Annotated in this window: 48 protein-coding genes; 37 read left to right on the top strand and 11 right to left on the bottom strand. The window is 64.4% G+C overall.

Translation table 11 applies throughout. The features are described from left to right. Positions 1-112 (bottom strand): acyl-CoA dehydrogenase family protein (locus CSR00_RS31290; protein ID WP_141564358.1); only part of this gene is annotated, 112 nt, incomplete at its 3' end. A gap of 240 nt (positions 113-352) precedes the next feature. Here CSR00_RS31290 and CSR00_RS17250 point away from each other — a divergent pair. Both CSR00_RS17250 and CSR00_RS17245 read left to right on the top strand, forming a co-directional pair. Beyond that, positions 353-880: a cytochrome c oxidase subunit 3 family protein gene (locus tag CSR00_RS17250; protein ID WP_245906160.1), complete on the top strand. Its 528-nt coding sequence runs from the start codon at positions 353-355 to the stop codon at positions 878-880. Further along, positions 880-1149, top strand: coding sequence for a cytochrome C oxidase subunit IV family protein (locus CSR00_RS17245; RefSeq protein ID WP_176562116.1), 270 nt, complete (start codon positions 880-882; stop codon positions 1147-1149). The genes CSR00_RS17250 and CSR00_RS17245 overlap by 1 nt, the downstream gene beginning before the upstream one ends. A 42-nt stretch (positions 1150-1191) precedes the next feature. On the opposite strand, the gene CSR00_RS17240 is transcribed toward CSR00_RS17245, so the two are convergent. Then, positions 1192-1650 carry a pyridoxamine 5'-phosphate oxidase family protein gene (locus CSR00_RS17240; protein WP_245906159.1) on the bottom strand — a complete coding sequence of 153 codons (459 nt, stop codon included), beginning with the start codon at positions 1648-1650 and terminating at the stop codon, positions 1192-1194. 181 nt (positions 1651-1831) lie between these two features. Between CSR00_RS17240 and CSR00_RS17235 the strand changes: the two genes are divergently transcribed. Next, positions 1832-2494, top strand: a complete 663-nt coding sequence (locus CSR00_RS17235; RefSeq protein WP_099023639.1) for a TetR/AcrR family transcriptional regulator — start codon at positions 1832-1834, stop codon at positions 2492-2494. Positions 2495-2500: 6 nt separating this feature from the next. Here the strand turns inward: CSR00_RS17235 and CSR00_RS17230 are convergent, their stop codons facing one another. After that, positions 2501-3553: a phosphotransferase family protein gene (locus tag CSR00_RS17230; protein WP_099023638.1), complete on the bottom strand. Its 1053-nt coding sequence runs from the start codon at positions 3551-3553 to the stop codon at positions 2501-2503. Between the two features lie 282 nt (positions 3554-3835). On the opposite strand from CSR00_RS17230, the gene CSR00_RS17225 reads away from it, so the two are divergent. The 5 genes from CSR00_RS17225 (at position 3836) to CSR00_RS17205 (ending at position 8225) form a co-directional block, all read left to right on the top strand. Next, positions 3836-4582 carry a hypothetical protein gene (locus tag CSR00_RS17225; RefSeq protein ID WP_099023637.1) on the top strand — a complete coding sequence of 249 codons (747 nt, stop codon included), beginning with the start codon at positions 3836-3838 and terminating at the stop codon, positions 4580-4582. A gap of 134 nt (positions 4583-4716) precedes the next feature. Further along, positions 4717-5124: a YidH family protein gene (locus CSR00_RS17220; protein WP_218014511.1), complete on the top strand. Its 408-nt coding sequence runs from the start codon at positions 4717-4719 to the stop codon at positions 5122-5124. A gap of 6 nt (positions 5125-5130) precedes the next feature. After that, positions 5131-5463: a hypothetical protein gene (locus CSR00_RS17215; RefSeq protein WP_099023636.1), complete on the top strand. Its 333-nt coding sequence runs from the start codon at positions 5131-5133 to the stop codon at positions 5461-5463. Positions 5464-5679: 216 nt separating this feature from the next. Next, positions 5680-6543 (top strand): aldo/keto reductase, encoded by an 864-nt coding sequence (locus CSR00_RS17210; protein WP_218014510.1) that lies wholly within the window; start codon positions 5680-5682, stop codon positions 6541-6543. Positions 6544-6650: 107 nt separating this feature from the next. Beyond that, positions 6651-8225 (top strand): phospholipase D-like domain-containing protein, encoded by a 1575-nt coding sequence (locus tag CSR00_RS17205; protein WP_245906158.1) that lies wholly within the window; start codon positions 6651-6653, stop codon positions 8223-8225. On the opposite strand, the gene CSR00_RS17200 is transcribed toward CSR00_RS17205, so the two are convergent. Continuing rightward, positions 8203-9234 carry a fused (3R)-hydroxyacyl-ACP dehydratase subunits HadA/HadB gene (locus tag CSR00_RS17200; RefSeq protein WP_099023635.1) on the bottom strand — a complete coding sequence of 344 codons (1032 nt, stop codon included), beginning with the start codon at positions 9232-9234 and terminating at the stop codon, positions 8203-8205. The two genes, CSR00_RS17205 and CSR00_RS17200, sit on opposite strands and share 23 nt — an antisense overlap. A 232-nt stretch (positions 9235-9466) precedes the next feature. Between CSR00_RS17200 and CSR00_RS17195 the strand changes: the two genes are divergently transcribed. Beyond that, positions 9467-9955: a DUF4262 domain-containing protein gene (locus CSR00_RS17195; RefSeq protein ID WP_099023634.1), complete on the top strand. Its 489-nt coding sequence runs from the start codon at positions 9467-9469 to the stop codon at positions 9953-9955. A 68-nt stretch (positions 9956-10023) separates the two neighbouring features. On the opposite strand, the gene CSR00_RS17190 is transcribed toward CSR00_RS17195, so the two are convergent. From CSR00_RS17190 to CSR00_RS17170, 5 genes are all read right to left on the bottom strand, one after another. Then, the gene (locus CSR00_RS17190) at positions 10024-11100 is read right to left on the bottom strand and encodes a phosphotransferase (protein WP_099023633.1); all 1077 of its coding nucleotides are present in this window, start codon (positions 11098-11100) and stop codon (positions 10024-10026) included. A 221-nt stretch (positions 11101-11321) separates the two neighbouring features. After that, positions 11322-11567 (bottom strand): hypothetical protein, encoded by a 246-nt coding sequence (locus CSR00_RS17185; protein WP_099023632.1) that lies wholly within the window; start codon positions 11565-11567, stop codon positions 11322-11324. Between the two features lie 28 nt (positions 11568-11595). After that, positions 11596-12270, bottom strand: coding sequence for a cysteine hydrolase family protein (locus CSR00_RS17180; RefSeq protein WP_176562115.1), 675 nt, complete (start codon positions 12268-12270; stop codon positions 11596-11598). Positions 12271-12613: 343 nt separating this feature from the next. Continuing rightward, complete coding sequence (locus CSR00_RS17175; RefSeq protein WP_328514723.1) at positions 12614-13414, bottom strand: SDR family NAD(P)-dependent oxidoreductase; 801 nt, start codon at positions 13412-13414, stop codon at positions 12614-12616. Then, the gene (locus CSR00_RS17170) at positions 13411-14133 is read right to left on the bottom strand and encodes a TetR/AcrR family transcriptional regulator (protein WP_099023629.1); all 723 of its coding nucleotides are present in this window, start codon (positions 14131-14133) and stop codon (positions 13411-13413) included. The genes CSR00_RS17175 and CSR00_RS17170 overlap by 4 nt, the downstream gene beginning before the upstream one ends. Positions 14134-14285: 152 nt before the next feature. Between CSR00_RS17170 and CSR00_RS17165 the strand changes: the two genes are divergently transcribed. The 27 genes from CSR00_RS17165 (at position 14286) to CSR00_RS17035 (ending at position 43926) form a co-directional block, all read left to right on the top strand. Then, positions 14286-14561, top strand: a complete 276-nt coding sequence (locus tag CSR00_RS17165; protein WP_281259730.1) for a helix-turn-helix domain-containing protein — start codon at positions 14286-14288, stop codon at positions 14559-14561. Between the two features lie 3 nt (positions 14562-14564). Next, positions 14565-15323, top strand: a complete 759-nt coding sequence (locus tag CSR00_RS17160) for an IclR family transcriptional regulator (protein ID WP_099023627.1) — start codon at positions 14565-14567, stop codon at positions 15321-15323. A 192-nt stretch (positions 15324-15515) separates the two neighbouring features. After that, positions 15516-17129: an AMP-binding protein gene (locus CSR00_RS17155; protein WP_099023626.1), complete on the top strand. Its 1614-nt coding sequence runs from the start codon at positions 15516-15518 to the stop codon at positions 17127-17129. Beyond that, positions 17126-18298 carry a thiolase C-terminal domain-containing protein gene (locus CSR00_RS17150; protein ID WP_176562112.1) on the top strand — a complete coding sequence of 391 codons (1173 nt, stop codon included), beginning with the start codon at positions 17126-17128 and terminating at the stop codon, positions 18296-18298. Before CSR00_RS17155 ends, CSR00_RS17150 begins: the two co-directional genes overlap by 4 nt. 40 nt (positions 18299-18338) lie before the next feature. Beyond that, positions 18339-19565 carry an acetyl-CoA acetyltransferase gene (locus CSR00_RS17145; RefSeq protein WP_099023624.1) on the top strand — a complete coding sequence of 409 codons (1227 nt, stop codon included), beginning with the start codon at positions 18339-18341 and terminating at the stop codon, positions 19563-19565. Positions 19566-19678: 113 nt separating this feature from the next. Then, positions 19679-20887 (top strand): amidohydrolase family protein, encoded by a 1209-nt coding sequence (locus CSR00_RS17140; protein WP_099023623.1) that lies wholly within the window; start codon positions 19679-19681, stop codon positions 20885-20887. Continuing rightward, the gene (locus CSR00_RS17135) at positions 20884-21312 is read left to right on the top strand and encodes a Zn-ribbon domain-containing OB-fold protein (protein ID WP_245906157.1); all 429 of its coding nucleotides are present in this window, start codon (positions 20884-20886) and stop codon (positions 21310-21312) included. Before CSR00_RS17140 ends, CSR00_RS17135 begins: the two co-directional genes overlap by 4 nt. A 90-nt stretch (positions 21313-21402) precedes the next feature. Beyond that, positions 21403-21831, top strand: a complete 429-nt coding sequence (locus CSR00_RS17130; protein WP_099023622.1) for a limonene-1,2-epoxide hydrolase family protein — start codon at positions 21403-21405, stop codon at positions 21829-21831. 181 nt (positions 21832-22012) lie between these two features. Continuing rightward, positions 22013-23458 (top strand): aldehyde dehydrogenase family protein, encoded by a 1446-nt coding sequence (locus CSR00_RS17125; protein ID WP_099023645.1) that lies wholly within the window; start codon positions 22013-22015, stop codon positions 23456-23458. A gap of 45 nt (positions 23459-23503) precedes the next feature. Then, on the top strand, positions 23504-25174 hold the full coding sequence (locus CSR00_RS17120; RefSeq protein WP_176562111.1) for a long-chain fatty acid--CoA ligase: 1671 nt from the start codon (positions 23504-23506) through the stop codon (positions 25172-25174). 95 nt (positions 25175-25269) lie between these two features. Next, the gene (locus CSR00_RS17115; RefSeq protein ID WP_099023620.1) at positions 25270-26412 is read left to right on the top strand and encodes an acyl-CoA dehydrogenase family protein; all 1143 of its coding nucleotides are present in this window, start codon (positions 25270-25272) and stop codon (positions 26410-26412) included. A gap of 204 nt (positions 26413-26616) precedes the next feature. Beyond that, positions 26617-27828: an amidohydrolase family protein gene (locus tag CSR00_RS17110; protein ID WP_099023619.1), complete on the top strand. Its 1212-nt coding sequence runs from the start codon at positions 26617-26619 to the stop codon at positions 27826-27828. Positions 27829-28089: 261 nt separating this feature from the next. Next, positions 28090-29418, top strand: coding sequence for an aromatic ring-hydroxylating oxygenase subunit alpha (locus CSR00_RS17105; protein WP_176562110.1), 1329 nt, complete (start codon positions 28090-28092; stop codon positions 29416-29418). Further along, entirely contained in the window at positions 29310-29756 is a 447-nt protein-coding gene (locus tag CSR00_RS31815) for a 2Fe-2S iron-sulfur cluster-binding protein (protein WP_407662464.1), read from the top strand. The genes CSR00_RS17105 and CSR00_RS31815 overlap by 109 nt, the downstream gene beginning before the upstream one ends. A 53-nt stretch (positions 29757-29809) precedes the next feature. Continuing rightward, the gene (locus tag CSR00_RS17095) at positions 29810-30706 is read left to right on the top strand and encodes an SAM-dependent methyltransferase (RefSeq protein WP_176562109.1); all 897 of its coding nucleotides are present in this window, start codon (positions 29810-29812) and stop codon (positions 30704-30706) included. A gap of 120 nt (positions 30707-30826) precedes the next feature. Further along, positions 30827-31801 (top strand): thiamine pyrophosphate-dependent dehydrogenase E1 component subunit alpha, encoded by a 975-nt coding sequence (locus CSR00_RS17090; protein WP_099023616.1) that lies wholly within the window; start codon positions 30827-30829, stop codon positions 31799-31801. A gap of 30 nt (positions 31802-31831) precedes the next feature. Continuing rightward, positions 31832-32857: an alpha-ketoacid dehydrogenase subunit beta gene (locus tag CSR00_RS17085; protein ID WP_099023615.1), complete on the top strand. Its 1026-nt coding sequence runs from the start codon at positions 31832-31834 to the stop codon at positions 32855-32857. Position 32858: 1 nt separating this feature from the next. Continuing rightward, positions 32859-33092 (top strand): biotin/lipoyl-containing protein, encoded by a 234-nt coding sequence (locus CSR00_RS17080; RefSeq protein ID WP_099023614.1) that lies wholly within the window; start codon positions 32859-32861, stop codon positions 33090-33092. Between the two features lie 6 nt (positions 33093-33098). Next, a complete protein-coding gene (gene lipA, locus CSR00_RS17075; RefSeq protein ID WP_099023613.1) occupies positions 33099-34049 on the top strand; it encodes a lipoyl synthase in 951 nt (316 codons plus the stop codon). A gap of 472 nt (positions 34050-34521) precedes the next feature. Continuing rightward, entirely contained in the window at positions 34522-35289 is a 768-nt protein-coding gene (locus CSR00_RS17070; protein ID WP_099023643.1) for an MlaE family ABC transporter permease, read from the top strand. Next, on the top strand, positions 35286-36140 hold the full coding sequence (locus tag CSR00_RS17065; RefSeq protein ID WP_099023612.1) for an ABC transporter permease: 855 nt from the start codon (positions 35286-35288) through the stop codon (positions 36138-36140). Before CSR00_RS17070 ends, CSR00_RS17065 begins: the two co-directional genes overlap by 4 nt. Continuing rightward, positions 36137-37588 (top strand): MCE family protein, encoded by a 1452-nt coding sequence (locus CSR00_RS17060; protein WP_099023611.1) that lies wholly within the window; start codon positions 36137-36139, stop codon positions 37586-37588. Before CSR00_RS17065 ends, CSR00_RS17060 begins: the two co-directional genes overlap by 4 nt. Positions 37589-37658: 70 nt before the next feature. Then, complete coding sequence (locus CSR00_RS17055) at positions 37659-38687, top strand: MCE family protein (RefSeq protein WP_099023610.1); 1029 nt, start codon at positions 37659-37661, stop codon at positions 38685-38687. Then, positions 38684-40003, top strand: coding sequence for an MCE family protein (locus CSR00_RS17050; RefSeq protein ID WP_099023609.1), 1320 nt, complete (start codon positions 38684-38686; stop codon positions 40001-40003). The genes CSR00_RS17055 and CSR00_RS17050 overlap by 4 nt, the downstream gene beginning before the upstream one ends. Continuing rightward, complete coding sequence (locus CSR00_RS17045; RefSeq protein WP_099023608.1) at positions 40000-41301, top strand: MCE family protein; 1302 nt, start codon at positions 40000-40002, stop codon at positions 41299-41301. The genes CSR00_RS17050 and CSR00_RS17045 overlap by 4 nt, the downstream gene beginning before the upstream one ends. After that, complete coding sequence (locus tag CSR00_RS17040) at positions 41298-42431, top strand: MCE family protein (RefSeq protein WP_099023607.1); 1134 nt, start codon at positions 41298-41300, stop codon at positions 42429-42431. The genes CSR00_RS17045 and CSR00_RS17040 overlap by 4 nt, the downstream gene beginning before the upstream one ends. Position 42432: 1 nt before the next feature. After that, positions 42433-43926, top strand: a complete 1494-nt coding sequence (locus CSR00_RS17035; protein WP_099023606.1) for an MCE family protein — start codon at positions 42433-42435, stop codon at positions 43924-43926. 10 nt (positions 43927-43936) lie between these two features. On the opposite strand, the gene CSR00_RS17030 is transcribed toward CSR00_RS17035, so the two are convergent. Further along, positions 43937-44815, bottom strand: coding sequence for a helix-turn-helix transcriptional regulator (locus tag CSR00_RS17030; protein ID WP_099023605.1), 879 nt, complete (start codon positions 44813-44815; stop codon positions 43937-43939). A gap of 205 nt (positions 44816-45020) precedes the next feature. Here CSR00_RS17030 and CSR00_RS17025 point away from each other — a divergent pair, with 205 nt between their 5' ends. Continuing rightward, complete coding sequence (locus tag CSR00_RS17025; RefSeq protein WP_099023604.1) at positions 45021-45641, top strand: TetR/AcrR family transcriptional regulator; 621 nt, start codon at positions 45021-45023, stop codon at positions 45639-45641. Positions 45642-45756: 115 nt separating this feature from the next. Here CSR00_RS17025 and CSR00_RS31570 read toward each other — a convergent pair. Then, positions 45757-47226: carboxymuconolactone decarboxylase family protein (locus tag CSR00_RS31570; protein WP_099023603.1), on the bottom strand; the 1470-nt coding region annotated here is incomplete at its 5' end.

Raw genomic sequence — 47226 nt, 5'->3', positions numbered from 1 at the left:
GGTACTGGTTGGCATGCTCGAGCTCACGCACACTCGGGCGGACCTCCCGATCGACAAACAAGCGCACGGTCTCGACCAGCAGGGTCTCTTCCTCGCTGAGCTCACACGACATACCCCGCACCCTACCCAGATTTTTATTTCATGTTAAATTTACCTGCGGACGGCTCACCTCAACGACGAAGGGCTGCGGAATCGTGCAACGGTCCATGGGCGGGACAGGAAACTGCGAAGGCGGCGCCGGTGGCGGCCGCGCGACCCGCACAGCGGAAGGATGAGTACCGCGGGGGCGGGTAGCCCGGTATCCGCGAGGGCGGCGACACCGCCGGAACGCCGCATTCCCGGTGAAGAAGGCGTGTGGGTCTTCATCTTCGGTGACATGACCGTGTTCGCGATCCTGTTCGGGGTCTATCTCTACTACCGCGGAGAAGACCCGGGCCTGTTCAACGAGTCCCAGCTCAGGCTCAACCAGACGTTCGGTGTGATCAACACCTTCGTCCTGCTGACCAGCTCGCTGCTCGTGGTGACTGCGGTTCGCGCAGTGCGCAGGGGGGCACACGTGCTGGCACGTCGACTCGTCTATGCGGCCATGGCATGCGGTGTCGTCTTCGTGGCCAATAAGGCCATCGAGTACGGCCAGAAGATCTCGCACGACATCGTGCCGGGCACCAACCAGTTCTTCATGTACTTCTACGTGATGACCGGCCTCCACCTTCTCCATGTCGTGATCGGTATGGCCCTGCTCGGGCTGATCGTCAAGCTGACTCGACGGCCGGCCCTCACGGGCCGCGAAGAGGGCTACATGGAGGGGGCCGCGAGCTTCTGGCACATGGTCGATCTCCTCTGGATCGTGATCTTCCCACTTCTCTACCTGGTGAAATGATGCTGGTATCACTTCTGCGCGATCGTATTTCGTTGGTGTGGCTGGCACTCGTGGTCGCCACGCTGGCCTCTTGGACCCTGGGTGTCGGACACGAACTGCCGGACCACTACGCGGCGATCAGCATCATCGTCATCGCGTTCGCCAAGGTGCACTTCGTGGGCAGGTACTTCATGGAACTACGCCACGCGCCGTTGGCTCTCACGGCGGTCTTCGCCGCCTGGAATGTCGCTGTGGCCGCGGTGTTGATCGGACTGTATCTCTTCGCGTGAACCGCGTGATCTCTGGGCGTGATCCGCGTGCCGCTCCGCCGCTCACCCGAGCTTGCGGAAATCCCAACTGCTGATCTTGGTCGGCGACACCCGGAGCCAGCCGTGTCGCCCGTCGCTGACGAATCCGGCGCCATCGAAGTACTTCTCGGCAAACAGCCGCTCCGGCTCGACCAGGGCCTCGTGGGGTTGGCCGACGCGCGGAACCTCACCGACGACCGCCGCGGTGCCCAGTATCTCCGCACCGCGTAGTTCGCCGTAGTCTTCGCCGGCGTCGACGGAGACCGATATCAGCGGGTTGTGGGACAGATCGGTCCAGCGCTGGCTGCTCACGATGGAATACAGCCACAGCGAGGTGCCGTCCCAGGCGAACCACAGGGGTGTCACGTGCGGTTGCCCGGACCGGGTGACCGTGCCTACCCGGCACGTGCGCTGGTGCGCCAGAAAATCGTTGAGCTCCTCCGTCGTCATCGAGATGGAGCGACGCCTGCGCTGGCTCTTCACCGCAACATTCTATTCCAGATTAAGTTCATCGGCGAGCCGGCCTCACCTCGGTTGAGGAACGCGGGCACCGGCCAGGGCGTCTTCGCTGAGGAATCGGAGTGACCACTCGCGCCGGTCGAATGGTCGATCCCCGTGGGTCGGCGTGTCGATGAGTTCGTCGCGTACGCCGTATTATCTGTGGATGGCCAGACAAGGTACCCGGCTCCCGGCCGCGGCCGAGGAAGCTGTTTCGGGTGGGTCGGAGTCGGAATCTAAGTCGGCGTTGACACGTTCGCGGATCCTGGATGCCGCGGCTCGCGTCTTGTCCGAACGTGGTTATGCCGGTCTGCGCCTCACGGATGTGGCGGCCGAGGCCGACCTTCAGGCCCCCGCGATCTACTACTACTTCCCCTCGCGCGACGAACTGATCGAAGAGGTGATGTGGGCCGGAATCGCCGACATGCGGGCGCATGTGGCGAAGGTGCTCGATCAGGTTCCGGACGGGACGGCGGCCCTGGACAGGTTGCTCGTCGCCGCGGAGGCGCACCTGCGGCACGAACTGGAGATATCCCACTACACCACCGCAGCCATCCGGAATGCCGGCCAGGTGCCGGAAGGCATCCGGAAGCGACAGGTTCTCGAAGAGGAGCGCTACGGCGAAATCTGGCGCAGGCTGATCAACGATGTCGCCCGGGACGGGGTGTTGCGGCCGGAGCTTGATCTCTACATCGCCCAAATGCTGGTTCTGGGAGCGCTGAACTGGGCCGTGGAATGGTGGAACCCACGCCGAGGCTCGGTGGAATCGGTCGTGCGCAACGCGCAATCCGTGATTCGGCACGGTCTTGCCGAGGTGCCCGAGGAGTGACGGCACTCACCCGGTACGTGCGAGATGCGTCGCCGCCGACGCCAGTAGCACGCCGATCGAGTGCTCGAGGTGCTCGGGCTCGATGGACGCATGCGTGCCCATCGCTCCGGCGATTCGGCGGGCGCGTACGCCCTCCAGCAGGCTGGCCGCGCGCCATTGCGAGAACGCCCGATAGTAGTCGAGATCGGCCGTCCCGAACCCGGTGATCTGTTGGTAGACGGCGACCATCTCATCGCGGTCGGGAAACTCGCCGGCCCGCGTGGGGCTGGGCATCACGATCGCGGGTTCGTCGGCAGGACGCCAATCGTCCAGTAGCCATGCGAGATCGGCGAACGGGTCGCCGATGGTGCACAGTTCCCAGTCGAGCACCGCCGTGATGCGTCCCTCCGATACCAGGAGATTGGACAGTCGATAGTCACCGTGCATGATCACCGGCGGCGCGGGTTCGGGCATCCGATCCGACAACCCGGCGTAAACGGCACGCCAGGCGCGGTCGTGTCTGCTCTCGGCGCCGACCCGTTCCCAGGCCGCGCTGACCCGCCGCAGCTGCCGCACCACATACGGTGTGTTCGAGGCGGTGATGCCGAGTGTGGAAACGTCGAGCCGATGCAGTCGGCCGAGAGTTTCGGCCACGGAGATGCCGAGTTCCCTGCGCTGTGCCGGGCTCAGGGTGCGGGCCTCGTCCTCGGTTTCCAGCGGGGTCCCCTGAACGCGTTCCATCATCAGGAACGGCGATCCGGCGGGACTCTTGCCGGTACCGACGACACGGGGCACGGGAACGTCGGTGGTCGCCAGTGCCGTCAGGATGTGGGCCTCACGCTCCACGTCATGGGCGTTGCCGTTGGCCGAGCCGGGCGGGGGTTCGCGCATCACCCACTCGTGCCCGGCCTCGTCGACGACGAGCGTGGTGATGTTCGACTGGCCGATCCCGACCCGGGAGACCGTGAGGGGAGGGTTGACCTCGGGCGCGTGCCCGGCCAGCCAGGCGGCGACGTCGTCGGGGCATGCCCACATCCCCGCAGCGGGATCGGTTCCGGTTCCCCCGGTCGGCTTGCTCATGCTGCGCTCCTTCGCCGTTCGTGGCACGCGATCGGCAGACCGGAGCCGCCGTAATTTACTACAGATTAGATAATTCCATGGCCGCGGTGTCGTCCATTCGGCGGGTTGCGCCGGTCGGGCGAACCCGGCGCGCCCGCGATCGGCGCGGCGCCGGTCGTATGCCGGTTCGGGGGAATCTGCCGAAACCGCTCGTATCTCTATTCTATGTTCGATTTAATGATCGGGATACCGCCCCGCGCGGCCCCGAAGAGGCCGGCGCACGGAGTTGCTGGAGGGAAGACCATGGCCACTGCGCTCGATCAGTCCGCGACCGGGCGGGGGACGCCCGCGACGCACACCGACTACCGGCTGCTCAGGGTCGCGCTGTGGACGGTCTGCCTCTATGTCGGTTTCGGGCTGCTGGGCTTCGCGGTCTTCGCGGGTTTCTGGCCGCCGCCGAGCCAGGATCTCGACGCCGCGAGCATCGCGGCCTACTTCAGGGAGCACGAGACCGCGATCCGGGTGGGCATGGTCTTCATGGTCGTCGGTGCGCCGTGCTACTACACATGGAGCATTGCACTGTCCAAGATCATCTCCCGGATGGAAGGCCCGATGGGGCCGCTGTCCATGACGGAGTTGATCGGCGGGCTGATGACCGCGGTGGTGACCGCCGTGCCGGCAGTGGTCTGGCAGACGGCTGCCTTCCGCTCCGAGGCGCGCTCGCCCGAGACCGTCCAGACGTTGTACGACTTCGGGTGGCTGTTCTTCGATCTGACCTTCATGTTCTCGTTCCTGCAGAGCGTCGCACTCGGCATCGCGATCTTGATGGACCGGCGCCCGGTTCCGCTCTTCCCGCGGTGGGTCGGCTATGTCTGCTTCCTCACCGCGGCGGTCTACGTCCCCCTGACCCTGGTGCCGTTCGCCCGCACCGGTCCGTTCGCGTGGCACGGGGTGCTGAACTTCTGGGCGGTGTTCGTGATGTTCTTCGTCCTCATCGCCGTGCTCACTCCGTATGCGTTCCGCGCCCTGAGGCGGCTCGAGGCGGAGTGATCCGCTCGCCTCTCGGGCGATGAACTCGGGCCAGGACGTCGGGGCGCCGCGGCACGCGGCTGACGACGTTGCGCGCCAACGCGGCCGGGCTGCTGATCGCGGGAGGGTGCCGGCCCGCGGGCTACCGTGGTGGGGTGGCCGACAACGAGGTGATGGACTTCGACGGCGACCCGGAGCGCGGTCCGCGCTCCCCGCGCGGGGTCTACGACGTGGGCCGGGAGCCCGACCCGCTCTACACCCTGGCCAACGAGCGCACCTACCTGTCGTGGCTGCGCCTGGCGGTGACGCTGCTCGCCGGTGCCGTCGCCATCGACCGGCTCTTTCTCGAGCACCCCACGTTCGGAAGCCAGATACTCGCCCTGGGGCTCGTGGCCATCGCCTTCGGCACCTGCGGTCTCGGTGTCCGGCGGTGGTGGGCGACCGAGCGCGCATTGCGCCTGCGCCTGCCGCTGCCCGGTTTCAGCGCGCCCCTGCTCGGCATCGTGGCCATCCTCCTCGTCGGAGCCGGCGTCATCGTCCTCATCCTCACGCCGCGGGGTTGAGCCGCGATGACGGCGAAGCCGGGGAAGCTGTGGGGGAACCAATACCCGTTCGAGCGCAATCATCTGCAGCGCGCGATGGCGTTGCTCGGGTTGGGCGGCGTGTTCGCCGTCACCGTCATCATTCTCGTCCACACAACCATCACCGGCGTACTCGGGATCTTCCTCATCTGCGCGGGTGTGGTGGCCGCATTCGCGGCGGCGTCACGGCACCGATACGTCCGGGAGACCGAAGCCGGGTTCGCCATCCTGCGGGCCCGCGGTGGGCTGTTCGTCCTGAGTACGGCGCTGGCCTTTGCCGTCGTCGGCGTGCTCGTGGCCGTTCTCGTCCTCCTCGGGTAGGGGCTCGGGACCGGAATCGAGGATCGCCGGCACCACGCCCCCACCACGAGGTGTACTGCCAGTACGCGGATAGCCGGACCCTGGCGCCGCGCCGGTGCGCGGTGTTCAGTGGGAGTAGACGAGCACACCGTGCCGGCCGGGGCCGCAAGGTGTCGGCCGGGAATCCGGCGGAGTGCACGCGGAGCCACACGTGTCAGCGTCATCGAAAGGAGACGAGTGGTGATACTGCAAGAGAACTACACCTTGTCCAACGGGGTGCAGATCCCCAAGCTCGGTTTGGGCACCTGGATGATCGACAACGGCGACGTCGCGCGAGCCGTGCGGGACGCGCTCGAGATCGGCTATCGCCACATCGACACCGCACAGGCCTACGGCAACGAACAGGGTGTCGGCGAGGGCCTGCGGAGCAGCGGTGCGACACGCGAGGACATCTTCGTCACGACGAAGGTCGACGCCGGTGCGAAGTCCTACGAGGCGGCCGCCGAGAGCATCGATCAGTCGCTGGCGACGTTGGGCCTGGACCACGTCGACCTGATGATCATCCACAGCCCCCAGCCGTGGGGCGAGTTCGGCGGTGACGAGCGCTTCTTCGCGGAGAACCGGGAGGTGTGGCGGGCGCTCGAGGAGGCCTATCGGGCCGGCAAACTGCGGGCCATCGGATTGTCGAACTTCCAGCGGACCGACATCGACAACATCCTCGAATCCGCGGCGGTGCGGCCAATGGTCAACCAGATCCTGGCCCACATCAGCAACACCCCGCACGAGCTGATCGGCTACACCCAGGAGCAGGGCATGCTCGTCGAGGCGTACTCGCCGGTGGCGCACGGCGAGCTGCTGAAGAACGAAGGGGTCGCAGCGCTCGCCGACAAGTACGGTGTCTCGGTGCCGCAGCTTTCGATCCGCTATGACCTGCAGCTCGGCACGCTTCCGCTGCCGAAGACGGCGAATCCCGAGCACATGAGGAACAACGCGGATGTGGACTTCGAGATCTCCGAGGAGGACATGGAGACCCTGAAGCACGTCAAGGACATCGAGGACTACGGCGACGCCAGCGTGATGCCCGTCTTTGCCAAGCACTGACGGGTGCAGCGGTTCGCCCGCGGTGGCGGACGGTGACTCTGCGATGGGACGCTGATCGGGGCCGACCGGCGCGCGGTCGGACCGATTGTCCGGACGGGAGGCCATCGGTGTCGGATCGGCAGCAGGACCACGGCGCACCGGCCGGGCCTGGCGGCGGGCCCCTGCTGGTCCCCGGCCGGACGTGCTGGCGCACCGCGCGGGCCGACCGGTTCGCCCCCGTCCTCGACGGTGCCGACTACCTGGCGCACGTGAAGGCCGCGATGCTGCGGGCGCGGCGCCGGATCATCCTGATCGGCTGGGACTTCGACGCCCGCACGACGTTCGAACAGGGCGGTACGACGTTGGCGGGGCCGAACAGCCTGGGCCTGTTCCTGCACTGGCTGCTGTGGCGCCGACCCGATCTGCAGGTGTATCTCCTCAAGTCCAACCTGCGACTGCTGCCGGCGCTCGACGGCTTCTGGTTCGGTCTGGCTCCGGTCGCCGTCCTCAATCAACTCACCTCCAGGCGACTGCATCTGGCGGTCGACGGGGCCCATCCACCCGGTGCGGTACATCACCAGAAGATCGTGGCGATCGACGACGCGGTGGCCTTCTGCGGCGGCATCGACATCACCCTGGAGCGCTGGGACACCCGCGCGCACGCACCCGACGATCCCCGGCGCCGGACCTCCGGGCAGCCGTACGGACCACGCCACGAGGTGGCCGCCGTGGTCGACGGCGATGCCGCCCGCGCGCTGGCGGACGTCGCCCGCGACCGGTGGCAGGCCGCGACCGGGGAGACCCTGGCCGCTCTGCAGCCGAGTACGACGGCCTGGCCGGCCCGGCTGGCGCCGTCGCTGCGGCGCGTGCAGGTGGGGATCGCGCGCACCCTGCCGGTGCTGCCCGACCGCGAGGAGGTCCGGGAGATCGAGGCGCTGAACCTGGCGGCCATCGCGTCGGCCCGCGATGTCGTCTACCTGGAGAACCAGTACCTGGCCGCGCGCAGCCTGGCCGAGGCGATCGCCGTTCGGTTGCGGGAGTCCGACGGCCCCGAGGTGGTGATCGTGCTGCCGCGCAGCGGCGAGAGTCCCCTCGAACAGCAGGCGATGGACAGCGCGCGCGAACTCCTGCTGAGGCTGTTGTGGGACGCCGACGAACACGGCAGGCTCGGCGTGTTCTGGCCGGCCGTCAAGGGTGGGTCCTCGGTCTATGTGCACTCCAAGGTGATGGTGATCGACGACCGGCTGCTGCGGATCGGCTCGTCCAACCTCAACAATCGGTCCCTGGGCTTCGACAGCGAGTGTGACCTCGCGCTGGAGGCACCGGCCTCGGCCGGCGAGGATGTGCGCCGACACATCCTCGGTACGCGCGACGACCTGGTGGCCGAGCACCTGGGCGTGACGCCGGCGGTGTTTCGGGATGAGCTCGCGCGCACCGGGTCGTTCCTGCTGGCGGTGCACGCGCTGCGCGGCACCGGCCGCTCGCTGCGTGAGTTCACGCCGTTCATGGTCGCCGCGGACGCGGGCCCGTTGGCCGAGAACGATCTGATGGACCCCGACCATGTGCCGCCCTCGGTGGCCCAGAGCCTGTGCAGCCTGGTCACCGCGGTGCTCACCTGGCCGCTGACCAGGGTCGCTCCGGGGCTCAGATCGTTTCCCGGCATCCCCGGGCGTGGTGGGGTCAGCGGAAGCGAACGTCCATAGTGGCCAGACCGAAGATCTTCTTGCCGGCCGATTTCGCGGCGACGAGGACGACCCCGGTGCGGGTTTCCGGGTCCAGCGACTTGATCCGGCCGCTGAACTCGATGTCGGCGCCCTCGGTCGCCGAGACGATCGCCGGTGCCGACAGCCGCACCGCGTAGCGGGTGACCGCCCCGGGGTCACCCGACCACGCGGAGGCGAATCCGGCGCCCAGGCCCATGGTGAGCATCCCGTGGGCGATCACGTCAGGCAGTCCGGCCAGCTTGGCGATGTCCTCGTCCCAGTGGATCGGATTGGCGTCGCCGGCCACCCCGGAGTAGTTGACCAGGTCACCGCGGGAAAGCCGAGTGTGGCGCGTCGGCAGCTCATCGCCGACCGAGACGTCGTCGAACGACGGAGTTCCCGGGGCGCGGGTCCACCCTCCCTCAGAGATGCGAACCTCACCCTCGGGGCGCACGGTCTTGCGGTAGCCGGCTTCGGATTCGCCGATTCCGAGGATGTTGACGTCGTGCATCATCGCGTTGTGCACCGCCGTCTTGATCGCCGGGTCGACGTCCTCGGCGGTCACGCCGACCACGGTGGTGTGCAGGGTGTGCACCCGCTCGCCGGCGGTGTCGGTGAACGTGTTGGTGACGGTGATCAGGTCCCGGCCGGCGATCCGGCGCAGCGAGGTCAGTTCGACGTCGATGTGCAGTTCATCGCCGGCCACGATCGGGCGGTGCTGCTCGAAGACCTCCTCGGTCTGCATATAGGTGTCATAGCCGACGACCACCGACTCGAACATGCGGCGATTGCAGGCCATGGCCGGGGTCGAGGTGAACGTCAGGGGGGCCACCAGGCCCGAATAGCCCAGCTCGGCGGCAGCGGCGGAATCCCAGTGCGCGGGGTGGTAGTCCTGCACGGCGCGCGCGTACTCGCGGACCTTCTCGCGGCCGACCAGGTAGGTGTCGTCCGCCTCGTAGTAGTGGCCGAGTCGCGCTTCGAGCGCCGATGCTTCCGGTGCTGCGGTCATGGAATATGCCCAACTTTCCTATCGGCTGGTTCGTGGAAGCCGACCACAGCACATTAACGCGCCGGTGGCGCGGCACTGCACTGCGATGTGCGTCGCCAGTCGACCGCCGCGTGAGAGGCGGAGGTACCCGGCGGACCGCGCGAGGCCCCGTGACCTCCTGGTGGGCGTCGACGCCCGGAACTGTCGGTGGGCGGCTGCAGGCTTGTCCGTAACCACTACGGAAGGGGACCGGATGTGCTGGCAGTGTGATCACCCCGACGGCACGATCGAGGAGTACCTGGATATCCTGCGCAGCACGATCAGACGTCACGGGTGGGCAGTCCAATTCGTCGAAAGTGAACGCCGACCGTTCGCGTACACGATCGGCCTGCACAGTAGGGGTCTGCCCGAGCTCTTGATAACGGGGTTGCAGCCGCAGACCTCGGCGCGCCTGCTGAACTCGATGGCACATCAGATCGTGGACGACGGCATTGACCTGCAACCCGCCATGCGCATCGACTTCCAGGGGGAGTTTCTCCTCGAGGTGGTCGAGGTGGAGCATCCCGACGTCCACTTGACCTTCGCGGTGGCGCTCTGCGGCGAGCAGGTGAGCGCGCACCAACTGGTGTGGACCGACGATAACCGCCGCTGGCCGTGGGACAGGGGATGGAGTCACGGTCGACGCCGGCAGCCGGTACTGGGTGTTCGCAGTCCGCCCTCTCCGAAACCGATCGGCCAATGATCGCCCACGGAAACGCCGAACGTCTCCGGCACTCTTGAACCTTGTGGAGCGCTGGCCCCGCTCGCCCGTCAGATGCGCTGCGCAAGCTCCATGCCCACGGCGGCCAGCCTGCGGTACCGGTCGCGAAAAGTACCGGCACGAGAGTCCGAGGCGTTGCCGTCCAGTCCGCGGCGGTAGACCCCGGCCCCGATGGATGCCAGCCGGAACAGGGAGAACACCAGGAAGATATCGAGAGAAGCGGGTCTCTCCCGGCCCAGGTGGCGGCAGTAGCTCGCCACGAAGGCACGCTCGTCGGGGATCCCGGTGCCCGTCAGGTCCTCACCGGCCACCCCCGCCGCGCTGTCGGGCCCCTCGGAAAAGTGGTAGGTCAGACAGGCGTATCCGAGATCGGCCAGCGGTTGTCCGATGGTGGACAGTTCCCAGTCCAGCACCCCGACGATCCGCGGCTCGGTGGGATGGATCAGGACGTTGCCCAACCGGTAGTCGCCGTGGGCGATCGTCGCCGGCTCGTCCGGGGGCAGATGCTCGGGCAGCCAGCGGGCCAGCCACTCCATGGCAGGCATCTCCTCGACGCTGGCGGCCTCCCACTGCCGGGTCCACAGGGCTACCTGGCGCGCCAGGTAGTTCTCGGGTCTACCGAAGTCTGCGAGACCCGCTGCGTGCCAGTCGACTCGGTGCAGGACGGCGAGCACACGCGCCAGGTCCTCGTAGATCGCGGATCGCTCGGCGGGGGTTCCGGTTCGCATGACGCGGTCGGGGAACACGCGCCCGCCGATGTGGTCCATGACGAAAAATGGCGTCCCGATGACCGATTCGTCCGCGCACAGCAGCCGCACCGGCGGTACGGGAACGTCGGTCTGGGCGAGCGCGGCGAGAATGCGGTACTCGCGTTCCACGGCGTGCGCGCGCGGAAGCAGAATCCCCGGCGGTTTCTTGCGCAGGACGTAGGTTCCGCTCGTGGCCTGCAGGTGATAGGTGGGGTTGCTCTGGCCACCCTGGAACTGCCGGATCGTCAGCGGGCCGGTGAAGCCCTCCAATGCTGAGGACAAGTAGGTCGTCAGCGCCTCGTTGTCGATGCGGTGCGCCGCCAGCACCGGCACCAATTCCGGCTCACCGGCGGGCTGGGGCTGGTAGGCATCGGCCATGGCTGCCTTTCGAGAGGGTCCTGGCATGCGGCACTCCATTGTCCCGCGTGAGTCGGAGCCGTGTGATCAATCCGGTGCACGAAGGCCGTCGCGCTCAGTTATTGCAGCCGGCGACGCGTCTCGAAAGCCAGATTTGTGTAGCCCACCCGGTACGAATCGCCTCGTGGTCGACACCGGCTTCCGAGTTCGGCTGGAGTCCAGCGACGTGCACCCAGTGGCGTTCAGCCCACCTTGCTCCGTGATCGACGGGAGGCCACGGGAAGCCGACGAATGGTGGCGAGAAGTTCGGCCTCTTCTTCGTTTAGCCCGGGCCCGGCTTGGGCAAGGGTGGCAACGATCGCGTCGAAACGCTTATGCAGCTGCGCTGGGGTGAGTCCGAAACGGGGGAGGATGTCCTCGTCCGGCGGTCCTCCGAAGGGAGCCCATCGGATGACGAACTGCACGATCTGGTGGTCAAACCAGTCCATCGGACCTACCTCCTGGGAACTGGCGGCGCTACAGCGTCTGCGGGGTCCTGGTCGAGTTGCGTTTCCTGTGCAGTTTGTCGGAGGCAAATGACCTGTAAAGTGCGTCGGCGGAGATGATTTCGGCCTGTCGTGGAAATATGCGCCCCATCAGAAGCCGATGGATTTCGGTGTCTGGATCAGCGCAGCTGTCTTGAAGGACAATCAGGCGGTAGTCGCGATCGGCGGCTTCGCGAACGGTGGACAGCAGGGCGCCGCTGGTGTGTGCTCCACACAGGATTAGGGTGGTAACCCCGAGATTCGTGAGCCGCTCATCAAGGTCGGTCGTCGAGAACGCTCCCAACCGCCTGGCCCGGACGGCTACGTCGTTGGGCTGAACCGTTAGTGCGGGGTGGACGGCGGTCTCCGAGGTGTCGTTCTGGAAGCGCCGGTCACGGGACAGCATCGAGAATTCCTTGTTCGTGGTCGGCATGAACTGGTAATCGAGGTCGTCCAGGGCAATCCGTACGAGGTAGACATGGCCGCCGTGTATGCGAACGATGTCCTCGGCGGCGTTGATCTTCATGAGCAGGGCATCCGAATCCGGCAGAGCATCGAGGATGCCGTTCTGGCAACCCAAGACGAGAAGTGCGCACTCATTCGCGTTGATATCCGGAAGCGCCCGGGTAGCCGTTCTTACTCGTGCGGGAACCGTTCCTTCCTGCACAGACGGGACTCTCCGTAACCACGACAACAAGTTCGCAGACTGTCGCCATACCGACCTGCTGCTCATCGAGTTCCCTTTCCGCTCGCCTGGGTGTGGATTTTCAAATCGTCGTTGCTGGAGGGGATCAGCGATGTGCGCGACCGCCGCCCGCTGGTAGGTTGCCATTGCAGATTTCCGAACGAACCAGCGGACATCATGAGAGCCTTCTGAGCCGTGCCATCGGTCGACAAGGTTCTGTGTGTCAGACCCCCACAACACACCAATTCAATTGCGCGACGTGCTCAGCTGCAATCCAGTGAACTTCAGATAGTGACTGGTAGACGGCGGCTGGACCGCGCGCTGCCTAGCGCGCGGTCCAGCCGCCGTCTACCGCGAGGACCTGACCGGTGATGAACGAACCGGCGCCGCTGGCCAGCAGAAGCAAAGCACCGCAAAGCTCCCCGGCACGGCCGGCACGCGCCATCGGAGTATTTCGTCGGATGTAGGCCCCGCCGGCTTCATCGTCGAGTAGCTCGGTGGTGAGTTCGCTGGGAAAGAAGCCTGGCGCCAGAGCATTGACGCGTACGTTATAGCGGGCCCACTGGACGGCCAACTCTCGAGTGAGATTGATCAGCCCGCCCTTTGATGCGCAGTATGCCGCCTGCCGATTCGGCGCCGCGGCAACCATGCCGAGAATTGATGCGACGTTGATGATGCTGCCGTGGCCACGCTGGATCATCTGCCGCCCAACCAGCTGTGTAAGCCGGAATGCGCCAACCAGGTTCACACCCATTACGTACTGGAAATCAGACAGGGACTCTTCTTCGGCGCGTGCCGGGATGCTGGTGCCGGCGTTGTTCACCAGCACGTCAACCGGGCCGACCCGCTGTTCCAGTTCGCGGTGGGCGGCCTCGACAGAGGCGGGGTCTGCGACATCGCATGCGACTGCCGTAAGCCCCTCATGGGCGGCGCATAACGCGGCCAGACGGTCAGCGCGGCGTGCGGCCACGACGACCTCGGCTCCGGCGGAGCGCAGAGCGAGTGCAAACTGGACCCCTAGACCGCTTGACGCGCCCGTCACCAACGCGGTCTGGCCGGTGAGGTCGAACATCTGATTGGGAGCCGGTGCCGTCGCGTATTCACCCGGTATGGCGTCGGTGGTCACTGCTCGGCCGCCTTCTCCGACGCGACGATATCGACCCAGGCCTGGATCGGCAGTCCCGCCAGGGCAACGCCCGGCTCCCCGGGTGAGGTTGCGAGGGCGGCGCGGCCCATGATCAGTGCTCGTGTGGCACACGCGGCATTGTCTGCGGCGATGGCGAGAGCGTCGGGGGCGTCGCTGAAGGTGCCGGCAGGTAGGAAGGCGGCGTAACCGTGCGCGACAGCGGCGGAACTGACCGCCAGACTGCTGGCCTGCGCCGGGGTCATGCCGGGAATCTCGAATGCGGGGAGGAGGAACGCCTCCACCAGGGGGCGCACAGGTTGGGTGAGCTTGGCGTTGCCGCCGACGAAGACCTCTTTGGTGTAGAGCACCTCGAACAGCGGGGGATGTTGCGCCGCAAATTCCACGTAAGCTCGGGCGGCGCGGACAAGCTGTTCGACGGGGTCCGTGGCGTCCCCGACGACTTGCGCTATGTGGTCGACGAGGATCTGACACCCGCGAATCGCGATCTCGGTCAGCAGGTCTTCCCGGTCAGCGAAGTGCCGATAGGGCGCACCCGGGCTCACGTTCAGTCGCCGGCAGGCCTCGGAGATCGAAAAGGTGGCTACGCCGTCGCGGTCGATGAGCTCGATCGCGATGTCGATCAGAGCGTCACGGAGATTCCCATGGTGGTACGAGGTCCGTTTCGTTTCGCCACCGCGCACGGTGTCATGCCTGGTCACCCGGCAATGTTAACGGGTATTACATTGCCTTGGCAAGCCCGGGTGGTCTGCATTCTGGCGGGTGTCTTGCGTCACATGTGAAAGGTACTTACACTGACTCGCTGCAGGCAATGTGAGAGCCCATTACATTTTGGGCGGAGCCGGAGGTTGCGGTGGTCAGTCAAGAGAAATCACTCGTTCGCTCACTACAGCGCGGATTGCAGATCATCAACGTCGTAGCCGGCGAGGGCCCGTTGCACGCCAAGCGGATCGCCCGGGTGGTGACGCTGCCACTCCCCACGGCCTACCACCTCCTGCGCACGCTGGTGCATGACGGCTACCTGGTACGACTCGATGACGGCACGTATGTGCTGGGAGACCGGTTCCGCGTCGAGCTGTCGGAGATCCAGGGCGGGCGCCGATCCGAGTGCGTGCCGGGACGCGGCTGACTCGTGTTGGACCCCACGGCGACGGCGCCGACCTTGATCCAAAGTCTCCAGCGTGGCATGCACCTTGTCGCGATAGTGACCGAGCGAGGGCCCCAGACGGCGCGCGCCCTCAGCGACATGACCGGAATCGTTCTTCCGACGACCTACCACCTGCTGCGTACGTTGGTGCATGAGGGTTACCTGCAGCGCGACGATGAGGGTCGCTACCGGCTTGGCGATCAGTTGACATTTGTCACCCAACTCGAATGCCGGGCACGTAGTCTGCGTCGAATCCGCGAAGAGGTGACTGAACTCGCCGCTGAGGCGCGCGTCAGTGTGAGTGTCGGGGTGCTGTGCGGCGATGAGATCGTGATCTCGCAGTTCGCCCCGAACACGTGCACCCCGCGGTTCGATTGTTGGCCGGGCATGGTCATCCCGGGCCACGCCACGGCCATCGGGAAGTGCATCCTCGCGCGAATGCAACCGCAGCAACGTCGCAACTACCTGTCAGCACATCCCCTCGACGCCATCACGTCGCAGACGGTGTCGATGGAGTGGCGTCTGGAGGACGAACTCACCCAGCCCGGTCCGATGTACAGCGATCAGCAATATCAGTATGGCATCTCCTGCTCCGCAACCACTTTGGACGCAGACGGAAGCCTGTCAGCGCTGGGCGCAGCTTACGGGTCCGATCACGCCCATCGGCGCCGGGACCGGATCGACGCCCTTCTTGTCGGTGCTGCCGAACGAATATCGGATGCGATCAACCTGGCGGCGACGTAGCGGGTCTTTCAAGAGTTGGGTGCCCAGTGTGGAATGGATCGTCATCTGAAAACCAGTGGCTTCTCACCGCAGCCGAGCTGCAGTGCACTGATGTGAGTCACCCGTGCTGCCGACGGCAGAAAAGCGTTGCCTCATCAGCCGGTGACCGGGATACGAGTTCCAGCGCGGCACAATCCAAGGCAAGCAATCGTAATGAGAGACAACAAAATCAAATCTGAAACATCGATAGTCGGCCTACTCCGGAAGTGTGTCGAAGAGCATCCCGAAGCCATTTTCGTGGATCTCGCCGGCGACACCTACAGCTATGCGCAGGTCTGGCAGCGTTCATGTGACTTCGCTGGGATGCTGCGCGCTCGCGGCGTCGGTGCGGGACAGGCCGTCGTGAGTCTGCAGGACACACAGGTCGACGCGATCGCCTCGTGGTTCGGCGTCAACATGCTCGGCGCCATCTGGGTCGGGACCAACACCGCGTTGCGGGGCGAATTCCTGCGCCACGTCGTGGCCGATACCGGTGCTCGCGTGGTCATAGCCGAGGCAGATCTGGTCGACCGGTTGACTGCGATAGCCGGACAGCTTCCTGATGTGGAGTGTGTTCTCCAACGGGGACCGGGAGGATCCGAAACGAACGCGCACCTTAGCGTCGAACGTCTCGGCGAGATGGCTTCAGATACAACGTTCCAGCCGCGTATCGGTACCGCTGACGACCTCACGTGTCTGACCTACACCGGTGGTACGACCGGTCCATCGAAGGGCTGCATGATCAGCAACGGATATGCCATCAACATCGCACGGCGTGGACTTGCTCAGACGGGGCGAACCGGGGATGAGCTCAACTGGAGTCCGCTACCGATGTTTCACCTCAACGTCCTCGCGATGACGCTGATCGGGACGATGCTGGTGGGCGGGAGCGCTGCGCTTGCCAAGCGCTTCTCGGCATCACGGTTCTGGCCCGAGATCGAACGTACCGGCGCACGGGTCGTCAACCTGATCGGGGGGTTGCCGGCGATCATCGCCCAGCAGCCGGACAGCCCGGCGATGTCGCGATGCTTCGGCCAGATCCGCATGGTGCACGCCGTGCCCTTTCCCGGGGCATTGCAGGATGTCTGGCGCAACCGATTCGGTGTGAAGGTCCCGGGATCCAAAGGCTATGGCATGACCGAGGTCTTTCCCATCACCTATCAGGGGCCCGACGAACAGTCACCGGCGGAGTCAGCGGGCCGGATCAATAGCGACGACCTCGAGGTACGCATCGTAGACGAGCGAGACGACGATGTGGCGCCTGGACAGGTGGGTGAGGTCGTCTGTCGGCCAAGGCGATCCAATGTGATGTTCCAGGGCTACTGGCGTCGGCCCCAAGCCATGGTCGATTCCTGCAAGAACCTGTGGTTCCACACCGGAGATCTGGGCAGGATCAACGATGCCGGTTACTTCTACTTCGCCGACCGCAAGCACGACTACCTCCGGCGCCGCGGCGAGAACATCTCAAGCCAGGAGCTCGAGATCACCTACATGACGCACCCGGACATCGTTGGAGTGGCGGTGCACGCCATCCCCTCCGAACTCACCGAGGACGATGTGAAAGTCACCGCTGTGTTGAGGACAGGCGCAGAGCTCACGCCGGGAGCTCTGTTCGAATGGTCGAAGGAACGCGTGCCCTACTTCGCGCTGCCCCGCTATATCGAGTTCCGCGACGAGTTACCAACCAGCCCGCTGGGTAGGGTGCACAAATATCTGCTCCGCGAGCAGGGCTGCACGGGGAGTACCTGGGACCGTGAGATCGCCGGGGTTTCCTGGGAGCGACGGTGACCCGCGATCGGTGCGCCGTGGTCGGCGTGGGTAACACCGATTACAGCTTCAACTCGGGAAGGTCCGCTCTAACCCTGGCGGCCCAGGCCAGTATGGCTGCTCTGACCGATGCGGGTCTTGAGGCCGCAGACATCGACGGCATCGTCCGGTGCGAGATGGACGAGGTGTTGCACGCCGACCTCGCCGCCACGCTGGGGATGCCGAACGTGGGGTTCTGGGCGGCGGGTAGCTGGGCAGGGGCAGCGCCCTGCGGGATGGTGGGCCTGGCGGTCAACGCGATCTGCTCCGGCCAGGCGACCAACGTGCTGGTGTTCCGATCGCTTAATGGGCGTTCCGGCCGTCGGTTCGGCCGGGAATGGTCCAGCGGGCAGTCCGTAGGCGGCAACGGCAGTTACCTGGAGTTCCTGGCACCTTACGGGCTGCAATCGCCCGGAATGGCCTACGCGCTCTTCGCGCGCAAACACATGATCGACTACGGCACCACCAGCGAACAACTCGGCCACATCGCGGTGACGTGCCATAGCCGCGCCAACCAGAACCCCACGGCACAACGATATGGTCATCCGCTCACCATGGAGGGCTACCTCGAATCCAGGATGATCGCTGATCCGCTGCGCCGCTTCGACTTCTGCCTGGAGACTGACGGTGCAGCGGCCGTGATCGTGTCCGCGGCCGAGCGTGCGCGCGACGGCGCGACGAGCCCCATTCTGATACGCGCGGTGGCGCAAGGCGATGAATCGGTTCCACGCCACGGCGGACTGTGGGGCAACCTGCTGACCGGACCGCTCACAAACGCCAGCAGCGCCCTGGCCCGCCGGTTGTACAGCCTAGCCGGAATGGGGCCGGAGGAGATCGACGTCGCCCAGTTCTACGACTGCTTCACCATCACCGTTCTGATGCAACTCGAGGACTACGGGTTCTGCGCACGGGGTGAGGGCGGCCCGTTCGCTGCTAGTGGCGCGCTGGACCTCGATGGCGCCCTGCCCATCAACACCTCGGGCGGCAACCTCGCGGACGGCTACATCCATGGCCTGAGCCACATCGTCGAGGGCGTCCGACAGCTCCGGGGCCAATCGACCGCACCGGTGGACAACTCCGCCACCTGCCTGGTGACCTCCGGGATGCCCGGTCCGGGGTCGAGCGCGCTGATCCTGCGCACCGATAGTTGACCAGTGCTTCAGTGCCGAATCTTGGGAGAGGAGAACCACAATGAGCGACACGGTGTACATTCTCGGTGGCTGGCAGTCGGACTTCGCGCAGAAAGCACCTGACGCGCAGTTCTTCCCGTTGCTGCAAGCCGCCACCGAAGGGGCCCTCGACGATGCCCGTGTCGAAGCCGACGACATCGACGTGATCCACGTCGGGAACTTCGCCGGGGAGATGTTCACCGGACAGGGGCAGCTAGGTGGCATGGTGGTCGCAGTCGACCAGGGCCTGGTGGCCAAGCCCGCCTCCCGTCACGAGGCAGCGTGCGCCTCCGGCAGCATGGCAGTGCTGGCCGCGATGGCGGACCTCGAAAGTGGCCGGTACGGCTGCGCCCTGGTAGTCGGCGCCGAGGTCCTGCGCAACGTCGGCGGGAAGGAAGCCGGCCTACGGTTGGGAAGCGCGGCGTGGATCGGCAGGGAGATCGTCGATGAACCTTTTCCGTGGCCGGCGATGTTCGGCCGCATCGGCGAGGAATATGAGCGGCGCTACGGACTCGATCACGCCCACCTCGGCCGCATCGCCGAAATCAACATCACCAATGCGCGTCAAAACCCGCGGGCCCAAACTCGTGACTGGGAACTCCCCCCGGAGTCGTTCTACGAAGACGACGAGCGGAACCCGATCGTGGCGGGACCACTTCGCCGGCACGACTGCAGCCGGATCACCGACGGCTCGGCCGCGGTGGTCCTGGCCACCGCCGACTTCACCGAAAGCTGGGCCCGCGAACGCGGCATGAACCTGCACGAGGTACCACGCATCCTCGGCTGGGGACACCGGACCGGGACGATGCTGCTGGAGGACAAGTTGGCGGCCAGCAGGGGGGCCGAATACGTCTTCCCGCACATGCGGCAGGCGATCCTCGACGCCTACCGCAGGTCACGCTGCCACGGGCCAAACGAACTTGATGCGATCGAAACCCACGACTGCTTCTCGATCTCGGAGTACGCGGCCATCGACCATTTCGGTATCACACCGCCCGGAAAGTCCTGGCAGGCCATCGACGACGGGATCATCGAGATGGGCGGAGCGATTCCGATCAACCCCAGCGGCGGCCTGCTCGGGCTCGGACACCCTGTCGGGGCGACAGGAGTCCGGATGATTCTCGACGGGGCCAGGCAGGTCACCGGACGCGCCGGCGGCTATCAGGTGGCCGACGCCAAGCGTGTCGGTCTGCTGAACATCGGTGGATCGGCGACGACGGTCGCAAGCTTCGTTGTGGGTCGCACGTAGCACGCAGCGGTCTCATCATCTGAATATCGCTGCGTTGTGCCGATCGATGGTCGGCGGGAATCGTTGTTGTAGAGAAACCATTTCGCCGAGCATCGCTACAACTTGGAGTAAACATGGGCGCCCCCTTGATTATTGACACCGACACCCACATCACCGAGCCCCCCGATCTATGGACCAGCAGGATGTCGAAGAGCCGGTGGGGCAAACTCATCCCCGAGGTCAAGTGGATCGAGGAGAAGCAGGGCGAGTACTGGTGCATGAACGACCAGCCGGTGTTCACAGTCGGCACGTGCATCATGGTGCCGGGGGAGGATGGCAAGCCCGTCCGGTCTCCACGTTTCCCCGACTACGCTGACCGGTTCTCGACGATGCATCCGTCGGCCTTCGACGCCAAGGCGCGCCTTGAGGTCATGGATGCTTACGGAATACAGGCGGCTGCGGTCTTCCCCAACCTGGGGTTCGTCGGGCCCAATATCTTCGCGGCAGCCGGTGCAGATGCACTGGAGTTCCAGACCGCCGCGCTGCAGGCCTACAACGACTTCCTGCTGGACTGGAGTTCCGTCGCACCCGACCGGCTGCTCTCCCTGGCGCTGATCCCGTACTGGGATGTCGACGCGGCAGTGGCCGAGATCGAGCGGTGCGCCGCAGCCGGGCACAAGGGTCTGGTGTCGACCGGCAAGCCCCATGAGCACGGATACAAGCTGCTCGCCGACCGCGCCTGGGACCCGATGTGGGCGGCAGCCCAAGACGCCAACCTGTCCATCAGTTTCCACGTGGGCGGTGGCAATCTGAGCAGGCACCTCAACGATGAACGCACCGCGGTTGAAGGCTGGCGCGCCACCCTGGCGCGGCTGACGACGGCGTTCTTCCTGGAGAGCGGGATCACTCTGGCCGATCTGTTGATGTCCGGCGTGCTGGCGCGCTTTCCCAGGCTGCGGTTTGTCTCTGTGGAAAGCGCCGTCGGGTGGATTCCGTTTCTGCTGGAATCGCTGGACTTCCACTACAAGAAGTACGAACCCTGGCTGGAACGCCCCGAGTTCGCCGGAAGCGACATGCTGCCCAGCGACTACTTTCACCGGCAGGTTTACGCAAACTACTGGTTCGAAGACCTCAAGCCGTGGCACATCGAGGCCATCGGAGAGGACAACCTGATGTTCGAAACGGACTACCCGCATCAGACCTGCTTGGACAAGCAGGAGATCGAGTTCTCCATCAACGAGGGACTCAAGGGCGTCGGCGAGACCACCAAGGAGAAGATCCTGTGGCGTAACGCGGCATCGCTGTTCAACATGGACATCGCCAAGCTCGAGAAGCTCACGTGACGGTGGGCACAGCCGCGGTGCCGCTGCCGGTTACCAGTGACCCCGACACGGCGGGGTTCTGGATGGCGGCGCAAGACCATCAGGTCGCCGTATGTGCTTGTGCGAAGTGCGGTGCGGTACTCCATCTTCCCCGCTCCTATTGCCCGGGCTGCCGATCCTGGACCGTGGAGTGGAAGCGGGTGTCGCCCAGCGGCCACCTGGTGTCTTGGACGGTCGCCGAACATCAGGTACACCCAGCCTTTCCGGTGCCCTACACCGTGGTCCTGGTGGCACTGGACGACGCTCCCGGTGTGCGTTTCGCGGGGTGCCTGCCGGGCCGTCCCGACCTGCAGGCGGGCATGGCGATGCGCGCCGACTTCCAGTCTCAGCAAGGCAGCGTCACTTTGGTGAACTGGGTGCCGCAGGACTCACCGCGCACTATCTGAACTTGTGGCGGGTTCCGCCGAGCTAACCACGCCAAATAGGCTCAATACTGCTTGAAAGCAACGACATTCAACACTATAGGAGTACACGACATGAGCAATGAGGCCGTCGTCCGCGCGTTCCTCAAAGGAATGGAGCAACCTATCTCGAAGGTGCCGGAGCATCTCCGGAACTCCATGACAGAAGACGCCGTGTGGGGAAACTCGGGCTTTCCACCCTGTGTGGGAATCGAGGACATCATGTCCAAGCACGAGATGAGCGCGCAGGTGTTCGGGGACTATGTGCTCACCGCAGAAATCCTCAACGCCGCCGAGGGGCCGGGCAATGTGGTGTTCACCGAGCGCATCGATGTGGGCCGAACAGGGGCGGGCGAGCATATTCTCACCGTGCCGGTGGTAGGGGTTTTCGAGGTGCGCGACGGCAAGATATCGCGGTGGACAGACTACTTCGATCCGCGTGGGCTCCTGGAGAACCTGGCGAAGTTGCCCGATATCGAGGCGTTCTTCACTGGCAAGAAGTAGCCGATCTCAAGGTACTCGACCCCGTTCGGCGGAGCTGTCGCACCGCGGCAGCTCCGCTGGACGCCGATCTCCGCACCGCGCACCGCATTGTGCTCCGTTCGCTACCGATTGGGATACTTATGCAGCAGAACGAAACTAGGACTGAGACACGTTGGGGCGTGGTCGATCTGAATGGACGATGATGGCGGGCATGCTGATTGACGGAGCTCTTCGCGGTGGATTGAAGGGTCGAACGTACCCGAATGTCAATCCCGCTACCGCGCAATGCATCGGCGAGGCACCTGACGCCGATCGCACGGACGTCGACGAAGCCATCGGTGCCGCGCGGCGTTCCTTCGACGAGTCGTCGTGGTCACGCGACCACCACTTCCGGGCGCACTGCCTGCGTCAGCTGCACGAGGCGCTGTGCACTGAACAGGAACTCCTTCGCGACGTCCTCGTGCGGGAGGCGGGTGTCCCTATCGCGCTCACCCACTCGATCTGGCTCGACACCATTCTCGATTCGGTCTCCTACTGGGCGGAGCTCGCCACCAACTATCCGTACGAGACGCAGATCGCCGCCAGAGACACCCTTGCCGCAGTGACGTCGCATCGGACCGTTGTTCGCGAGCCGGTGGGCGTCGTCGCGGCGATCACTCCCTGGAACTACCCGCTGCCACTGAATATCTTCAAGGTGGCGGCGGCCGTGGCTGCAGGGTGCACCGTCGTGCTCAAGCCGGCACCAGACACTCCCTGGTGCGGTACAGAGTTCGGCCGGATCATCGCGGAGCGCACCGATATCCCCCCGGGCGTCGTCAACGTCATCACTGCAGCGGATCCGCTGATCGGAGAAGCGCTCGTAAAGGACCCCCGAGTCGACATGATCACCTTCACCGGCTCCACCGCAGTCGGCAAGCGCATCATGGCCGGAGCAGCCGACCACCTCACGCGGGTATGCCTGGAGCTCGGCGGGAAGTCTGCGAACATCGTTCTGGACGACGCGGATCTGCCCGCACTGGCCGCGGACTTCGCCGGCGTGTGTGCACACGCCGGTCAGGGATGCGCACTGACCACCCGGTTGCTGCTGCCGCGGCGTCGCTACGACGAGGGTGTCGCCGTCGCGCGGGCAGCATTCGAACAGCTCAGCTGCGGCGACCCGACGGATCCGGCGGTGGTGGTGGGGCCGGTGATCAACGCACGCCAACGTGAGCGAATCCTTGCCATGATCGAGGCCGGCAAGCGGGAAGCGCGGCTCCTCGTCGGAGGAGGCGTCCCCGATTCGCCCGCAGTCGGCTACTACGTCGAACCCACCCTGTTCTGCGATGTCGACCCGAACGCGGTGATCGCGCAAGAGGAGATCTTCGGTCCGGTTCTGTCGGTCATCCCTTATGAGGATGACGACGAGGCAGTGCGGATCGCCAACAGCAGCATCTACGGCCTGTCGGCAGCCGTGCACAGTGCCGACGCGGAGCGCGCCATGTCCATCGCGCGCAGACTGCGCACTGGCACCGTGGGTGTCAATGGCGGTGTGTGGCTGGCTGCGGACACCCCGTTCGGGGGTTACAAGCAGAGTGGGCTGGGCCGTGAACTCGGACACGACGGATTCGCAGAGTTCCTGGAGACCAAATCCATTGCGCTGCCCGCTTAATGTCGGACCAGCGTTCTGTCGGAAAGGATTGTCGTGCAAGGATTAATGCAGAACCGCCCCCTTGCAATACCGCACATCTTCCATCGGGCGGAACGGCATTTCGGCCACAAGAAGGTCGTCACCGGCACTGCTGCAGGGACGGTATCGGAGTCCACGGTCGCCGACGTGTGTGCCGAAGTGCGGCGGCTGGCGACGGTGTTCGATGACCTGCGTATCGGTCAGGGATCTCGGGTAGCGACCTTCTGCTGGAATACCCGGCAGCATCTGGCGCTCTACCTGGCCGCACCGTGCACTGGTCGGGTACTGCATACCGTAAACGTTCGGCTGTTCGCCGATCAGATCGTGTTCATCGTCAACCATGCGCGCGACGAGGTCGTGTTCGTCGACCGCTCACTGATCGCCGTGCTTTGGCCGCTCGCGGAACAGATGCCGGACGTGAGATACTTCGTCGTCATCGACGACGGATCAGATGACGAGGTTCCGGACCATCCTGGCGTGCTGCGCTATGAACAGCTGCTCGACGACAGTGTGCCCTATGAGGGGGCCTTCGAGATCGACGATGAAAATGCCGCTGCGGCGATGTGCTACACGTCCGGAACGACGGGACATCCTAAGGGCGTGGTGTATTCGCACCGCTCCATCCTGCTGCACTCCGTGACGGCATTGACGGCGGATGTACTGGGGCTCTGTGAGCGTGATGTAGTGATGCCGATCGTGCCGATGTTCCACGTCAACTCGTGGGGACTGCCCTACGCGGCTCTTCTCACCGGGGCAAGTCTTGTGCTGCCCGGACCGAACTCGAGCCCCAGATCACTGCTCGGGCTGCTCGCCGATCACCGGGTCACCGTGGCAGCTGCGGTTCCCACGATCTGGATGGGGGCCGCCCCCCTTCTCGAAGAGTACGACCTCACGATGCTGCGCCTCGTCCTCAGCGGCGGGTCCGCCGCTCCAAAGTCCCTCTTGCAGACCTACCGGCAGGCCCTTGGCTTGCCGCTGACCCAGGCGTGGGGCATGACCGAGACCAGCCCCCTTGCCACGGTGTCCTATATCCGTAGCCACCACGACGACCTCAGCGCCGAGGAGAGGATCGAAGTGCTGGCTCGGCAGGGCCTGCCCATACCCCTCGTTGAGCTGCGCTTGGTGGATCCGGACACGGGCGCAGAAGCGCCCTGGGACGCCAGCAGCAGCGGAGAGGTGCAAGCTGCCGGCCCTTGGATCGCAAGCTCGTACTACCACAGCGCGGATCACAGTTCCTCGTTCACCGATGACGGTTGGCTGCGGACCGGTGACGTCGGTGTGTGTGACCAGTACGGCTCCCTGCTTCTGGTCGACCGGACCAAGGATCTTGTGAAATCCGGCGGCGAGTGGATCAGCTCGGTGGAGCTGGAGAACGAAATCATGGCTCATCCCAAGGTCTCCGAAGCTGCGGTGATCGCCATCCGCCATGAGCGGTGGGTCGAACGGCCACTGGCATGCGTGGTTGTCAAAGCGGGAGAGTCGTTGACTGTCGATGAGATCATCGAGCATCTCAAACCTCGCGTAGCCAAATGGTGGCTGCCCGACGCCGTCGAATTCATCGATGCCGTGCCCAAAACAAGCGTCGGGAAGTTCAGTAAGAAGACACTGCGGTCACGGTTCGAGCACTATCGATTTCCCGGCGATAATCAAGCGCCGAATGACGTCGGCGGAGAATGCCGAGAGCCCGCGGGCACCTAACCCTAGGAACACACCGATCACAACGGTGCTGAGCATGCCCGTGCGCCGGCCTAACGGCCTCGCATTCCGTTGCCGCCGCTTCGAAAAGGAAACCGTTGAAAAGAAACATCTTCGAGATCGAACATGAACAGCTGCGCGAAACCGCCAAGCAGTTTGTCGCCCGTGAAGTGGCACCGAACGCCGAGACGTGGGAAAGGGCGGGCATCGTCGACCGGTCCGCCTACTTGGCGGCAGGTCGTTACGGTCTTGTCGGTTTCAACATGCCCGAGGAATACGGTGGGGGAGGATCCGACGACTTCCGGTTCAACGCGGTCGTCGTCGAGGAGCTGGCCAGGTTCGGCTTCCTCACCCCCGCGTTGAGCGTGCACAATGACATCGTCGGCCCTTATCTGAAGGACCTCTCGACGCCCGATCAGAAGCAACGATGGTTACCGGGCTATGCAACCGGAGAATTGATTGGGGCCATCGCGATGAGCGAGCCCGGGGCTGGCAGCGACTTGGCCGGGATCCGGACGACCGCAGTGCGCGCTGGTGACGATTGGATTCTGAACGGGTCAAAAACATTCATCTCAGCCGGCATAAACAGTGACCTCGTCATCGTCGTCGCGCGCACCGATCCCGGCGCCGGGCACAAGGGATTCACGCTACTGGTCGTGGAACGAGGTATGCCCGGTTTCGAACGGGGCCGCAAACTGGACAAGATGGGCCAGCCCGCACAGGACACTGCCGAACTGCACTTCGACGATGTTCGGGTGCCCGCCACCAACGTGCTCGGCGAGGTCAATCGGGGTTTCTACCATTTGATGGCAAACCTGCCGGCTGAGCGGCTGTCGATTGCCATCGCCGCGGTGGCCGGGGCGCGGGAAACATTCGATCAGACACTTCAATACGCCAAGGATCGTCGTGCGTTCGGTCAGAGTATCGGTAGTTTTCAGCACAACCGATTCGTGCTCGCCGAACTCGACACAGAACTGGATATCGCCGAGCAGTACGTGGACCGCTGCCTGAGAGCAGTGTTGGACAGGCAGTTCACGGCGGTCGATGCTGCCAAAGCCAAGTGGTGGTGTACCGAACTGGCCAAGCGCGTCGTCGATGCGTGCCTCCAGCTCCACGGCGGATACGGCTACATGAACGAGTACAAGGTTGCCAAGGACTACGTCGACATGCGCATCCAGACCATTTACGGCGGGACCACCGAGATCATGAAGGATCTCATCGGGCGGAGCATCGGGTTGTGAGGCCAGATTCACGGTGCCCGAAAACTGCACTGCTGAAGGCAGAAACGGCGCGTCAAAGTCACGAAACGCGGCGAGCGCGGAACAGCAGGCCTAAATCGCGCTATCTGAACTCTCGCCCGTTTTGAACACACCTGCGCGCAGCTAGCTTGACAACAGCAGCCAACAATCCCGGCTACCCGGCGCAAGCGACACCTGGAGGGCATCGTGATCTTCGACTTCGATCAGCACCTATTCGAGTATCCGAACATGTGGATGGATCATTGCGATCCCGACAAAAAGGATCTCGCCCTGGAGATGACTCGGGACGAACTCGGCTATCCATGGCTGTGGTCCAGGGCGACGAACCAGCTCATGTTCATCTACGCCAAGACCGTCCCAGAGGACGGCTTCGTGTCGTTCTTCGGGCCGTGGCAGAACTGGAAGGACAGAAAGCCGGCCGAGATCGACTATGTCGTCGATATGCCAGCGGCTTGCACTGAGCCCAAGGCTCGGGTCGAGCAACTGGATGAACTCGGAATCGACAAGACGATCCTACTCCCGCACTTCGGCGCAGTGTGGGGGCGATACGTCTACGACCGTCTGGATATCATCCGGGCCAACCTGACCGCTTGGAACCGGTGGGCGGTCGCCGTCCGGCAGGAGGGCGGGGGACGTCTGGAGCCGTCGGGACATGTCACATTACGGGGCGGCAACCTGGACTGGCTGGAGAACGAACTGGCTTACCTGGGCAAGAACGGTATCAAGTCCGCATTCGTGTCGTACGGCCTCGTGGACGGACGTCGGATGTCACATCCAGACCACGACCGAGCGTGGCGGGCGTTCGTGGACAACGGTATTGTCCCCGTCTTCCATATTCAGGATGCCGACGTGCGCGCCAGCGGTCTGGAAGAGGGCTGGTTTGTCGACGCCGGCGACCCCTTGTTCACCGCGCTCGACATGACCTTCTCCCACCTGGGCGTCCAAGTCGCGGCCGCAGACTTGATCCTCAACGGCGTGTTTGACAGGTTTCCTTCACTGAAGTTCGCCACGGTCGAGCTGACCGCTGGGTGGATCGCTCCGCTGATCGGCGCCAGCGAAGGTATCCCCGGCAGCACGGGCAACGTGGTCAACGGCCCGGGCCTGGACATATCCTACGGTTACGAGGCGATCGCGCGAAGGCACACGGTGCAGCTCAAGCGCCAGCCGAGCGAGTACCTGCTGGACCATTTTCGCAGCACGGTAAATCCGATGGAGCCCATCACGGCCTACTTCGACACCGCGTTCGGTAAGAACCTGATGTTCGGTAGCGATTGGCCGCACAGTGAGGGCTGGAATAAGCCGTTGACGACATTCCGCGCAAGTATGAATGGGGTCGCTCCCGAACAAGATGCCAAGTTTTTCGGTGGTACTGCGGCAGAACTGCTGGGCGTTTCCTGACAGCAGAACTCGATCCCGAGTCGGCGCGATGATGTCGATCGGCGGTCGGTGGCCCTCGGGTGCCGGAAATGTGAGATGGTCATTGCCCACGAGCGTCGCGGCGGGTGATCCATGAGTGACCGCACGCGCATCGCGGTCACATATATGAAACCCACTTATTTGCAGCAGGATCCGTGCAGGGGTGCACTGGGTATCGACCCACCTTCGAGCTGTCGCATTCTGGCGGCGGGCAACGGTAATCCAACGAGGAGGACAGATTCGATGACATCAACCGCACAGCCGAGGATGCGCAACGACGAGTACCGCAGCAAGGGAGCAGAACTCGGGATCAGGGATCGATACATTTCAGCCGACTTCGCCGGTCTGGAAGCCGAGAAACTGTGGACCCGGGTTTGGCAGGTCGCCTGCCGCGTCGAAGAGGTCGAGAAGCCCGGCGATTTCTGCGAATACGAAATCGGCGACCAGTCGATCCTGATCGTTCGCAGTACTGACGGTCAGATCAAGGCGCTCCACAATGCCTGTCAACACCGAGGGATGAGGTTGAAGGAGGGCAGAGGAACGTGCTCGGAAATCCGTTGTCGCTCCCACTCGTGGTGCTGGAACCTCGACGGCTCGCTGAAAGAGGTCACTGACCCCCACGACTTCGACTCGAAGGCCGTCGCACCGGACGGACTGCATCTTCCCGAGTGCAAGGTCGAGACATGGGCCGGCTTCGTCTTCATCAACATGGATCCGGGGGCTATCCCGCTGGACCAATATCTGGGCCCCGTACGCGCACACGTCGAGCACTACGGGATCGACAAGATGGTGTGCACGCGCTTGCGCACCACCGTCATCGACGCGAACTGGAAACTCTGCCATGAGGCGTTCATCGAGACCTATCACGCGGTGGGCACCCATCCGCAGGCACTGCAGTACCTCGACGACACCGGGATGATCTACGAGCAGCACGGTGACCATGGGATGCACCGGATCAAGCCGGGCAACATGGGTAAGCCCAGCGCACGGCTCGGTGAGGGTGCCGGAGACCGGGAGGAAGTCCTGATGGCGCTGATGGCCGACCTCGCTGAGGCCGACTACTACAACGAAGAGGACGTGTCACTGGCAAACTCACTTCTGGACACACTGAAGTCGTTGCCCGAGGACGTCACCATGGGTACATTTTTCGCGAGCATCCGGCGACAGCAGGCCGAGGCAGAAGGGATTGACCTCAATCCCTATGACGACTCGGAGCTTCTTGCCGGCGAGCTGTGGAATGTTTTTCCCAACTTCACGATTCCCTGCAATGCCGGGAACGCACTGATCCTCAGGATGCGGCCGAACGGACTCAACCATGAGCAGTGCCTCTTCGACGTGTACTACCTCAAATTGCTTCCCGAGGGTGCTGAGCGTCCACCGATGGAAACCGAGTTCTACGAGGATTGGCGGGACACCAAGGCGTGGGGCACGGTTCTGACCCAGGACTTCACGAATCTGCCCGTGTGGCAGCGCGGCGTGCACTCCCGCGGCTACCGAGGCCCGGTCTGGGGCCGGCCGGATGGGAATGTCAGCAATCTGCACAGGGCGATTTCGGACTACTTGTCGCGGTGATCGGGCGCGCGGAACGTGCAGCGAGGCAGAGCGTCTCGGTGGTGATCGAACCGGTCGGGCTAGTGCTGGAGGTGGCGGCCGACGAGACGGTGATGGGAGCCGCGGAGCGACGCGGCTACCGATGGCCGACGCTCTGCCATGGTGAAGGTACTTGCTCCGTTTGCTGGGCCGAGGTTCTATCGGGTGGTCAGAACCTCTCGGCGATGCGAGACAAGGAGCGGAACACGCTCGAGTTGCTGTCGCCCCACCTGCGCGCACGCCGACAGGTTCGGCTCGCTTGCCAGGCACGGGTTCACGGAGACGTTGCGGTACGAAAGCCCGGTGTGCGGCCCGCGTAGCCACACCCGCGGCGGGTTCACCATCGGCTGCACTGCCTGCGGAAAGGAGAAAGTTGGTACACAACGATCAGGAGGGCTGGGACCCGGCAGCCGGTGTCGGTCTCACCGCTACTGAGGCGGCCGCCGCACGGGCCGTGGCGGGCCGAAGGAATGAGCCACTGGTCAGCGATCCCTTCGCCGAGCCCCTGGTGCACGCTGTCGGTGTCGAGTTCCTCACCCGCCTCGCTCAACAGAGCGGTATGGACGATGAATCCGGCTTCGCCATACCGCGGATGGTGGACTGGGTCGCCGCGCGCAGCCGGTTCTTCGACGATTACTTCATCACCGGTCAAGCGGCCGGCGTCCGGCAAGCGGTGATCCTGGGAGCCGGACTGGACTCGCGAGCCTACCGGCTGCCGTGGTTGAGCGGCGTAACCGTGTACGAAGTCGATCGGCAAGGGGTCGTCGAGTTCAAGAACCGGGCGATGCTCCGACTACGGGTGGAGCCGCGAGTAGACCGGCGTACCGTCGGAGTCGATCTGCGCGGTGACTGGACCTCGCCACTCCGCCGGCGTGGCCTCGATCCGACCCGGCCCACAATGTGGTGTGCTGAAGGGCTATTGCCCTATCTGCCTGCGACCGTTCAGATGCGGATACTGGACGAGGTCGCCGCGCTCAGCTCACGGGGAAGTAGGTTTGCCGCGGATGTGGTCGAGGACGTGGGCCAAATCGCCGCCCGGGTGGCGACGGTACGGGGCGAGAACAACCCGGTTTCCGCGAGTCGGGTTGATTCTGCCGCGACAGGCCCCATGCGGCCTAGCAGCGCGGCAGCCCAGCGCCTGCGTTCGCATGGCTGGAGCTCACTGAAACAAACCGCGGCAGAACTCTTCGCCATGTACGCACTCGCCCCGTTGGATGAGGGCGAATCGCTGTACCGGCAGATAACGGTGGTGACCGCGGCCTCGGCATGAGGGCGAGCGCCGACAGTGCTGTGCTGCATGCCCTGCCAGCCATTTGAAATCACCGGGTTTGCGGCTGCGTGGGGCCATCCCGAATCTGAAAGAAGACACAATCCAAAGGAGAGCCAGATCATGGACGAGGCGGTACGACTCGAGCTCTATCGGATGATGCATTTGATCCGTACGTACGAGGAGGCGATCCTCCGCGAGTATCACGCTGACAAGAAACCCAGCTTTGATATCGCAAAGGGCCAGATCCCCGGTGAGATGCACCTGTGCACGGGCCAGGAACCCGTTCCAGCCGGCTTCGGTCCGCACCTGCGTCGCGACGACGCAGTGACGGGACCGCACCGTCCACACGGTTGGGCGCTGGCCAAGGGAGTCGACCTCGAGAGGATGACGGCCGAGATCTTCGGCCGTGTCGACGGCCTGGGTAGGGGCCGCGGCGGCCACATGCACCTCTTCGATGAAGAGACACATTTCTCCTGCTCGGGCATCATTGCCGAGGGACTGCCGACCGCCGTCGGTATGGCGCTCGCATTCAAACGAGAGGGCGCAGGCCGCGTCGCGATCGCGGTGACCGGTGAAGGTGCGGCCAACCAGGGCGCGTTCCACGAATCACTCAACCTGGCAGCGTTGTGGAAACTACCGGTCGTATTCATCATCGAGGACAACGGCTGGGGTGTCTCGGTGCCCAAGACACAGTCCACCTGTGTGGACTCCAACGCCGATCGTGCGGTGGCATACGGGATCCCGGGTGTGCTGGTCAAGGACAACGATGTGGAGGCGATCCACGCGGCCGCCGGAGAGGCCATCGCCCGGGCCCGCAATGGCGAGGGACCAACCCTGATCGAAGCAGAGACACTGCGGTTGTGGGGCCACTTCGAAGGCGATCCGCAGGTCTACCGTCCCGACTTGGAGGGGGTCGCTGCCCTCGACCCCATACCGGCGTACGAACGCACCCTGCGTGACGCCCTGATTCTGACCGATGACGTCGTCAACGACATCACCGACTGGGCGGTCAACCGTGTGGAGGGTGCAATCGCGTTCGCCAAGAGTTCTCCCGAGCCCGAACCAACCACCGCGCTCGACTATCAATTCGCCTAGATCCCGGCCACCCCGTACAGGAAGTCGATCATGACCACTACCGAACGCTCGACCCGAAAGCTCACCGTCTCGAAGGCAATAGCCGAGGCCATCGCCTCCGAGATGGAACGTGACCCGACCGTGTTCGCCTTGGGCGAGGACATCGGCAAATACGGCGGTGTCTTCGGACAGACCACCGGACTGCTGGACCGTTTCGGTCCGGAGAGGATCATCGACACCCCCATTTCAGAGACTGGATTCATCGGGGCGGCCGTCGGGGCGGCGATCGAGGGTCTTCGTCCGATTGCGGAGCTGATGTTCGTTGATTTCTTCGGCGTCTGTATGGATCAGATCTACAACCACATGGCGAAGATCCACTTCTTCTCCGGTGGCAACGTGCGGGTCCCGATGGTGCTGACCACGGCGGTCGGCGGCGGCTACTCCGACGGCGGACAGCACTCACAATGCCTGTGGGGCACCTTCGCCCACCTGCCGGGAATGAAGGTCGTCGTCCCGAGCTCACCTGCGGATGCCAAAGGCATGATGATCGCGGCGATCCGTGACGACAACCCGGTGGTGTACATGTTCCACAAGGGCATCATGGGCCTGTCCTGGATGTCGAAGACCACCCGAGCCCTCGGTCCGGTGCCCCGCGAGTCATATGAGACGCCCCTGGGCAAAGCCAATGTCGTCCGACCGGGACGTGACGTCTCCATCGTCACATTGTCGTTGTCCGTGCACCACGCCCTCGACGTGGCCGATGAGTTGGCCAACGACGGAATCGATTGCGAAGTCGTCGATCTACGCAGCCTTGTACCCCTGGACACCCAGACTGTCCTTGAGTCGGTCAGCAAGACCGGAAGGTTGCTGGTCGTCGACGAGGACTACGAGTCGTTCGGGCTCTCCGGAGAGATCATCAGCCGGATCAGCGAACGCGACCCGTCGTTGTTCAAGGCACCCCCGGTACGGGTCTGTGTCCCGGACGGTTCGCTGCCGTATGCACGGTCCCTGGAGATGGCCGTATTGCCTACACCTGAGCGCATCCGCGCCGCGATCATCGAGATGCTGAGGAAATAACATGGCCGAGGTTCTGTTCCCTGCGATGTCCGAGAACGATCCAGACGCCGAAGGGGTGGTCTCGACGTGGTTCGTCACCGACGGTGATGAGGTAGCCGAGGGCGACCTGATTGCCGAAGTCGCCGTCGACAAGGCCGATATGGAGATCGTCGCACCCGAATCGGGCACGATCACGCTGCTGGTGGCCGAAGATCAGGGCATCACCCAGAACAGTCCGATCGCGAAGATCACCTAGGCGGCAATGACTGTCTCTCGTAACTCCGATGTCGGTGGCGCCGCGGCTCCCGAAGGCAGGAAGTTGTTGCGTCTGGAGGTGCGCAACGCCCGAACACCGATCGAGCGCAAACCACCCTGGATCAGAACCCGGGTACGGATGGGCCCGAACTACGGTGAGCTGAAGGCGCTCGTGCGGCAGGAGGGCCTGCACACGGTGTGCGAGGAGGCGGGCTGCCCGAACATCTATGAATGTTGGGAGGACCGCGAGGCCACGTTCCTGATCGGGGGGCAGCAGTGCACCCGGCGTTGTGACTTCTGTCAGATCGACACCGGCCGGCCCGCCGAGGTGGACCGCGACGAGCCCCGCCGGGTGGCGCGGAGCGTGGCCTCGATGGGGTTGCGTTACGCCACGGTCACCGGGGTGGCCCGCGACGACCTACCCGACGGCGGGGCATGGTTGTACGCCGAAACGGTACGTGCGATCCATCGGCTCAACCCCGGCACCGGGGTGGAGCTATTGATCCCCGACTTCAATGGCAGGCCCGACCTGCTGGCCACGGTGGTCGCAACACGCCCACAGGTGTTGGCGCACAACGTTGAGACGGTGCCCCGAATCTTCAGACGGATCCGCCCGGGCTTTGACTATCAGCGAAGCCTGTCGGTCCTCACCGCCGCCCGCGAGGAAGGCCTGGTGACCAAGAGCAACCTGATACTGGGTCTCGGCGAGACGCCCGGGGAGGTGCGCGCCACGCTTGCTGATCTGCGGCAGGCGGGCTGTGACATCGTCACCATTACCCAGTATCTGCGTCCCACGCCCAGGCACCATCCGGTGTCACGTTGGGTCGATCCGGAGGAGTTCCGCGAGCACGGGACCTACGCTGAGGAGCTTGGCTTTGCCGCGGTGCTGTCGGGACCGCTGGTGCGCTCCTCTTACCAGGCCGGCCGGCTCTACGCGCAGGCGCGGCCGTCGACGTGACCGCGTCGGCTCGCCCGGCAATTGGAAACGCGACCCGGTCTTCAGTCCGACACCACGACACCTAATCTAATCCCCGAGCCGCCGCGGGCGGATTGTCGGCTCCGGTCGAATCGTGAGCAGGTTCTTCCGCGGACTGTCCTGCTCAGTTTTCGACCGGAACCGACACGGATGCCGTCGGGGAGAGAGCCGACGTGTTGCTGGCGGTGACCTGAGCCTCCCCGTGGCCTCTTTGGTGCCGTTGGGCACTCGGAATTCACCGCGAAGTAGCCAGGATCAACGGCGTCAACCTCAACAGCGTCAACCTCAACAGCGGTAGCGGAGAGTAGTCATGGGCTGCTGCCACCAGCGCCGCTCACCATCTGAAATCTGAGGCATCGTCGCTTTGCTCGCAGCCGTGCTGAACTCGGCTCCACGATGAGATCAGATCGAATCAATTCGACCAACGGGGTTGCCCGGCAAAGGAGGGGAGACGTTGGCCGCGACAGACAGCTTCACTAATCCGATGCGGGCGGTCGGCGGATTCTTTGCCACAGCTGTCGACACCGCGATCATAGCGCCGCAACCCCCTTTCGCCTGGCGTGAGTTCATTTTTCAGATGTGGTTCGTGGCTCGGGTCTCGATCTTCCCGACCATCATGTTGTCGATCCCGTTCACCGTGTTGTCAGTCTTCATCTTCAACATCTTGCTGATCGAATTCGGTGCTGCCGACTTCTCCGGTGCGGGTGCGGCATTCGGCGCGGTCACTCAGATCGGCCCGCTGGTGACGGTGCTCGTGGTCGCGGGAGCCGCCGCGACCGCGATGTGCGCGGATCTCGGTGCCCGCACCATCCGCGACGAGCTCGACGCCATGCGAGTGATGGGCATCGACCCCCTGCAGGCGCTGGTGGTGCCCAGAGTGCTGGCGACCGTGGTTGTCGCGCTGCTGCTGAATTCTTTGGTCGCGGTGGTCGGCGTGGTTGGCGGGTTCTTCTTCTCGGTGTTCATTCAGCACGTCACCCCGGGTGCCTTCGTGGCCGGCATGACGTTGTTCACGGGTCTGCCAGAGATCGCCATATCGCTGACCAAGGCGGGGATGTTTGGTCTCGTAGCGGCGCTTATCGGTTGCTACAAGGGGATTTCCGTCGGTGGCGGACCGGCTGGGGTCGGCACCGCGGTAAACGAGACCGTGGTCTTCTCGTTCATGGCGCTGTTCGTGATCAACGTGGTGATAACCGCTATCGGCGTGAAGGCGACGATGTGACCCTGAGTATTCCGAGTAGTCGTATGCCCCGGTTGCGACGGGCTGCGATCAGTTTCGCCGAAGGCTGGAACCGGATCGGGACCCAGACCGAGTTCTACGGAAGGACCATTCGGTCGATCGGTGATGCGGTCATGCACTATCGAACCGAGGTCGCCGTCCAGATAGCCCAGATGAGCCTGGGTACCGGCGCCCTGGCTGTCGTCGGCGGCACCATCGTGATCGTCGGATTCCTGACCATGTCCGCCGGAGCACTCATTGCCGTGCAGGGATACAACATGCTCGCCGGAGTGGGTGTGGAGGCGCTGACCGGATTCACCTCCGCATACCTCAACGTGCGAATTATCGGCCCGTTGACGACCGGTATCGGATTGGCTGCGACCATCGGAGCAGGTGCCACCGCCCAGCTGGGCGCGATGCGTATCGCAGAGGAGATCGACGCACTCGAGGTCATGGGAGTCCGGTCCGTCGCGTACCTGGCCTCGACCCGGCTGCTGGCGGGCATGATCGTGGTCATCCCCTTGTACTGCGTGGCGGTGCTGATGTCATTCACTGCGGCCCGGGTAGGGACGACGGCGATCTACGGACAGTCGACGGGTGTCTACGACCACTACTTCACCACCTTCCTGAACCCCCTTGACCTGGTGTGGTCCTTCATCCAGGCAATCGCGATGGCGGTAACGGTGATGGTGATCCACACCTACTACGGTTTCACCGCCTCCGGGGGGCCGGCCGGTGTCGGCGAGGCGGTCGGTCGAGCTGTCCGCGCCTCGCTGATTCTCGTCGTGTTCGTGACACTGGTCATCTCTCTGTCCGTGTACGGGCAGTCCGGCAACTTCAACCTGTCGGGATGACGACCGTGCCCACAAATCACGCCTCCCGAATTCACCCGGCCTGGTGGACCGCTGCGATGCTGGTAGGCCTTGTCGCCGTGGTGTTCACCACGGCGGCGCTGTTCAGCGGCTGGTATAGGTCGTCGGTTCCGATCGTTCTGACTTCCGATCGCGCCGGGTTGGTCATGGAACCCGGTGCCAAGGTCAAGATGCGTGGGCTTGAGGTGGGCCGCGTCGCCAGCGTCAATTCCGGCGCGGACTCCGTCGCGCTGGAACTGGAGCTGGACCCCGAATACGTCAAGTACATCCCGGCAAACGTGGGGGCTCAGATCGCCGAAAACACGGTTTTCGGCGCCAAGTTCGTCGATTTGATCGACCCGGAAAATCCATCCCCGCAACGTATCAGAGCGGGACAGGTGGTGGCGTCACGCAATGTGACGACCGAGGTGAATACGGTGTTCCAGAACCTTGTCGACCTGCTCGACAAGGTCGATCCGGCCAAGCTCAACGCCATCCTGTCGGCGTGGGCCGACGGGCTGCGAGGCCGGGGCCCGGTCATCGGGCAAGCCGTCAGCGCTGCCAACAACGTTCTGCTGGCCGTCAACCCCCGTAGCGAGACGCTGCGGCGCGACTGGCAATCGCTGAAAGGCTTCAGCGATGCCTACGGCGCCGCTGCCCAGGACATCCTCGCGGCACTGAACTCTTTGACTACAACGGCGAGCAGCCTGAACGAGAATGCGAAGAACCTGGATGCCCTGCTGCTCAACGTGACCGGTCTGGCGCGAAGCGGAGTCGAATTGGTTGGTGCCAGCAAGGACAATCTCGTCCATACGGTGGATGCGCTCCAGCCGACCACCGCGCTGCTCAAGGAGTACAGCTCGTCACTAACCTGCCTGCTGGTAGGCGCCAATTGGTTCTTGGATAATGGCGGACGGCAGTACGTCGGCGGGAACGGGTACTCCATCGTCCTCGACGCCGCACTGACGTGGGGACAGGATCCCTACCGCTACCCCAGGAATCTGCCGATCGTCGGCGCCAAGGGAGGACCCGACGGCAAGCCTGGGTGCGGTTCGTTGCCCGACGTCACCAAACAATTCCCAGTACGTCAGCTGATCACCAACACCGGCTGGGGCACCGGGAATGATATCCGGGTCAACCCCGGCATCGGCTTTCCGGGTTGGGCCAATTACTTCCCGGTGACACGCGGGATACCCAAGCCACCCAGCGTCCGCAACATCGGTCCTAGCGCGCCCGGGCCGATCCCCTACCCCGGCGCGCCGCCCCACGGCGCACAGCTGTATGCACCCGATGGCACGCCCCTCTATCCGGGTCTTCCACCGGCACCGCCGCCGGGGGCGCCGCGCGAGCCCGGCGCCACTCCGGGCTCGGAACCGTTCAACCCTGCGGTACCCGCACGGATGCAGCCGACACCCCTGCCGAGACCGCCGGAACCGGCAGGTGCACCGTGACCGACCAATCAGCTTGACCGTAGAACGACCTAGGGACGGAGGACCCTGTGCACCGGCGACGGATAGTGCAATGAGAGATAGCCTGAGCGGGACGATTTGGCGACTCGTCGCATTCGCGTCGGTATGCCTCCTGGGCCTGTTTATGCTCGTGGCGGTCTTCGGACATCTGCGTTTCGACAGGAACTATAGCTACACCGCCGAGTTCACCAATGTCGGCGGACTCAAGGGCGGTGACTTCGTCCGCATTGCCGGTGTGGAGGTCGGTCAGGTCGAGACGCTGGCGATGCAACCAAATGCGACGGTGAATGTCGTTTTCAGCGTCGATGATTCCGTGCGCCTCGATGATGCCAGCCGTGCCGTTATCCGATACGACAATCTCTACGGCGAACGCTATCTTGCACTGGAGGAGGGACCCACCGGAGGGCAAACTCTCGCGCCGGGGGGTGTCATACCGCTCTCGCGTACCGAACCCGCGCTGGATCTCGATACGTTGATCGGCGGATTCCGTCCACTTTTCCGTGCGTTGGATCCCGACCAGGTGAACTTGTTGGCATCGCAGTTGATCCAGGCCTTTCAGGGGCAGGGTGCCACCATCGGCTCCTTCCTGACGCACACTGCCGATCTGACCAACACACTGGCCGAGCATGACGAGCTGATCGGGCAGGCCATCACCAACCTCAATGTGGTGTTCGGATCGTTCGCCGACGGTAATGCCGAGTTCGGTCAAGCGGTCGATGCACTCGCGGCCCTCACCGGCAAGCTGGCCGAACGAAAGGAGGATGTCGTCAACTCGGTTGCATACTCGAACGCCGCGGCTGGGGCGCTCGCCGACCTGCTGAAGCGATCACGGCCGGCGCTGCAGAAGATCACCGACCAGACCGACCGAGCCGCAGGCATCGTCCTCAACGAACGCGACTACGTCGACGACCTGCTCAACACCCTTCCCGACGCCTACCAGAAACTGGGACGCCAGGGACTCTACGGCGATTGGTTCTCCTTTTACGTCTGCGAAGTGATCTTCAAGGTGAATGGCAAAGGCGGTCAGCCGGTCTATATCAAGGCTGCTGGTCAATCCTCGGGGAGGTGTACACCCAAATGAGACCCATGACCGAACGCAATCCCGTTTTCGTCGGCGTCGTCGGTACAGCGACGGTGGGCGCAATGCTGTTAGCAACCCTCAACTTCGACAACCTGCCCTTCATCGATGGGGGCAAGGACTACTCGGCATATTTCGCCGACGCCGCAGGGCTGGAGCCGGACGCTCCGGTGCAGATCGCCGGCCTGAGAGTGGGCCAGGTATCGAGCATCTCTCTGGACGGCGCGCGAGTACTCGTAACCTTCGATGTCGACGAGGATCTTCCCCTCGGAGATCGAACCGAAGCGGCGATCAAGACGAAGACCATCCTGGGTGCAAAGTTCATCGAAGTGGAGCCACGCGGTGAAGGTAGGTTGACCGGTCCCATCCCCATTGAGCGCACGACTTCGCCCTACCAGCTGGCCGACGCGCTCGGCGACCTCTCCACGACCATCAACGGACTCGACACCGGCGAGTTGTCCAAGTCCCTGGCGACCCTCGCCCAGACCTTCTCCGACACACCGTCTGAACTGCGCGTCGCGGTGCAGGGCGTTTCGCGTTTCGTCGAGACCCTCAACCGACGCGATGAACAGCTACGCTCGCTGCTCTCGAATGTCAGCAAGGTCTCCGGGGTGCTCTCGGAACGAAGCGACCAGATCGTCCAACTGATCGCCGATACCAACGTACTGCTCGCGCAGCTACGCCAGCAAAGCCAGTCACTGGACCAGATCTCCGGGAACATCTCCGCCGTCGCGCGGCAGATCAAGGGATTCATCGACGAGAACCGGCCGCGGTTCAAACCCGCGCTGGACAAGCTCAACGGCGTCCTTGCGATCGTCGACAATCGCAAAGGAAAGGTGCAGGAGTCGATCAGGAAGCTCAACGGCTACTCGATGTCGTTGGGGGAGTCAATCGCTTCCGGGCCGTTCTTCAAGGGTCATGTCGCCAATCTGCCTCCGGGGCAGTTTATTCAACCCTTCGTCGACGCCGCCTTTTCCGACCTTGGTTTGGATCCCAACGTCCTCATGCCTTCACAGTTGACCGACCCGCCGGAAGGTCAGCCGGGCACTCCGGGGCTTCCGGTGCCCTATCCGCGTACCGGTCAGGGCGGCGATCCGCGCTTGACGTTGCCCGATGCCATCACCGGGAAGCCTGGTGATCCCCGCTATCCCTACCGCGAGCCGTTGCCCGCGCCTCCGCCGGGTGGGCCGCCGCCGGGGCCGCCCGCCGACGTGCAGTCTCCGCCGACGCACGCCCCGGTCCTGGTCCCGGGGCCCTCCACGCCGAAACCGGAGCCGCCCCGGGCCGGCGGACAGGACCGTACGGGCGACCAGCAATGACAAAGGGAAGATGGACGCTAGGTGTGGCCGTCGCGCTGGTCGCGGTGCTGATCGGGGGACTTGTGACGGCCGTCCGTATCTCGGATGCCACCAACAGAACTCACCTCACTGCATACTTTTCGAACAGCACCGGGATCTATCCTGGTGACGACGTCCGGGTGCTCGGCGTGCGGGTCGGGCAGATCGATACGATCGAGGCCCAGCCGGAGCGGGTCAAGATCACCTTCTGGGTCGACGACAGTGTCAAGATTCCCGCCGAGGCCAAGGCCGTCATCCTCTCGCCATCCCTGGTCTCCGCACGAGCGATCCAGCTGGTGCCGGCCTACGAAGGCGGACCGGCCATGGCGGACGGAGCGGTGATCCCCCTGGTGCGTACGGCAGTTCCCGTCGAGTGGGACGACCTGCGCGGACAGTTGCAGAAACTCGTTGAGGCCCTGCAACCCACCGAGCCGGGCGGTGTCAGCACCGTTGGTGCATTCGTTAACACGGCCGCTGACAACCTGCGTGGTGAGGGCGCGAACATCCGCGAGACGATCATCAAACTGTCGCAGGCGTTCTCAGCGCTGGGTGACCATAGTGACGACTTGTTCGAGACGATCAACGACCTTTCGCTCATCGTGTCGGCGTTGCGGGACAGCAGGGACGTGATGCGGGCTCTGAACAACAACCTGGCGGAAACCACTGCACTGCTGGATAATCAATCCGGTGAGGTGGGCCAGGCAGTGGCCGATATCAATGACGCCGTCACCGATGTGAACGCCTTCGTCGTCGAGAACCGCGAACCGATCGGTATCGCCTCGGAGAGGCTTGCCTCGATCAGCGACGCGTTACACGAAAGCATCGACGACATCAAACAGACCTTGCACGTGGCGCCCACACAGTTGGCCAACTTCGTCAACATCTATCCACCCGCGGTCGGCGGATTCGCCGGTGCCTTCAGTCTGAACAACTTCGCCAACCCAATCCAGTTCCTCTGCGGTGCCATTGAGGCGGCATCTCGGCTGGGCGCCGAACAGTCGGCCAAGTTGTGCGTGCAGTACCTCGCTCCGATCGTGAAAAACCGCCAGTACAATTTTCCCCCGCTCGGTGTCAACCCCGTCGTCGGCGCCTTCGCTCGCCCGAACGAGATCACCTACAGCGAAGATTGGTTGCGGCCCGATTACGTTCCTCCGGGTCAGTCGACGGACGAGCAGACGACCGCGCCTGCTCCGGTCGCGCCGCCCGCACCACCCGCCGAGGAGATGCCGGGCGGCCCGAATCTGCAAGACATGATGATGCCGCAAGGAGGCGGGTCATGAACCGGCAGCGGCTGGCAGCGGTCGCGCTCATGGTAGGGTGCGTCACTACTGGAGCTGCCGGATGTGACTGGCGCGGAGCAAATTCCATGCCCCTTCCCGGAACCGAGGGTGGGGGCCCGCATTCCTACACGATTTCGGCTCAGCTGGCCGACGTCGGCAACATCCAACGGAACTCACGCGTGCGTGTTGGCGACGTCAACGTCGGGACGGTCACCGGTATCGAACGCCAAGGTTGGCATGCGTTGCTGACGATGACGATCAACGGCGACGTGGAACTGCCGGCGAATGCGACGGCGACTATCGGCCAAACCAGCCTGCTGGGATCGCTACACGTCGAGCTGGCCACCCCGAAAGACGCTCCACCGCGAGGGAAGCTCCACGACGGTTCCCTCATTTCGCTATCCGAAGGCCGCGCATACCCGTCGACGGAGCAGACCCTTGCCACGCTCTCGCTCGTTCTCAACGGTGGGGGGATCGGGCAGCTCCAAGACATCACTGAATCGTTGAGCACCGCCTTCGGCGGTCGCGAGGACGACCTGCGAAGCTTGATAGGCCAGCTGAACGTCTTTATCGGCAATGTCGAATCCCAGACCCAGGAGATCATCAACGCCACGGACAGCGTCAACGAACTCGCCGGCCAGATCGCGGCACAGAAGACCGTCGTGGACAAGGCCCTGGAAACCATCCCGCAGGCCTTGGCAGTGCTCAGCGATCAACGCCAGATACTGGTCGACGCCCTCGATCAACTTGGTCGATTCAGTGCTCTCACCGCAGACACCGTGAACCACACTAGAGAGAATCTGGCGCGGGAACTGGACGATATCGGACCCGTGCTGGAGTCGCTGGCCAACGCCGGCCCGGCTATGGTCCGCTCCCTGAGCTTTCTGACGACATTCCCGTTCGTCAAGGAAAATGTCGGCAACTTCTTCCGCGGGGATTACGTCAACCTGACCGGTGTTTTCGACCTGACCCTCAGCCGTCTGGACGCAGGATTCTTCACCGGGACCCGCTGGGAGGGCGACCTGACCGAACTCGAGATGCAATGGGGACGGACCTTGGGGCAGATGCCGAGCCCATACACCGCGGGCAACCCGCTGACTGTGCCGTATCAGACACACCAGGGCGGCTGACATGAGGCTGACAAGACGACTGAAGTTGCAGCTGCTGGTCTTCACGGTGGTGTCGCTGATCGCGGGAATCGTGATGAGCATCGGCTACATCGGTGTGCCCAGCCTGCTGTTTGGCATCGGCCGCTACCAGGTGGTGATGGAGTTGTCCACCACTGGCGGGCTCTACGAATCGAGCAACGTGACCTATCGCGGCCAGGAGGTGGGACGTGTCACCGACGTGCGGATGACCGACACGGGTGTCGAGGCCGTTCTTTCGCTGAACGCTCGAATCCGCATCCCGGCGGATTTGAATGCCCAGGTGCACAGCCGTTCGGCGATCGGTGAGCAGTACGTGGAATTGGTCCCCCGAAACGGGGCGGATACAGCGCCGCTGAGCAACGGCGACGTCATCCCCCTCGACCGGACCTCGGTACCTCCGGACGTCAACTCGCTGCTGGACAAGACCAACCGGGGACTGGAAGCGATCCCTCCCGAAAACCTCCAGACAGTGATGGATGAGGGCGCCGAGGCATTCGCTGGCCTCGGGCCGGACTTGGCGCGGCTTGTGAAGGGGGCGACCACCCTGGCCATCGACGCCGATGCAAACCTTCCGGCTCTGACAAAGTTGATCGACCAGGCCAAGCCGGTCCTCGACACCCAAAGCGACACATCGGATTCCATTCGCGCCTGGGCGGCTCACGTGGCCAGCATCGCCGGTCAACTCAAGACCCAGGACGCAGCGGTGCGTGGGGTGTTGCAGAACGGACCGGAGGCGGCCGACCAAGGCCGCCAACTGTTCGAACGACTGCAACCAACCCTGCCGATCCTGCTGGCCAACCTGACGAGCATCGCCGACGTCGGTGTCGTCTACCACCCCAGCATCGAACAGCTCCTGGTTCTGCTTCCGCAGGCGGTGGCCATCCTGGATAGTGCGCTCGTCCCCAACCTGAGCAACCCGAGCCCCTACGCGGGGGTTTTCACCTCGTTCGCTCTGAATCTCAACATTCCGCCGCCGTGCCTTACCGGGTACCTGCCGCCCAGCCAACAACGTGCCTTCGCCTTCGAAGACTCCCCGGACCGCCCTGAGGGCGATCTGTACTGCCGGGTGCCTCAGGACAGTCCGTTCAATGTCCGCGGTGCGCGGAACCTTCCTTGCGTGGGCAAGCCCGGCAAACGCGCACCGACAGCGAAGATGTGCGAAAGCGACGAGGAGTACGTGCCACTCAACGACGGCTATAACTGGAAGGGGGATCCGAACGCCACGTTGTCCGGCCAAGGCATTCCACAACTTCGTCTTCCTTCGGGGTCGGCGCCGAGCGCGCCGCCCCCCCACACCGGTGCCGCGCCGTCGGCAGACCCGCATCCTGAGGCTGCGCCGCCGGTGGCGATCGCCGAATACGATCCCGCCACCGGCTCCTACGTCGGTCCCGACGGCCACCTCTACACACAGTCCAACCTGGCGCGCGACGCCCGAGACAAGACCTGGCAGTCGATGCTGGTCCCACCGGGTCGGTGAGCTGCCGCGCTCAGGGTGTGAGAAGACGATTCACACGTGTCCGAGACTCGTCATCGTCGAGCACGTGGACCAGCAACAGCAGGTTGGGATGATCAAGTGGTCGTAGTTTGACGACACGAAAACGTACTTCGCCGACCTCGGGATGCTCGAGCGCCTTCACCTCGTCGCCGAAATCGTGGACCTCGTGACGCTCCCAGACGCTCCTGAAGAAGCCGCTTTCACGACTGAGCCTGTCGATGACGTGGCGGAAACGCGGATCTCCCGGATACTTGGCGGCCTCTACCCGGAACCGTCCGGTCGCCAGCTGTGTCTCGGCTTCCCAGTTCGCAAGGCGGTGCCGCATCTCGGGGCGCATCACTTGAATCCACAGGGCATTGCGGTCTTCGGCCGCCAACGTCGACGGGTCCACGAAAAGATCGGCGTAGGCTCGGTTCCAGGCAAGCAAATCCGTTGCGGGAAGCATGATTTGAGCGGGGTTCGGCATCAGAGCGTCCACCAGGGTGAGCAGACTGTCGCCGACGTGCGGCCGGCCGAACCGAATCGTCTTCGGCGTGACACCGGCCAAGCGGCGCAGATAGTTGCGCCCGCTCTCATCGAGCTTCAGGGCACGCGCGAGGGCCTCGACGACCTGCGGGGTCGCCCGGATGTCACGTCCCTGCTCAAGCCAGGTGTACCAGGTGAGACTCACGGCCGCGGCATCGGCGACCTCGTGGCGGCGCAGCCCCTTGACACGCCGACGGCCGCGGCGGGGGATGCCGATGTCTTCCGGCTGGAGGGACTCCCGGCGCGCACGAAGAAACTCCGCGAGGGCGTCGCGCCGGGCCTGGTCCTCTGACGAGGGCGAGCGACCGGGGTCGCTCAGGGTGACCGCGCCGTCGCGCATGGTCATCTCCCGGTGTCCCTCAGTGCGAAGGCGGCATCGAGAAGATGGCGGAGGTGAGCAGGACGCGCGCCAGCGCGCACTCTCGGGTGCTGCGGCGAGTCCACGTCACAGGCCGTCTTCACGACCGGAGCAGCTCTGCTCATGGCGGCAGACTACACTGCACCGAGTAGTTTAGTTTAGGGTTTGTGTAATGGTCGAGAGGATTGCGTGCATGACGACAACGGCCAACGGCGCGCGCCGGCGAGGCCGCTCGATGCAGAAGCGGGTCGCCATCCTCGATGCGGCACGGGATCTTTTCGTGCGAGACGGCTACGAACTCACGAGTGTCGATGCCATCGCGGCGCGGGCCGAGGTCTCCAAGAGGACCGTGTACGACCACTTCGGCGACAAGGAGCGGATTCATTCGGCGGTACTGGAGAGGGTGGCCGAGAATCTGACGATCACCATCGAGGCCGCACTGGAAGAAGAGTTGACCGCAGGGTGTGATTTGCGTGCGGGACTGCTGGCGTTTGCGCGCCGGGTGGCCACGGAGGCGTTTCCTTCCTCGGATTACGCCGACTACCGGCATCTGACGACCCGGTGCACGCCTTGGCGGCGGAATCCCCGTTCGTTGGCGAACGCGCCCAGGGAGCTCTTCGTGCGGCGCATGCAGGCCTTCGCCGACGAGGGGGCCATCAGGACCGACCGTCCGCATCGCGCCGCACAGCATTTCGTCGCGCTGACGTTTCAACTGGCGCTCGACAGCCTGGATCCCACGGAGACCGGAGCGTGGGACGCGGTCGATGAGATCCTGGTCGACGGTGTGGACGCGTTCGTTCGCAGCTACACCTGACGGGGTGACCCTGCCCTGAACAGACACGCTCCGCGCAGCGGCAGCAGCGCAGACGATGCCCGCACCCCTCCGAGAGGAGCGCGGGCATCCGTCGTGGATCACCGCTGAGCAGCGGTTACTGCGTCGTGGCCGGAACTGGCACCTCAAACGCGTTCAGCAGTGCCGATGCACCCAGGTAGGTGCTCGCCAGGTTGACCATGTCGACCAGACCCGTCTGCCCGAATGCCGCCTCGGCGGCGTGGTAGAGCTCGTTGCTGACATGGTGGGTGGAGATGAGCTGCTGCACGAACTGGGCGGCGGCCAGCTGGTCCCCGGTCAGTCCCACGGGTGCCTGCCCGCTCGCCAACGATGCGATCGCCTCCTCGGGGACACCGTAGAGGCGGGCGACCTTTTCGTGGGCGTAGAGCTCGTAGTCCGAGCCCCACTGTCCGCCGACCGAGAGGATCACGATCTCACGGACCGCGGGGGACAGCGTCGAGGACGAGAAGGTATTGCCGACCTCGAAGACCGCCCCGCCGGTCACGGGGTTGTAGAGGTAGGCGTTCAGGGGGCCGATGAGTCGTCCCTGGGAGTCCACGATCTCGATGCCCGTGGCCTGCTGGATCGGAAGACCGATCGCCTTCATCTGCGCCGCCAGGTCCAACTGCGCGGGGGCCGCTGAATCCAAATCGATCAACGGCAACCGACCACCCAGCCCGTTCCCACCGTCGGGTGACGGTGGTGTCGGCACGGGTGCAACCCCCGGCCCGTACTGGGTTGGCCCCTGGGCCTCGAACGCGTTGAGCGTCGCGGACACCCCGAGGTACACACCGGCGAGGTTCACCATGTCGACGACGCCCGCCCGGCCGAATGCGGCTTCCGCGGCGGTGTAAAGAGCATCGTCAACGTGATAGGTGGACACCAGTTGCTGCACGAACTGGGCGGCGATCAATTGGTCGCCGGTCAGTCCTACGGGTGCCTGCCCGCTTGTCAAGGATGCGATCGCGTCCTCGGGCACCCCGTAGAGGCGCGCCGCAATCTCGTGGGCGTAGAGCTCGTAGTCCGAGCCCCATTGGCCCCCCACCGAGAGGATCACGATCTCGCGGACCGGGGCGGGCAGGGTCGAGGACGAGAAGGTGTTGCCGACGTCGAAGATGGCCGATCCGATCACCGTGTTGTAGAGATAATCGTTGAGGGGGCCGACCAGCCGTCCCTGCGCGTCCTCGAGCTGGATGCCTGTGGCCTCCTGGATCGGAAGCCCGAGCATTTTCATCAGGGCGGCCAGTTCTGCCTGGGCGGGGCTTGCGGAGTTCAGATCGATCAGCGGCAGCCGGCCGCCCAGTCCCCCGTCTCCGCCGTCGCCGCCCTCGCCACCGTCGTCGCCGGAGACACCGCTTGCGCCGTGGGCGCCGGTCCGGCCGAACACCCCTCCGGCGCCGCCGGATCCGCCGAGGCCGGCTTGGCCGGCCGCCCCTCCGGCCCCTCCAGCCCCACCGACGCCATCGCTGTTGCTGAGCTTGCCGCCGGCCAGTGTCACGACGGTGGCGCCGCCCGTGCCGCCGAAGCCACCGGAACCCCCGGTGCCGGCTGCCCCGCCGGCGCCGCC

This window comes from Mycolicibacterium palauense, assembly GCF_002592005.1.
Classification (GTDB): Bacteria; Actinomycetota; Actinomycetes; order Mycobacteriales; family Mycobacteriaceae; genus Mycobacterium; species Mycobacterium palauense.
Note: the sequence above shows the minus strand (reverse complement) of the source record. Positions and strands in the feature narration are given on the sequence as shown.

Bases quoted from the DNA above. Each gene is read 5' to 3' on its own strand.
- CSR00_RS17195 (WP_099023634.1), top strand. From the start codon at position 9,467: ATGTGCTGGCAGTGTGATCACCCCGACGGCACGATCGAGGAGTACCTG.
- CSR00_RS17235 (WP_099023639.1), top strand. From the start codon at position 1,832: ATGGCCAGACAAGGTACCCGGCTCCCGGCCGCGGCCGAGGAAGCTGTT.
- CSR00_RS17245 (WP_176562116.1), top strand. From the start codon at position 880: ATGCTGGTATCACTTCTGCGCGATCGTATTTCGTTGGTGTGGCTGGCA.
- CSR00_RS17050 (WP_099023609.1), top strand. From the start codon at position 38,684: ATGAGACCCATGACCGAACGCAATCCCGTTTTCGTCGGCGTCGTCGGT.
- CSR00_RS17200 (WP_099023635.1), bottom strand. From the start codon at position 9,234: ATGACCGCAGCACCGGAAGCATCGGCGCTCGAAGCGCGACTCGGCCAC.
- CSR00_RS17145 (WP_099023624.1), top strand. From the start codon at position 18,339: ATGAGCGACACGGTGTACATTCTCGGTGGCTGGCAGTCGGACTTCGCG.
- CSR00_RS17105 (WP_176562110.1), top strand. From the start codon at position 28,090: ATGACATCAACCGCACAGCCGAGGATGCGCAACGACGAGTACCGCAGC.
- CSR00_RS17045 (WP_099023608.1), top strand. From the start codon at position 40,000: ATGACAAAGGGAAGATGGACGCTAGGTGTGGCCGTCGCGCTGGTCGCG.
- CSR00_RS17130 (WP_099023622.1), top strand. From the start codon at position 21,403: ATGAGCAATGAGGCCGTCGTCCGCGCGTTCCTCAAAGGAATGGAGCAA.
- CSR00_RS17230 (WP_099023638.1), bottom strand. From the start codon at position 3,553: ATGAGCAAGCCGACCGGGGGAACCGGAACCGATCCCGCTGCGGGGATG.
- CSR00_RS17155 (WP_099023626.1), top strand. From the start codon at position 15,516: ATGAGAGACAACAAAATCAAATCTGAAACATCGATAGTCGGCCTACTC.
- CSR00_RS17125 (WP_099023645.1), top strand. From the start codon at position 22,013: ATGGCGGGCATGCTGATTGACGGAGCTCTTCGCGGTGGATTGAAGGGT.
- CSR00_RS17190 (WP_099023633.1), bottom strand. From the start codon at position 11,100: ATGGCCGATGCCTACCAGCCCCAGCCCGCCGGTGAGCCGGAATTGGTG.
- lipA (WP_099023613.1), top strand. From the start codon at position 33,099: ATGACTGTCTCTCGTAACTCCGATGTCGGTGGCGCCGCGGCTCCCGAA.
- CSR00_RS17120 (WP_176562111.1), top strand. From the start codon at position 23,504: ATGCAGAACCGCCCCCTTGCAATACCGCACATCTTCCATCGGGCGGAA.
- CSR00_RS17090 (WP_099023616.1), top strand. From the start codon at position 30,827: ATGGACGAGGCGGTACGACTCGAGCTCTATCGGATGATGCATTTGATC.
- CSR00_RS17215 (WP_099023636.1), top strand. From the start codon at position 5,131: ATGACGGCGAAGCCGGGGAAGCTGTGGGGGAACCAATACCCGTTCGAG.
- CSR00_RS17060 (WP_099023611.1), top strand. From the start codon at position 36,137: ATGACGACCGTGCCCACAAATCACGCCTCCCGAATTCACCCGGCCTGG.
- CSR00_RS17085 (WP_099023615.1), top strand. From the start codon at position 31,832: ATGACCACTACCGAACGCTCGACCCGAAAGCTCACCGTCTCGAAGGCA.
- CSR00_RS17030 (WP_099023605.1), bottom strand. From the start codon at position 44,815: ATGACCATGCGCGACGGCGCGGTCACCCTGAGCGACCCCGGTCGCTCG.
- CSR00_RS17185 (WP_099023632.1), bottom strand. From the start codon at position 11,567: ATGGACTGGTTTGACCACCAGATCGTGCAGTTCGTCATCCGATGGGCT.
- CSR00_RS17040 (WP_099023607.1), top strand. From the start codon at position 41,298: ATGAACCGGCAGCGGCTGGCAGCGGTCGCGCTCATGGTAGGGTGCGTC.
- CSR00_RS17055 (WP_099023610.1), top strand. From the start codon at position 37,659: ATGAGAGATAGCCTGAGCGGGACGATTTGGCGACTCGTCGCATTCGCG.
- CSR00_RS17225 (WP_099023637.1), top strand. From the start codon at position 3,836: ATGGCCACTGCGCTCGATCAGTCCGCGACCGGGCGGGGGACGCCCGCG.
- CSR00_RS17035 (WP_099023606.1), top strand. From the start codon at position 42,433: ATGAGGCTGACAAGACGACTGAAGTTGCAGCTGCTGGTCTTCACGGTG.
- CSR00_RS17025 (WP_099023604.1), top strand. From the start codon at position 45,021: ATGACGACAACGGCCAACGGCGCGCGCCGGCGAGGCCGCTCGATGCAG.
- CSR00_RS17140 (WP_099023623.1), top strand. From the start codon at position 19,679: ATGGGCGCCCCCTTGATTATTGACACCGACACCCACATCACCGAGCCC.
- CSR00_RS17080 (WP_099023614.1), top strand. From the start codon at position 32,859: ATGGCCGAGGTTCTGTTCCCTGCGATGTCCGAGAACGATCCAGACGCC.